This window comes from Streptomyces sp. NPDC058758, from assembly GCF_042746075.1.
Classification (GTDB): domain Bacteria; phylum Actinomycetota; class Actinomycetes; order Streptomycetales; family Streptomycetaceae; genus Streptomyces.
In genome coordinates this window covers 32042-87636 of record NZ_JBHYPS010000022.1, presented here as the reverse complement: position 1 = coordinate 87636, position 55595 = coordinate 32042, and the positions used below count along the sequence as shown (strand labels likewise).

54 protein-coding genes, 1 tRNA gene and 1 pseudogene (1 of these 56 cut by a window edge) are annotated in these 55595 nt (G+C 73.1%); 38 read left to right on the top strand and 18 right to left on the bottom strand.

From position 1 onward, the window contains the following. The 13 genes from ACFW6A_RS24090 to ACFW6A_RS24030 all read left to right on the top strand — a co-directional run. Nucleotides 1-2127, top strand: the 3' portion of a protein-coding gene (locus ACFW6A_RS24090) for an ABC transporter family substrate-binding protein (protein WP_386642635.1). The gene continues 264 nt to the left of window position 1, outside the view; the window shows 2127 of its 2391 coding nt (coding positions 265-2391); the start codon falls outside the window, past its left edge; it ends in the stop codon at nt 2125-2127. Nucleotides 2128-2402: 275 nt separating this feature from the next. Beyond that, entirely contained in the window at nt 2403-4304 is a 1902-nt protein-coding gene (typA, locus tag ACFW6A_RS24085) for a translational GTPase TypA (RefSeq protein WP_386642632.1), read from the top strand. A 521-nt stretch (nt 4305-4825) separates the two neighbouring features. Continuing rightward, a complete protein-coding gene (locus ACFW6A_RS24080; protein WP_351850440.1) occupies nt 4826-6469 on the top strand; it encodes an ABC transporter substrate-binding protein in 1644 nt (547 codons plus the stop codon). 173 nt (nt 6470-6642) lie between these two features. After that, nucleotides 6643-7575: an ABC transporter permease gene (locus tag ACFW6A_RS24075; RefSeq protein ID WP_351850516.1), complete on the top strand. Its 933-nt coding sequence runs from the start codon at nt 6643-6645 to the stop codon at nt 7573-7575. Then, nucleotides 7568-8515, top strand: a complete 948-nt coding sequence (locus ACFW6A_RS24070; protein WP_351850442.1) for an ABC transporter permease — start codon at nt 7568-7570, stop codon at nt 8513-8515. The genes ACFW6A_RS24075 and ACFW6A_RS24070 overlap by 8 nt, the downstream gene beginning before the upstream one ends. 14 nt (nt 8516-8529) lie before the next feature. After that, nucleotides 8530-9588: an ABC transporter ATP-binding protein gene (locus tag ACFW6A_RS24065; protein ID WP_351850444.1), complete on the top strand. Its 1059-nt coding sequence runs from the start codon at nt 8530-8532 to the stop codon at nt 9586-9588. Further along, a complete protein-coding gene (locus tag ACFW6A_RS24060; protein WP_351850446.1) occupies nt 9581-10669 on the top strand; it encodes a dipeptide ABC transporter ATP-binding protein in 1089 nt (362 codons plus the stop codon). The genes ACFW6A_RS24065 and ACFW6A_RS24060 overlap by 8 nt, the downstream gene beginning before the upstream one ends. A 175-nt stretch (nt 10670-10844) precedes the next feature. After that, nucleotides 10845-12473 carry an ABC transporter substrate-binding protein gene (locus ACFW6A_RS24055; RefSeq protein WP_351850448.1) on the top strand — a complete coding sequence of 543 codons (1629 nt, stop codon included), beginning with the start codon at nt 10845-10847 and terminating at the stop codon, nt 12471-12473. A 114-nt stretch (nt 12474-12587) separates the two neighbouring features. Further along, nucleotides 12588-13511, top strand: coding sequence for an ABC transporter permease (locus ACFW6A_RS24050; protein ID WP_190224634.1), 924 nt, complete (start codon nt 12588-12590; stop codon nt 13509-13511). Next, complete coding sequence (locus ACFW6A_RS24045) at nt 13504-14490, top strand: ABC transporter permease (protein WP_351850450.1); 987 nt, start codon at nt 13504-13506, stop codon at nt 14488-14490. The genes ACFW6A_RS24050 and ACFW6A_RS24045 overlap by 8 nt, the downstream gene beginning before the upstream one ends. A gap of 6 nt (nt 14491-14496) precedes the next feature. Next, on the top strand, nt 14497-15480 hold the full coding sequence (locus tag ACFW6A_RS24040) for an ABC transporter ATP-binding protein (RefSeq protein ID WP_351850453.1): 984 nt from the start codon (nt 14497-14499) through the stop codon (nt 15478-15480). Beyond that, nucleotides 15473-16780 carry an ABC transporter ATP-binding protein gene (locus ACFW6A_RS24035; RefSeq protein WP_386642627.1) on the top strand — a complete coding sequence of 436 codons (1308 nt, stop codon included), beginning with the start codon at nt 15473-15475 and terminating at the stop codon, nt 16778-16780. The genes ACFW6A_RS24040 and ACFW6A_RS24035 overlap by 8 nt, the downstream gene beginning before the upstream one ends. 189 nt (nt 16781-16969) lie before the next feature. Next, entirely contained in the window at nt 16970-17908 is a 939-nt protein-coding gene (locus ACFW6A_RS24030) for a hypothetical protein (protein WP_386642624.1), read from the top strand. Here ACFW6A_RS24030 and ACFW6A_RS24025 read toward each other — a convergent pair. After that, a complete protein-coding gene (locus tag ACFW6A_RS24025) occupies nt 17884-20070 on the bottom strand; it encodes a prolyl oligopeptidase family serine peptidase (RefSeq protein ID WP_386477841.1) in 2187 nt (728 codons plus the stop codon). The genes ACFW6A_RS24030 and ACFW6A_RS24025 overlap by 25 nt on opposite strands. A gap of 246 nt (nt 20071-20316) precedes the next feature. Here ACFW6A_RS24025 and ACFW6A_RS24020 point away from each other — a divergent pair, with 246 nt between their 5' ends. From ACFW6A_RS24020 to ACFW6A_RS24005, 4 genes are all read left to right on the top strand, one after another. Beyond that, nucleotides 20317-20517 (top strand): hypothetical protein, encoded by a 201-nt coding sequence (locus tag ACFW6A_RS24020; protein ID WP_169087190.1) that lies wholly within the window; start codon nt 20317-20319, stop codon nt 20515-20517. A 41-nt stretch (nt 20518-20558) separates the two neighbouring features. Then, nucleotides 20559-21485, top strand: coding sequence for an N-acetyl-1-D-myo-inositol-2-amino-2-deoxy-alpha-D-glucopyranoside deacetylase (gene mshB / locus ACFW6A_RS24015; protein ID WP_386477837.1), 927 nt, complete (start codon nt 20559-20561; stop codon nt 21483-21485). Next, the gene (locus tag ACFW6A_RS24010; protein ID WP_351850461.1) at nt 21482-21835 is read left to right on the top strand and encodes a DUF6113 family protein; all 354 of its coding nucleotides are present in this window, start codon (nt 21482-21484) and stop codon (nt 21833-21835) included. Before mshB ends, ACFW6A_RS24010 begins: the two co-directional genes overlap by 4 nt. Nucleotides 21836-22719: 884 nt before the next feature. Next, complete coding sequence (locus tag ACFW6A_RS24005; RefSeq protein WP_351850518.1) at nt 22720-24204, top strand: hypothetical protein; 1485 nt, start codon at nt 22720-22722, stop codon at nt 24202-24204. Between the two features lie 90 nt (nt 24205-24294). On the opposite strand, the gene ACFW6A_RS24000 is transcribed toward ACFW6A_RS24005, so the two are convergent. Further along, a complete protein-coding gene (locus ACFW6A_RS24000; RefSeq protein ID WP_351850463.1) occupies nt 24295-24657 on the bottom strand; it encodes a DUF1304 domain-containing protein in 363 nt (120 codons plus the stop codon). Between the two features lie 106 nt (nt 24658-24763). On the opposite strand from ACFW6A_RS24000, the gene ACFW6A_RS23995 reads away from it, so the two are divergent. Together ACFW6A_RS23995 and ACFW6A_RS23990 are read left to right on the top strand one after the other, a co-directional pair. Further along, nucleotides 24764-24838 (top strand) — tRNA-Gly (locus ACFW6A_RS23995). 67 nt (nt 24839-24905) lie between these two features. Continuing rightward, complete coding sequence (locus ACFW6A_RS23990) at nt 24906-25709, top strand: inositol monophosphatase family protein (protein ID WP_386642621.1); 804 nt, start codon at nt 24906-24908, stop codon at nt 25707-25709. Here ACFW6A_RS23990 and ACFW6A_RS23985 read toward each other — a convergent pair. Both ACFW6A_RS23985 and ACFW6A_RS23980 read right to left on the bottom strand, forming a co-directional pair. Further along, entirely contained in the window at nt 25706-26563 is an 858-nt protein-coding gene (locus ACFW6A_RS23985) for a transglutaminase-like domain-containing protein (protein ID WP_351850467.1), read from the bottom strand. The two genes, ACFW6A_RS23990 and ACFW6A_RS23985, sit on opposite strands and share 4 nt — an antisense overlap. A gap of 7 nt (nt 26564-26570) precedes the next feature. Continuing rightward, a complete protein-coding gene (locus ACFW6A_RS23980; RefSeq protein WP_351850468.1) occupies nt 26571-27572 on the bottom strand; it encodes a GNAT family N-acetyltransferase in 1002 nt (333 codons plus the stop codon). A 112-nt stretch (nt 27573-27684) separates the two neighbouring features. On the opposite strand from ACFW6A_RS23980, the gene fdxA reads away from it, so the two are divergent. Together fdxA and ACFW6A_RS23970 are read left to right on the top strand one after the other, a co-directional pair. Continuing rightward, the gene (fdxA, locus tag ACFW6A_RS23975; protein ID WP_030747280.1) at nt 27685-28005 is read left to right on the top strand and encodes a ferredoxin; all 321 of its coding nucleotides are present in this window, start codon (nt 27685-27687) and stop codon (nt 28003-28005) included. A 91-nt stretch (nt 28006-28096) separates the two neighbouring features. Continuing rightward, entirely contained in the window at nt 28097-29191 is a 1095-nt protein-coding gene (locus ACFW6A_RS23970) for a bifunctional succinyldiaminopimelate transaminase/glutamate-prephenate aminotransferase (RefSeq protein WP_351850471.1), read from the top strand. Nucleotides 29192-29259: 68 nt separating this feature from the next. On the opposite strand, the gene ACFW6A_RS23965 is transcribed toward ACFW6A_RS23970, so the two are convergent. Both ACFW6A_RS23965 and ACFW6A_RS23960 read right to left on the bottom strand, forming a co-directional pair. Further along, nucleotides 29260-29709 carry an ATP-binding protein gene (locus ACFW6A_RS23965; RefSeq protein ID WP_386477060.1) on the bottom strand — a complete coding sequence of 150 codons (450 nt, stop codon included), beginning with the start codon at nt 29707-29709 and terminating at the stop codon, nt 29260-29262. Between the two features lie 308 nt (nt 29710-30017). Continuing rightward, nucleotides 30018-30926 (bottom strand): hypothetical protein, encoded by a 909-nt coding sequence (locus tag ACFW6A_RS23960; RefSeq protein WP_351850473.1) that lies wholly within the window; start codon nt 30924-30926, stop codon nt 30018-30020. A 29-nt stretch (nt 30927-30955) separates the two neighbouring features. Here ACFW6A_RS23960 and dapE point away from each other — a divergent pair, with 29 nt between their 5' ends. Then, the gene (gene dapE, locus ACFW6A_RS23955; RefSeq protein ID WP_351850475.1) at nt 30956-32071 is read left to right on the top strand and encodes a succinyl-diaminopimelate desuccinylase; all 1116 of its coding nucleotides are present in this window, start codon (nt 30956-30958) and stop codon (nt 32069-32071) included. A 75-nt stretch (nt 32072-32146) separates the two neighbouring features. Beyond that, entirely contained in the window at nt 32147-32896 is a 750-nt protein-coding gene (locus tag ACFW6A_RS23950) for a TIGR00730 family Rossman fold protein (RefSeq protein ID WP_351850476.1), read from the top strand. Nucleotides 32897-33215: 319 nt separating this feature from the next. Here ACFW6A_RS23950 and folP read toward each other — a convergent pair whose 3' ends face one another. Beyond that, on the bottom strand, nt 33216-34076 hold the full coding sequence (folP, locus tag ACFW6A_RS23945; protein ID WP_386477065.1) for a dihydropteroate synthase: 861 nt from the start codon (nt 34074-34076) through the stop codon (nt 33216-33218). 121 nt (nt 34077-34197) lie between these two features. On the opposite strand from folP, the gene ACFW6A_RS23940 reads away from it, so the two are divergent. Both ACFW6A_RS23940 and ACFW6A_RS23935 read left to right on the top strand, forming a co-directional pair. After that, nucleotides 34198-34527 carry a DivIVA domain-containing protein gene (locus tag ACFW6A_RS23940; RefSeq protein ID WP_351850479.1) on the top strand — a complete coding sequence of 110 codons (330 nt, stop codon included), beginning with the start codon at nt 34198-34200 and terminating at the stop codon, nt 34525-34527. Continuing rightward, complete coding sequence (locus ACFW6A_RS23935; protein ID WP_351850482.1) at nt 34524-35108, top strand: DNA-3-methyladenine glycosylase I; 585 nt, start codon at nt 34524-34526, stop codon at nt 35106-35108. Before ACFW6A_RS23940 ends, ACFW6A_RS23935 begins: the two co-directional genes overlap by 4 nt. Nucleotides 35109-35124: 16 nt before the next feature. On the opposite strand, the gene ACFW6A_RS23930 is transcribed toward ACFW6A_RS23935, so the two are convergent. Next, nucleotides 35125-35928, bottom strand: coding sequence for an enoyl-CoA hydratase/isomerase family protein (locus ACFW6A_RS23930; RefSeq protein WP_386642614.1), 804 nt, complete (start codon nt 35926-35928; stop codon nt 35125-35127). Nucleotides 35929-36239: 311 nt separating this feature from the next. On the opposite strand from ACFW6A_RS23930, the gene ACFW6A_RS23925 reads away from it, so the two are divergent. Further along, nucleotides 36240-36407: a DUF3117 domain-containing protein gene (locus tag ACFW6A_RS23925; RefSeq protein ID WP_009997451.1), complete on the top strand. Its 168-nt coding sequence runs from the start codon at nt 36240-36242 to the stop codon at nt 36405-36407. Between the two features lie 82 nt (nt 36408-36489). Here ACFW6A_RS23925 and ACFW6A_RS23920 read toward each other — a convergent pair whose 3' ends face one another. Beyond that, nucleotides 36490-37155 (bottom strand): O-methyltransferase, encoded by a 666-nt coding sequence (locus ACFW6A_RS23920; RefSeq protein WP_351850485.1) that lies wholly within the window; start codon nt 37153-37155, stop codon nt 36490-36492. 142 nt (nt 37156-37297) lie between these two features. Here ACFW6A_RS23920 and sigE point away from each other — a divergent pair, with 142 nt between their 5' ends. From sigE to ACFW6A_RS23895, 5 genes are all read left to right on the top strand, one after another. After that, complete coding sequence (gene sigE / locus ACFW6A_RS23915) at nt 37298-38056, top strand: RNA polymerase sigma factor SigE (protein ID WP_351111585.1); 759 nt, start codon at nt 37298-37300, stop codon at nt 38054-38056. Continuing rightward, nucleotides 38053-38913: a zf-HC2 domain-containing protein gene (locus ACFW6A_RS23910; protein WP_351850489.1), complete on the top strand. Its 861-nt coding sequence runs from the start codon at nt 38053-38055 to the stop codon at nt 38911-38913. Before sigE ends, ACFW6A_RS23910 begins: the two co-directional genes overlap by 4 nt. Before the next feature lie 75 nt (nt 38914-38988). Next, nucleotides 38989-40683, top strand: coding sequence for a trypsin-like peptidase domain-containing protein (locus tag ACFW6A_RS23905; protein ID WP_386642610.1), 1695 nt, complete (start codon nt 38989-38991; stop codon nt 40681-40683). A 111-nt stretch (nt 40684-40794) separates the two neighbouring features. Continuing rightward, nucleotides 40795-41250: a sec-independent translocase gene (locus tag ACFW6A_RS23900; protein ID WP_351850493.1), complete on the top strand. Its 456-nt coding sequence runs from the start codon at nt 40795-40797 to the stop codon at nt 41248-41250. 88 nt (nt 41251-41338) lie between these two features. Then, nucleotides 41339-41941 (top strand): hypothetical protein, encoded by a 603-nt coding sequence (locus ACFW6A_RS23895; RefSeq protein WP_351850495.1) that lies wholly within the window; start codon nt 41339-41341, stop codon nt 41939-41941. A gap of 79 nt (nt 41942-42020) precedes the next feature. On the opposite strand, the gene ACFW6A_RS23890 is transcribed toward ACFW6A_RS23895, so the two are convergent. From ACFW6A_RS23890 to ACFW6A_RS23880, 3 genes are read right to left on the bottom strand one after another with little or no spacing between them, the layout of a single operon-like run. Continuing rightward, entirely contained in the window at nt 42021-43154 is a 1134-nt protein-coding gene (locus ACFW6A_RS23890) for an Mrp/NBP35 family ATP-binding protein (protein WP_351850497.1), read from the bottom strand. A gap of 44 nt (nt 43155-43198) precedes the next feature. Further along, a complete protein-coding gene (locus ACFW6A_RS23885; RefSeq protein ID WP_386642607.1) occupies nt 43199-43768 on the bottom strand; it encodes a DUF1003 domain-containing protein in 570 nt (189 codons plus the stop codon). Further along, nucleotides 43761-45029, bottom strand: coding sequence for a magnesium transporter MgtE N-terminal domain-containing protein (locus tag ACFW6A_RS23880; RefSeq protein ID WP_351850499.1), 1269 nt, complete (start codon nt 45027-45029; stop codon nt 43761-43763). The genes ACFW6A_RS23885 and ACFW6A_RS23880 overlap by 8 nt, the downstream gene beginning before the upstream one ends. 325 nt (nt 45030-45354) lie before the next feature. Here ACFW6A_RS23880 and ACFW6A_RS23875 point away from each other — a divergent pair, with 325 nt between their 5' ends. Next, nucleotides 45355-46137 (top strand): hypothetical protein, encoded by a 783-nt coding sequence (locus tag ACFW6A_RS23875; RefSeq protein ID WP_386642677.1) that lies wholly within the window; start codon nt 45355-45357, stop codon nt 46135-46137. 7 nt (nt 46138-46144) lie between these two features. Here the strand turns inward: ACFW6A_RS23875 and ACFW6A_RS23870 are convergent, their stop codons facing one another. Further along, the gene (locus ACFW6A_RS23870) at nt 46145-46513 is read right to left on the bottom strand and encodes a helix-turn-helix domain-containing protein (protein ID WP_351850503.1); all 369 of its coding nucleotides are present in this window, start codon (nt 46511-46513) and stop codon (nt 46145-46147) included. A gap of 62 nt (nt 46514-46575) precedes the next feature. Here ACFW6A_RS23870 and ACFW6A_RS23865 point away from each other — a divergent pair, with 62 nt between their 5' ends. Then, the gene (locus tag ACFW6A_RS23865; protein WP_351850504.1) at nt 46576-47043 is read left to right on the top strand and encodes a DUF4440 domain-containing protein; all 468 of its coding nucleotides are present in this window, start codon (nt 46576-46578) and stop codon (nt 47041-47043) included. 158 nt (nt 47044-47201) lie between these two features. Here ACFW6A_RS23865 and ACFW6A_RS23860 read toward each other — a convergent pair whose 3' ends face one another. Further along, nucleotides 47202-47708: a hypothetical protein gene (locus tag ACFW6A_RS23860; RefSeq protein WP_351850505.1), complete on the bottom strand. Its 507-nt coding sequence runs from the start codon at nt 47706-47708 to the stop codon at nt 47202-47204. A 24-nt stretch (nt 47709-47732) separates the two neighbouring features. Beyond that, the gene (locus ACFW6A_RS23855) at nt 47733-48860 is read right to left on the bottom strand and encodes a magnesium and cobalt transport protein CorA (RefSeq protein ID WP_351850507.1); all 1128 of its coding nucleotides are present in this window, start codon (nt 48858-48860) and stop codon (nt 47733-47735) included. A gap of 425 nt (nt 48861-49285) precedes the next feature. Between ACFW6A_RS23855 and ACFW6A_RS23850 the strand changes: the two genes are divergently transcribed. The 4 genes from ACFW6A_RS23850 (at nt 49286) to ACFW6A_RS23835 (ending at nt 52599) form a co-directional block, all read left to right on the top strand. Continuing rightward, nucleotides 49286-49876, top strand: a complete 591-nt coding sequence (locus ACFW6A_RS23850; protein ID WP_386477092.1) for a suppressor of fused domain protein — start codon at nt 49286-49288, stop codon at nt 49874-49876. A gap of 158 nt (nt 49877-50034) precedes the next feature. Then, entirely contained in the window at nt 50035-50673 is a 639-nt protein-coding gene (locus tag ACFW6A_RS23845; RefSeq protein WP_351850509.1) for a DUF6758 family protein, read from the top strand. A 123-nt stretch (nt 50674-50796) separates the two neighbouring features. Next, a complete protein-coding gene (locus ACFW6A_RS23840) occupies nt 50797-51660 on the top strand; it encodes a PHP domain-containing protein (RefSeq protein ID WP_351850512.1) in 864 nt (287 codons plus the stop codon). A 333-nt stretch (nt 51661-51993) separates the two neighbouring features. Then, nucleotides 51994-52599: a MarC family protein gene (locus ACFW6A_RS23835; protein WP_351850513.1), complete on the top strand. Its 606-nt coding sequence runs from the start codon at nt 51994-51996 to the stop codon at nt 52597-52599. Between the two features lie 89 nt (nt 52600-52688). On the opposite strand, the gene ACFW6A_RS23830 is transcribed toward ACFW6A_RS23835, so the two are convergent. Further along, on the bottom strand, nt 52689-52841 hold the full coding sequence (locus ACFW6A_RS23830) for a hypothetical protein (RefSeq protein ID WP_106978848.1): 153 nt from the start codon (nt 52839-52841) through the stop codon (nt 52689-52691). A 172-nt stretch (nt 52842-53013) separates the two neighbouring features. Here ACFW6A_RS23830 and ACFW6A_RS23825 point away from each other — a divergent pair, with 172 nt between their 5' ends. After that, nucleotides 53014-53952: an NYN domain-containing protein gene (locus tag ACFW6A_RS23825; RefSeq protein WP_386477098.1), complete on the top strand. Its 939-nt coding sequence runs from the start codon at nt 53014-53016 to the stop codon at nt 53950-53952. On the opposite strand, the gene ACFW6A_RS23820 is transcribed toward ACFW6A_RS23825, so the two are convergent. Both ACFW6A_RS23820 and ACFW6A_RS23815 read right to left on the bottom strand, forming a co-directional pair. Further along, nucleotides 53936-54838 carry an alpha/beta hydrolase gene (locus tag ACFW6A_RS23820; protein ID WP_351850515.1) on the bottom strand — a complete coding sequence of 301 codons (903 nt, stop codon included), beginning with the start codon at nt 54836-54838 and terminating at the stop codon, nt 53936-53938. The genes ACFW6A_RS23825 and ACFW6A_RS23820 overlap by 17 nt on opposite strands. A gap of 301 nt (nt 54839-55139) precedes the next feature. Beyond that, nucleotides 55140-55595: pseudogene (locus tag ACFW6A_RS23815) on the bottom strand (DEAD/DEAH box helicase); the annotation flags it as partial.

The window sequence follows — 55595 nt, the reverse complement described above, 5'->3', positions numbered from 1 at the left end:
GCCGACGCCGACGCCACCACCAACCGCGTCGCGGGCGCCGTGCTGCCCGCCCTGCACACCCTGGACGAGCGCGGCAGGCCCCGGCTCAACCCCGACTACCTGGAGACCGCCGAGGTCGTCGAGACCGAACCCCGCCAGGTCGTCCTCTACAAGCTCAACCAGCAGGCCGTGTGGAGCGACGGGCGCGAGATCGGCGCCGCCGACTTCGTCGCCCAGTGGCGGGCCCTCAGCGGCCGCGACACCGCCTACTGGACGGCCCGCAACGCCGGCTACGAGCGGATCGAGAAGATCGAGAAGGGCCGGAACGACCTGGAGGTGCGGGTCACCTTCGGCAAGCCCTACGCCGACTGGCGCTCCCTCTTCACCCCGCTCTACCCGAAGCAGGTGATGGGCTCCCCGAACTCCTTCAACGACGGCGCCCGCACCACCCTCAAGGCCACCGCGGGACCGTTCCTGCTGGGCAAGGCGGACCGGAAGACCGGCGACCTCACCCTCACCCGCAACCCCCGCTGGTGGGGCAAGCCCGCCAAGCTCGACAGCCTCGTGCTGCGCGCCGTCCCGCGCGCCGACCGCGAGGCCGCCCTGGCCGGCGGGAAGCTCGACCTGGCCGAGATCGACCGCTCCACCGCCGAGCGCATCGCCCTCGCCCTCAAGGACGCCGGCGCCGGCCGCAGCGGCGCCCAGGCCGCCCAGCTGCACGGCCCCGGCTCCGCCATCACCCCCGGCAAGGCCCTCGGCTCCTGGGCGCTCGCCCACGGCGCGGACGAGGAGCTGGCCGCCGAGGTCAGGGCCGCCCGCGCCGAGAACAAGGCGGCCGCCGCCCGCTACGCAGCCGCCCAGGACGCCCTCGCCGGCTACGTCGTCCGCAAGTCCCTGGAGCCCGCCTACACCCAGCTCTCCCTCAACGGCGAGTCGGGACCGCTCGCCGACGAGCGGGTCCGCCGCGCGGTCGCCCGCGCCATCGACCGCAGGGAACTGGCCGAATCCGTGCTCAAGCCGCTCGGCCTCCCGGCCGACCCGCCCGGCAGCCACCTCGCCCTGGCGGGCCAGGCCGCCTACGCCGACAGCAGCGACGCGCTGGGCGACCAGGACACCCAGGAGGCCCGCGCGCTCCTCGCCGACGCCGGCTGGGTCCCCGGCGGCGCCCGGAAGAAGCCCGCCGGCACCGAGGCGGGCTCCGAGGCGGAGAAGAAGGCCGGGGAGAAGCGGACCGACGCCGAGAAGAAGGCGGGGGAGAAGCAGACCGACGCCAAGAAGAAGGCGGAGGGCGGCGACACCGCCTCCGACGACGGCCTCTACATCGTCGGCGACGACAAGCCCGGCGAGCTGCCCGCCGCCCCCCGGATCGGCCCCGGCGGCCCCGAGACCGGCACCCGGGTCCTCGCCCCGGCCCCCGCCGCCGCCCGCGAGGGCGCCGCCCTCCTCGCCCGCGCCGAGGCCCTCGACACCGGCGCCCGCGCCGCGGCCGCGCCCGGGAACGCCCAGCCGGACAAGGGCGTGGCCGGCGCCTACGCCCCCCTGGGCAGCGCCGCCCCGGCCGCCGTCCCCGCCGCCTCCCAGGCCCTCGGCAAGGACGGCAAGGCCCTCAGCCTCCGCTTCGTCCTGCCCTCCGGCCCCGGCTCGGAGACGCTGCGGGCGGTCGGCGACCGCATCGTCCGGATGCTCGACGCCGTCGGGATCCGCACCGAGGTCACCAAGGTCTCCGACGAGAGCTTCTTCAAGGACCACATCGCCTCCGGCGACTACGACCTGGCCCTCTACTCCTGGCCGGCCTCCGCCTTCCCGGCGACCGACGCCCGGCCGATCTTCGCCAAGCCCGAGCCCGCCTCGGACGGCTCCCTGCTGGTCGAGCAGAACTACTCGCGGGTCGGCACGGACCGCATCGACCAGCTCTTCGACCAGACGGCCGGCACCCTCGACGAGGAGGAGGCGGGCGAGCTGATCCGCCAGGCCGACGCCCGGATCTGGGCCGCGGCCGGTTCCATCCCGCTCTACCAGCGCCCCCAGCTGGTCGCCGCCCGGCAGGACGTGGTGAACGCAGGCGCCTGGGGCTTCGCGGCCCCCCAGTACCAGGACATCGGTTTCAAGAAGGCCGAAACGTCCAAGGGTAACCGGTCGAACGGCTGAAACCGCAGGCCGCAACCTCAGAACCAGCTCAAGTTCCTTGCCCGCCGGCGACCCCGGCGGGCAGGATCGCGTCGGCCCCTTGACCCGGACCGCATGACCTTCCCCACACCCCGGGACGCACCCCCAAACGTCCCAGTAGACCCTCTCGGATCGATCCGGGGAAGCCCCTTGCGCGGCAGCCCCGTACCATAGGACATAGCCGTGGCGCGTCCGCCCGGCGGGCGTAAGAGGAACTGACGCCGATTCCCACGATCCGAGAGAAGCGCAAGCCACCCATGCCCACGCGCCACGACATCCGTAACGTCGCCATCGTCGCCCACGTCGACCACGGCAAGACGACCATCGTCGACGCCATGCTCAAGCAGGCCGGTGCCTTCGCCGCCCACCAGCAGCTCGACGACCGCATGATGGACTCGAACGACCTGGAGCGTGAGAAGGGCATCACGATCCTCGCCAAGAACACGGCGGTGAAGTACCACCCCAAGGACGGCGGGGCCCCGATCACGATCAACATCATCGACACCCCCGGCCACGCCGACTTCGGCGGCGAGGTCGAGCGCGGTCTGTCGATGGTCGACGCGGTCGTCCTCCTGGTGGACGCCTCCGAGGGTCCGCTCCCGCAGACCCGGTTCGTGCTGCGCAAGGCCCTCCAGCAGCGCAAGCCCGTCATCCTCTGCATCAACAAGACGGACCGCCCGGACTCCCGGATCGACGAGGTCGTCAACGAGACCTACGACCTCTTCCTCGACCTGGACGCGGACGAGGACCAGATCGAGTTCCCGATCGTCTACGCCTGCGGCCGCGACGGCATCGCCTCGCTGACCAAGCCGGCGGACGGCACGGTCCCGCAGGACTCCGAGAACCTGGAGCCCTTCTTCTCCACCATCCTGGAGCACGTCCCGGCCCCGTCGTACGACGAGGATGCGCCGCTCCAGGCCCACGTCACCAACCTGGACGCCGACAACTTCCTCGGCCGCATCGCGCTGCTCCGCGTCGAGCAGGGCGAGCTGCGCAAGGGCCAGACGGTCGCGTGGATCAAGCGGGACGGCACGATCTCCAACGTCCGCATCACCGAGCTGATGATGACCGAGGCGCTCACCCGCAAGCCCGCCGAGGTCGCCGGCCCCGGTGACATCTGCGCCGTCGCCGGCATCCCCGACATCATGATCGGCGAGACCCTGGCCGACCCGGAGAACCCGATCGCGCTGCCGCTGATCACGGTCGACCAGCCCGCCATCTCCATGGTCATCGGCACCAACACCTCGCCGCTCGTCGGCCGCGGCGGCACCGGCAAGGGCGCGGACGCCAAGGCCGCGGTCAAGGACCGCAAGGTCACCGCCCGCCAGGTGAAGGACCGCCTGGACCGCGAGCTCGTCGGCAACGTCTCGCTCCGCGTCCTCGACACCGAGCGCCCCGACGCCTGGGAGGTCCAGGGCCGCGGTGAGCTCGCGCTCGCCATCCTGGTCGAGCAGATGCGCCGCGAGGGCTTCGAGCTCACCATCGGCAAGCCGCAGGTCGTCACCAAGGAGGTCGACGGCAAGATCCACGAGCCCGTCGAGCGCCTCACGGTCGACGTGCCCGAGGAGCACATGGGCGCGGTCACGCAGCTCATGGGCGTCCGCAAGGGCCGCATGGACAACATGTCGAACCACGGCTCCGGCTGGGTCCGCATGGAGTTCGTCGTCCCGTCCCGCGGCCTCATCGGCTTCCGTACGGAGTTCCTCACCAACACCCGCGGCACGGGCATCGCCCACTCGATCCACGAGGGCCACGAGCCGTGGTTCGGCCCGCTGCAGACCCGCAACAACGGCTCCCTGGTCGCCGACCGCGCCGGTGCGGTCACCGCCTTCGCGATGACCAACCTCCAGGAGCGCGGCGTCCTCTTCGTGGACCCGGGCACCGAGGTCTACGAGGGCATGATCGTCGGCGAGAACTCGCGCTCCGACGACATGGACGTGAACATCACCAAGGAGAAGAAGCTCACGAACATGCGGTCCTCGTCGGCCGACTCGTTCGAGGCGATCGTCCCGCCGCGCAAGCTCTCCCTGGAGCAGTCCCTGGAGTTCTGCCGCGACGACGAGTGCGTCGAGGTGACCCCGGAGGCCGTCCGCATCCGCAAGGTCGTCCTGGACCAGAAGGAGCGCAGCCGCTCCGCCTCGCGCGCCAAGAACGCCTGACGCGCCGGGAGCTCCCCGCGCGCGGGGAGAGCCCGACGCGCGGGGACACCTGACGCGCCGTCGCCCGCCGCACCGGATCCGGTGCGGCGGGCGACGGCGTTCCGGCCGGGAACGGCTGAGCCGCATCTCACACGAAGGGCCTGGCCACCCGCATCATGTGCGAGTGGCCGGGCCGTTTTCGTCAAACGCATTGCCTCGCCCGTGTGTCCGGATTCCGGTCATCGCTCTCCGGTACGTGTGTTAACGGTCCGTTTCGCGGGTGTCTGTCTGTGCTCACTTTGTCCGGATTTCGGTATCTGGGCCCTAGGTGATGTTGTCAAAACGAGACCACTTAAGTGTGGTTTACAGCCCGGGCGTACTTAATAGTTGGCTCCATTGAGCTCGGGTCAATGGGTCACGCACTGTGGGGAGTGCCGACTCACGAGCACACTCGGGGTACCGGGGGATCAACGCCGTCAGGGGTGTCGGCAGGTCTCGAAGTGCCCTTCTTGATGACAAGTGGACTCATGAGGAGGAAACCCATGCGCGGTGCCAAGAGCGCCAAGTGGGTAGCGGGCGCGATCATCGTCGCCCTGGCTGCGACCGCCTGTGGCGGGGGCAACGGCGACAAGGGCGACAGCGCCGGTGGCAAGGTCGACCCGAACGGCATCTTCTCCGTCGAGCTGGGTGAGCCGGAGAAGCCGCTGCTCACCGGCGACACGATGGAGTCGAACGGCTCCGCCGTCATGGCCGGCCTGTTCTCGACCCTGGTCGACTACAAGGCCGACGGCTCGCTCGAGATGATCAACGCCGAGTCGGTCACCAGCACCGACTCGAAGCTGTGGACCGTCAAGCTCAAGAAGGGCTGGACCTTCCACGACGGCACCCCGGTGACCGCCAAGTCCTACGTGGACGCGTGGAACTGGAACGCCAACATCGAGAACGCCCAGGGCCTCGCGTCCTGGTTCGCGGACATCAAGGGCTTCGAGAAGGTCCACCCCGAGGAGGAGGGCGCCAAGCCCACCGCCAAGACCCTCGACGGCCTGAAGGTCATCGACGAGACCACCCTCACCATCGAGCTCGCGAAGCCGGTTCCGTACTTCGCCCACAAGCTCGCGTACATCGTGTTCGCGCCGCTGCCGGACTCGTTCTACAAGCTTCCCGCCAAGGACCGCGGCCAGGCCCCGGTCGGCAACGGCCCCTACAAGTTCAAGAGCTGGGACCACAAGAAGCAGATCGAGGTCGTCCGCTACGACGACTACAAGGGCCCGAACAAGGCGAAGAACGGTGGTGTGACGTTCAAGAACTACACCACCCTCGAGGCCGCGTACGAGGACCTGAAGTCGGGCAACGTCGACGTCCTGCGCCAGATCGCCCCGAAGGACCTCCCGGTCTACCGTCAGGACCTCGGCGACCGCGCCGTGGACCAGGCGTACTCCGCGATCCAGACCATCGCCATCGCCTTCTACGCCGACCAGTGGAAGAAGCCGAAGGCCGTCGACCCGCGCGTCCTGCAGGGTCTGTCCATGGCGATCGACCGGGCCACCATCACCAAGACGGTGCTCAACGGCACCCGTGAGCCCGCCACCGGCTGGGTCGCCAAGGGCGTCCTCGGCTACCAGCCGAACGCGGTCGAGGTCACCAAGTTCGACCCCGCCAAGGCCAAGGAGCTCATCAAGGCCGGCGGCGGCGTCCCGAACAACAAGATCTCCATCCAGTACAACGCCGACGGTGGCCACAAGGAGTGGGTGGAGGCCGTCTGCAACTCCATCACCCAGGCCACGTCCGTCGAGTGCGTCGGCGACGGCAAGCCGGACTTCCAGGCGGACCTGACGGCCCGCAAGGAGAAGCAGGTCAAGTCCCTGTACCGCTCCGGCTGGGTGCTCGACTACCCGGTGAACGCCAACTTCATCTCGGACCTGTTCCGCACGGGTGCGGGCGGCAACCAGGGCGACTTCTCCAACAAGGAGCTGGACGCCGAGATCGCCAAGGCCGACTCCGCCAAGACGCTCGAGGAGTCCGTCAAGGAGTACCAGGCGATCGAGAAGAACCTGGTCAACTACATGCCGTCCATCCCGCTCTGGTACTACAAGGTCAACGCGGGCTACTCGGAGAACGTCTCCGGCGTGGCGTACGGCCAGGACGGCGACCCGATCCTGACCGGCGTCGAGGTCAAGCAGAAGTAATCACCCGAGCGTAGTCCGCATACCGTCACGGGACTGACGGAAACGTCAGTCCCGTCGCGGTGTCTTACGCAGCGGCCGGGGGGCCCTTCCACGGCATCGCGCTGTCCGAATCCGGACAGCCATGCCGTGGGAGGGCCCGTCGGCTGCGGCCGTCACATCTCAACGGAGGCATGATGGGGCGCTATGTCGCACGACGACTGCTCCAGATGATCCCGGTTTTCCTCGGGACAACCGCTCTGATCTTCTTTCTGGTCTACAGCCTGCCCGGCGACCCCGTGCTGGGGCTGTTCGGCGACAAGGGGGCCGACCCGGCGACCCTGGCCGCCAAGAGACATGAACTCGGCCTGGACCGGCACATCCTCGTCCAGTACGCCGATTACATGTGGGGCATCATCGGTCACCTGGACTTCGGTACCCAGATCCGCAACGGCCGTCCGGTCACCGAAGTGCTGGGCGACGCCTTCCCCGTCACCATCCAGCTGGCGGCCCTCGCGTTCGCGTTCGAGCTCGTCTTCGGCATCGGCCTCGGCATCATCGCCGGCCTCCGCGCCGGGCGCCTCGCCGACAACGCGATCCTCATCTTCACCCTGCTGATCATCTCGATCCCGGTCTTCGTGCTCGGCTTCATCATCAAGGTGGTGTTCGCCTTCCAGCTCGGCTGGATCGAGCCGAACGTGAGCAAGGACCAGCTGCTCTCGGAGATGATCGCCCCCGCCATCGTCCTCGGTGGCCTCTCGCTCGCCTACGTGGCGCGGCTCACCCGCACCTCGATGGCCGAGAACCTGCGCGCCGACTACATGCGCACCGCCATCGCCAAGGGCCTGCCGAAGCGACGCGTCATCGGCGTGCACCTGATGCGCAACTCCATGATCCCCGTGGTCACCTTCCTCGGCACCGACATCGGCGCCCTCATGGGCGGTGCGGTCGTCACCGAAGGCCTCTTCAACGTCAAGGGTGTCGGTGGCCTGATCTACGAGTCGATCACCCGCCGCGAGGGCTCCACCCTGGTCGGTCTCGTCACCGTCCTGGTGGTCGTCTACCTCGTCACCAGCCTGCTCATCGACCTGCTGTACGCGGTCCTGGACCCGAGGATCCGGTATGCCTGACGTGACCAAGACCGCTGACGCGGCCGTCGTCGCCACCCCCTCGGTGGACGCGCCCGCGCCCCAGGCCAAGCCGGAGAAGCCCCGCTCGCTGTGGGGCGACGCCTGGCGCGACCTGCGCCGCAACCCGTACTTCCTCGTGTCGTCGGTGCTGATCTTCTTCCTGCTGCTCATCGCGGCCTTCCCGGGGATGTTCACCAGCGCCTCGCCCACCGCGGGCGACCTCGTGAACCACTACGTCGGCAAGCCGGAGCTGAGCAAGATCGGCTCCGAGGGCTGGCTCGGCTACGACATCCAGGGCCGTTCCGTCTACGCCCGCCTGATCTACGGCACCCGTGCCTCGGTCATCGTCGGCATCCTCGTCACCGCGATCGTCACCTTCCTGGGCGGCCTCGTGGGCATGCTCGCCGGCTACTTCGGCGGCTGGGTCGACGCGGTGCTCTCCCGGGTCACCGACATCTTCTTCGGCATCCCGTTCCTGCTCGGCGCCATGGTCGTCCTGCAGGCCTTCACCGACCGCACCATCATGGTCGTCGTCGGAGCGCTCGCGTTCCTCGGCTGGACGCAGATGGCCCGCGTCATGCGCGGTGCCGTGATCACGGTCAAGCAGGCCGACTACGTCCACGCGGCCAAGGCGCTCGGCGCCGGCACCACGCGGATCCTGTTCCGGCACATCCTGCCGAACGCCATGGCTCCCGTGATCGTCGTCGCGACCATCGCGCTCGGCGGCTACATCTCCGCCGAGGCGACCCTGTCCTACCTCGGTCTCGGCTTCGCGGCCCCGACCGTCTCGTGGGGCCTCGACATCTCCGCCGGTGTTCAGGCGATCCGTACGTCGCAGCACATCCTGCTGTACCCGTCGATCATGCTGAGCCTCACCGTCCTGGCGTTCATCATGCTCGGCGAAGCCGTTCGCAACGCCCTCGACCCCAAGCTGCGCTGAGGAGGGCGTACATCGTGAGCACTATCGACAAGACCGCGAGCGTCCCGGCGCCGCGCGAGAGCGCCGAGCACAACGGGCCGCTGCTCGAAGTCAAGGACCTGCACGTCGAGTTCCACACCCGTGACGGTGTGGCCAAGGCGGTCAACGGCGTCAACTACTCGGTGAACGCCGGCGAGACCCTCGCCGTCCTCGGCGAGTCCGGCTCCGGCAAGTCCGTCACCGCCCAGGCCATCATGGGCATCCTCGACATGCCGCCCGGCAAGATCCCGCAGGGCGAGATCCTGTTCCGCGGCGAGGACATGCTCAAGATGGCGGACGAGGAGCGCCGGAAGATCCGCGGCCGCAAGATCGCGATGATCTTCCAGGACGCGCTCTCCTCGCTGAACCCGGTCCTGACCGTCGGCTACCAGCTCGGCGAGATGTTCCGCGTCCACCAGGGCATGTCCAAGAAGGACGCCAAGCTCAAGGCCATCGAGCTGATGGACCGGGTCAAGATCCCCGCCGCCAAGGCGCGGGTCGGCGACTACCCCCACCAGTTCTCCGGCGGCATGCGCCAGCGCATCATGATCGCCATGGCGCTCGCCCTGGAGCCCGACCTGATCATCGCCGACGAGCCGACCACGGCCCTCGACGTGACGGTCCAGGCCCAGGTCATGGACCTCCTCGCGGAGCTCCAGCGCGAGTACAACATGGGCCTCATCCTGATCACCCACGACCTCGGCGTCGTCGCCGACGTCGCGGACAAGATCGCCGTGATGTACGCCGGCCGGATCGTCGAGCAGGCGCCCGTGCACGAGCTGTACGCCCGCCCGGCCCACCCGTACACCCGGGGTCTGCTCGACTCGATCCCGCGCCTGGACCAGAAGGGCCAGGAGCTGTACGCGATCAAGGGCCTGCCGCCGAACCTGCTCAAGGTCCCGACGGGCTGCGCCTTCAACCCGCGCTGCCCGAAGGCCACCGACCTCTGCCGTACGGAGATCCCGGCCCTGGTGCCGGTCACCGAGCAGGACGGCGCCGATCTGCCGGGCCGCAAGAGCGCCTGCCACTTCTGGAAGGAGACGATCCATGGCTGACCTCAGCAAGAACGACGAGGCCGTGGCCGCCGCCCTGGACGTCCCCGTCCAGCGGGGGGAGCCGATCCTCCAGGTGCGCAACCTGCAGAAGCACTTCCCGCTGACGCAGGGCATCCTCTTCAAGAAGCAGGTCGGCGCGGTCAAGGCCGTGGACGGGGTCTCCTTCGACCTCTACCAGGGCGAGACCCTCGGCATCGTGGGCGAGTCCGGCTGCGGCAAGTCCACGGTCGCCAAGCTCCTGATGAACCTGGAGCGGGCCACCGCGGGCGAGGTCTTCTACAAGGGCCAGGACATCACCAAGCTGTCCGGCCGCGCGCTGAAGGCCGTCCGCCGCAACATCCAGATGGTGTTCCAGGACCCGTACACCTCGCTGAACCCGCGCATGACGGTCGGCGACATCATCGGCGAGACCTTCGACATCCACCCCGAGGTGGCCCCGAAGGGCGACCGGCGCCGCAAGGTGCAGGAGCTCCTCGACGTCGTCGGCCTGAACCCGGAGTACATCAACCGGTACCCGCACCAGTTCTCCGGCGGTCAGCGCCAGCGCATCGGCATCGCCCGCGGCCTCGCGCTCAACCCGGAGATCATCATCTGCGACGAGCCGGTCTCGGCCCTGGACGTCTCCGTCCAGGCGCAGGTCATCAACCTGATGGAGAAGCTCCAGGACGAGTTCAACCTGTCCTACATCTTCATCGCGCACGACCTGTCGATCGTCCGGCACATCTCGGACCGCGTGGGCGTCATGTACCTCGGCAAGCTCGCCGAGATCGGTACGGACGCGGAGATCTACGACCACCCCACGCACCCGTACACCCAGGCGCTGCTCTCCGCGGTGCCGGTGCCGGACCCGCAGGCGCGTGCCAACCGCGACCGGATCATCCTCACGGGCGACGTGCCCTCGCCGGCGAACCCGCCGTCGGGCTGCCGCTTCCGCACCCGGTGCTGGAAGGCCCAGGAGAAGTGCGCCACCGAGATGCCGGTCCTGGCGATCCCGGAGCGCTTCCGCGGCCAGGACACCCTGGCGGCCCACGAGTCGGCGTGCCACTTCGCCGAGGAGCGGGACGTCGTCCACGCGAGCTGACCGGCCGTGACGGCTCGAAGGACCAGGGCCCTCCGCACCCCCGCCGGGTGCGGGGGGCCCTTTCCGTGCCGCCCGGCCCCTCCCGTACTCCCTCGGACGCCGTAAAAGTGCACTGCCGTCAATATCGGGTGATATTGGGCCCTAAGTCACGCTTAGGACAATCGGGAGGCACTCCATGCGCGGAGCCACGCACGCCAAGTGGGCCGCACTGGCCACCGCCGTCGCCCTCGCGGCGACCGCCTGCGGCGGCGGTGACGACAGTGGCGGCGGCGGGGGGGCCGACGGCATCGTGAGCTCCTCCTGGGGAGACCCGCAGAACCCGCTGGAGCCGGCGAACACCAACGAGGTCCAGGGCGGCAAGGTCCTGTCGATGATCTTCCGGGGCCTCAAGGAGTACGACCCGAAGACCGGCGAGGCCAAGGACATGCTCGCCGAGAAGATCGAGACCACCGACTCGGTCAACTTCACCATCACGGTCAAGGACGGCTGGACCTTCTCCAACGGCGAGAAGGTCACCGCCCAGTCCTTCGTCGACGCCTGGAACTACGGCGCCGCCCTGAAGAACAACCAGAAGAACGCCTACTTCTTCGGCTACATCGAGGGCTACGACAAGGTCCACCCCGAGAAGGGCGAGGCCACCGCCGACACCATGTCCGGCCTCAAGGTCACCGGCCCGCAGACCTTCACGGTGAAGCTCACCCAGAAGTTCTCGACCTTCCCCGACACCCTCGGCTACTCGGCCTTCGCCCCGCTCCCGAAGTCCTTCTTCGACGACCACGCCGGCTGGCTCTCGAAGCCCGTCGGCAACGGCCCGTACACCATCGAGTCGTACTCCAAGGGCTCCCAGATGGAGCTCAAGCGCTGGGACGACTACCCCGGCGACGACAAGGCCCAGAACGGCGGCATCACCCTCAAGGTCTACACGGACAACAACACCGCGTACACCGACCTGATCGCCGGCAACCTCGACCTCGTCGACGACGTCCCCGCCGCCCAGCTCAAGAACGTCTCCGCCGACCTCGGCGACCGCTACATCAACACCCCGGCCGGCATCATCCAGACCCTCTCCATCCCGTTCTACGACCCCGCGTGGAACAAGCCCGGCCAGGAGAAGCTCCGCCAGGGCCTGTCGATGGCGATCGACCGCGACCAGATCACCGAGACGATCTTCCAGAAGACCCGCACCCCGGCCGTCGACTGGACCTCCCCGGTCCTCGGCGAGGACGGCGGCTTCAAGGACATCTGCGGCGAGTTCTGCAAGTACGACGCGGCCCAGGCGAAGAAGCTCGTCGCCGAGGGCGGCGGCATCCCCGGCGGCACGATGAAGATCTCGTACAACGCCGACACCGGCTCCCACAAGGAGTGGGTGGACGCCGTCTGCAACTCCATCAACCGGGCCCTCGGCAACAACAAGGCCTGCGTCGGCAACCCCGTCGGCACCTTCGCCGACTTCCGCAACCAGGTCACCACCCAGAAGTTCGACGGGCCGTTCCGGGCCGGCTGGCAGATGGACTACCCGCTGATCCAGAACTTCCTCCAGCCGCTGTACTACACCAACGCCTCGTCCAACGACGGCAAGTACAGCAGCGAGGAGTTCGACAAGCTGGTGGACCAGGCCAACGCCGAGACCGACATCGCCAAGGCCGTCGGGCTCTTCCAGCAGGCCGAGGGCGTCCTCCGCGACGACATGGGCGCCATCCCGCTCTGGTACCAGAACGGCAGCGCCGGCTACTCCGAGCGGGTCGAGAACGTCACGCTGAACCCCTTCAGCGTCCCGGTCTACAACCAGATCAAGGTCAAGTGACCGCCTAGCAGGCCGTAGCACATCGGCGCCGTACGGCCCGGCCAGCGGACCACCCCCGCGCCGGGCCGTACGCCTTCCCCCGCTCTTCCCCGGAGCCAACCCCCGGAGCCCCCCATGGGTCGATACGTGATCCGGCGGCTGCTGCAGATGATCCCGGTCTTCTTCGGCGCCACGCTGTTGATCTTCCTGATGGTGAACGTGATGGGCGACCCCATCGCCGGACTGTGCGGCGACCGCGCGTGCGACCCGGCGACCGCCGCCCAGCTGAGGAAGGAGTTCGGCCTCGACAAGCCGGTCTGGCAGCAGTACCTGACCTACATGGGCAACGTCTTCACCGGCGACTTCGGCACCGCCTTCAACGGCCAGCCCGTCACCGAGCTGATGGCCAACGCCTTCCCGGTCACCATCCGGCTCACCATCGTCGCCATCCTCTTCGAGATCGTCATCGGCATCAGCCTCGGCGTCCTCACCGGCCTCAAGCGCGGCCGGCCCGTCGACACCACCGTCCTGCTGCTGACCCTGGTCGTCCTCTCCGTCCCCACCTTCGTCACCGCCCTCCTCGCCCAGCTGCTGCTCGGCGTGAAGTGGGGCTGGATCAACCCCGCCGTCTCGCCGGAGGCCAACTTCGACGAGCTGATCGTCCCCGGTCTGGTCCTCGCCTCCGTCTCCCTCGCCTACGTCACCCGGCTCACCCGCACCTCGATCGCCGAGAACAAGCGGGCCGACTACGTCCGCACCGCCGTCGCCAAGGGCCTCCCGCGCCGCCGGGTGATCAGCCGCCACCTGCTGCGCAACAGCCTCATCCCGGTGGTGACCTTCATCGGCGCCGACATCGGCGCGCTCATGGGCGGCGCCATCGTCACCGAACGGATCTTCAACATCCACGGCGTCGGCTACCAGCTCTACCAGGGCATCGTCCGGCAGAACACCCAGACCGTGGTCGGCTTCGTGACGATCCTCGTCCTGATCTTCCTGCTGGCCAACCTCCTGGTGGACCTCCTGTACGCCGTCCTTGACCCGAGGATTCGCTATGCCTGAGCCGATCGAGCCGTACGAAGAGGGCCGTGCCATCGCCGCGACCGGCGGCGGGGGAGCGGCCGACCTCGCCATGGCCGAGGCCGAGACCCTGGAGAAGACCCCCGGCGGGCCCAAGGGCACCGGACCCGACAAGAAGCCCCGCTCCCTGTGGTCCGACGCCTGGCACGACCTGCGCCGCAACCCGGTCTTCATCGTCTCCGGACTGGTCATCCTCTTCCTGGTGGTCATCGCCATCTGGCCGTCCCTGATCGCCTCCGGCGACCCCCTCGACTGCGACCTCTCCAAGGCGCAGGAGGGCTCCCAGCCGGGCCACCCCTTCGGCTTCAACGGCCAGGGCTGCGACGTCTACACCCGCACCGTCTACGGCGCCAGGGCCTCCATCCAGGTCGGCGTCCTCGCCACCCTCGGAGTGACGCTCCTCGGCTCCGTCCTCGGCGGCCTCGCCGGCTTCTTCGGCGGCGCCTGGGACGGCCTCCTCTCCCGGATCACCGACATCTTCTTCGCCATCCCCGTCATCCTCGGCGGCCTCGTCCTGCTCTCCGTCGTCAGCAACAACACCGTCTGGCCCGTGATCGGCTTCATGGTGCTGCTCGGCTGGCCGCAGATCTCCCGCATCGCCCGCGGCTCGGTGATCACCGCGAAGCAGAACGACTACGTGCAGGCCGCCCGCGCGCTCGGCGCCTCCAACTCCCGGATGCTGCTCCGGCACATCACGCCCAACGCCGTCGCCCCGGTCATCGTCGTCGCCACCATCGCGCTCGGCACCTACATCGCCCTGGAGGCGACGCTCTCCTTCCTCGGCGTCGGCCTGAAGCCCCCCACCGTCTCCTGGGGCATCGACATCTCCTCGGCCTCGCCGTACGTCCGCAACGCCCCGCACATGCTGCTCTGGCCCTCCGGCGCGCTCGCGATCACCGTGCTCGCCTTCATCATGCTCGGCGACGCCGTCCGCGACGCCCTCGACCCGAAGCTGAGGTAGGGACCCATGCTGCTCGAAGTGCGCGACCTGCACGTGGAGTTCCACACCCGCGACGGGGTGGCCAAGGCGGTCAACGGCGTGAACTACTCCGTGGACTCGGGGGAGACCCTCGCCGTCCTCGGCGAGTCCGGCTCCGGCAAGTCCGTCACCGCCCAGGCCGTCATGGGCATCCTCGACATGCCCCCGGGGAGGATCAGCGCCGGCGAGATCCTCTTCCAGGGCCAGGACCTGCTGAAGCTCAAGGAGGAGGAGCGCAGGAAGGTCCGCGGCGCCAAGATGGCGATGATCTTCCAGGACGCGCTGTCCTCCCTCAACCCCGTCCTCAGCGTCGGCGAACAGCTCGGCGAGATGTTCGTCGTCCACAAGGGGATGAGCAAGAAGGACGCCCGCGCCCAGGCGGTCGAGCTGATGGACCGGGTCCGCATCCCCGCCGCCAAGGAACGCGTCGGCCAGTACCCCCACCAGTTCTCCGGCGGCATGCGCCAGCGCATCATGATCGCCATGGCGCTCGCCCTGGAACCCGAGCTGATCATCGCGGACGAGCCCACCACCGCCCTGGACGTCACCGTCCAGGCCCAGGTCATGGACCTGCTCGCGGAGCTCCAGCGCGAGTACAACATGGGCCTCATCCTGATCACCCACGACCTCGGCGTCGTCGCCGACGTCGCCGACAACATCGCCGTCATGTACGCCGGCCGGATCGTCGAGCAGGCCCCCGTCCACGAGATCTACAAGGCGCCCGCCCACCCCTACACCCGCGGCCTGCTCGACTCCATCCCGCGCCTGGACCAGAAGGGCCAGGAGCTGTACGCGATCAAGGGCCTGCCGCCCAACCTGCTCGCCATCCCGCCCGGCTGCGCCTTCAACCCGCGCTGCCCGATGGCCCAGGACGTCTGCCGCACCGACGTGCCCCCGCTGTACGAGGTCACCGAGTCGCCCGTGCCGCGCACCAGCGCCTGCCACTTCTGGAAGGAGTGCCTCCATGGCTGAGGCGATTCTCGAGGTCCGGGACCTGCACAAGCACTACCCGCTGACCCAGGGCATCCTCTTCAAGAAGCAGGTCGGCGCGGTCAAGGCCGTCGACGGCGTCGACTTCGACCTGGCCGCCGGCGAGACCCTCGGCATCGTCGGCGAGTCCGGCTGCGGCAAGTCGACCGTGGCGAAGATGCTGGTCAACCTGGAGAAGCCGACCTCCGGCTCGATCAGGTACAAGGGCGAGGACCTCACCAAGCTCTCCCCGCGCGCCCTCAAGGCCGTCCGCCGCAACATCCAGATGGTCTTCCAGGACCCGTACACCTCGCTCAACCCCCGGATGACGGTCGGCGACATCATCGGGGAGCCGTACGAGATCCACCCCGAGGTCGCGCCGAAGGGGGACCGGCGCCGCAAGGTCCAGGACCTCCTCGACGTCGTCGGCCTCAACCCCGAGTACATCAACCGCTACCCGCACCAGTTCTCCGGCGGCCAGCGCCAGCGCATCGGCATCGCCCGCGGCCTCGCGCTCCAGCCCGAGATCATCGTCGCCGACGAGCCGGTCTCCGCCCTGGACGTCTCCGTCCAGGCGCAGGTCGTCAACCTCCTCGACCGCCTCCAGTCCGAGTTCGCCCTGTCGTACGTCTTCATCGCGCACGACCTGTCGATCGTCCGGCACATCTCCGACCGCGTCGGCGTCATGTACCTGGGCCGGATCGTGGAGATCGGCACCGACGTCCAGATCTACGACCACCCCACCCACCCCTACACCCAGGCGCTGCTCTCCGCCGTGCCCGTGCCGGACCCCGAGGCCCGGGCCCACCGCGAGCGGATCATCCTCACCGGCGACGTGCCCTCCCCGGCCAACGTGCCCTCCGGCTGCCGCTTCCGCACCCGCTGCTGGAAGGCGCGGGAGCGGTGCGAGCTGGAGGTGCCGCTGCTCGCCGTCCCGGCCGTCTACCGCCTCGCCGAGACCCCGGCCCGGCACGACTCGGCCTGCCACTTCGCCGAGGAGAAGCAGGTCGTCCCGCCGGAGGACTCCCTCACCCACCCGGACCCGCTGGAGGACGGCCCGGCCCCGGTGGAGGCGGCCCGGGAGGCGGAGGCGGAGGCGGCGGGAGCGGGAACGGGAGCGGCGTCGGGAGCCACGCGGCTGGAGAAGTCCGGCCCGGAGACGCCCGGCCCGGAGACGCCCGGCCCGGAGACGCCCGGCCCGGAGACGCCCGGTCCGAGGAAGGCCGGCCCGGGAGGGTCCGGCCCGGGGGAGCCCGGTCCGGAAGTGCCTCCCCAGGAGCCGGGGGATCCGAAGGCGCCGTAACGCCCCGGCAACCCCGGGGAATTGGATCCGATATGCGGATACCGGATCCTGCTGATCGTGCGCCGTGCGGGTGCCGCCGGCCGGCGAGGGCCCCCTCGGGCCCCCGCCGGCCGCTCCTCCGCCCCCTCGGCGCCGGTCGTCGTGCGCAACCGCTTGCCCCCGCCGCCCCTGACCGTGAGTATCGGCCCCGTGACTGTGACACGACCGGCACGTCTCACCGGCGCCGCGCTCGCCGCCGTACTCGCGCTCGTCCCCTTCGTGTGGATCCTGCGCGACCTCGCCGCCCTCGGCTCGCCCGGGGACCTGTTCCGGTACTGGGCCGGCGACCGCTTCCCGCTCTCCCGCCCCCGGGCGGCCACCACCCTGCTCGACCCGCTCCTCTGCGCCGCCGCCGCCGGCACCGCCCTCGCCGCCCTCCGCTCCCGGCACGCCGCCGCCGCGCTCGCCGCCACCGGCGCCGTCACCCTCGCGGTGCGCCTCCCGGGCCTGTGGAGCCACGGCACCGGCCCCCTCGTCACCGCCCTCGCCGAACTCGCCCTCGCCACCGGGCTCCTCGGCACCGCCCTGGCCGGCCGCCGCCCGCCGGCGGGCCCGGACGAGCCGGTCCCCACCCGGCCGCGGCCCGGGCCGGCCGCCGCCGCCGGCCTCCTGCTCGCCTTCGCCGCCCTCCTCCTGGCCGTCTGGGAGGTCGACCGGGCCGTCCGGCTCGCCCCCCGCTTCGCCGTCGACCGCTTCACCGGCGGCCGGTCCGTCCTCGGCGCCGCGCTCGGCGTGCCGCCCGGCTGGCTCGCCCTCGTCCTCGTCGCCCTCTACCTGACCGCCGCCGTCTCCGCCTTCGCCGCCGCCCGGCACACCCGCCCCCTCGGCCTCCTCGCCGGCGGCCTCCTCCTCGGCTTCGGCCTCGCCGAGGTCGCCCGGACGGCCCGCCTCCACCTCCACTACGACGTCCGGTACGTCATGGCCCCCGAGCTGGACCTCCCCGGCCTCGCCACCGCCCTCTACGGCGCGCTCGCCGGGGCCGCCGTCCTCGCGCTGCTCGCCGGGCGCGGCGTCCCCGACACCGCGCCCGCCCCGCGCGTCCCGGCGGCGACCCCGCCGCCGCCCTACCCGCGCCCGCCCGGCTGGTGACCCGGGAAGCCGCCCAGCGAGCGCTTCAGGAAGTCGACCTGGAGCAGCAGCAGGTTCTCCGCCACCTGCTCCTGCGGGGTCATGTGCGTCACCCCCGACAGCGGCAGCACCTCGTGCGGCCGGCCCGCCGCGAGCAGCGCCGACGACAGCCGCAGCGCGTGCGCCACGACCACGTTGTCGTCCGCCAGGCCGTGCACGACCATCATCGGCCGGGCCGGTTCCTCCGGCGAGGAGAGCCCGTCGTCGGTGAGCAGCGACTGCGCCGCGTACACCTCGGGATCCGCCTCCGGGGTGCCCAGGTACCGCTCGGTGTAGTGGGTGTCGTACAGCCGCCAGTCGGTCACCGGCGCCCCCACCACCGCCGCGTGGAACACGTCGGGCCGCCGCAGCACCGCGAGCCCCGCCAGATAGCCGCCGAACGACCAGCCCCGCACCGCCACCCGGTCCAGGTCCAGCGGGAACCGCTCCGCCAGCGCCCGCACCGCCGCCACCTGGTCCTCCAGCGTCACCGCGAAGTCCCGCAGCACCGCCTTCTCCCAGGCCGGCGAGCGCCACGGCGTGCCCCGCCCGTCCGCCACCACGACCGCGAAGCCCTGCTCGGCGAACCACTGCGAGGTCAGGTGCGCGTTGTGCGCGGCGACCACCCGGGGCCCGTGCGGGCCGCCGTACGGATCCATCAGCACCGGCAGCGGCCCCCGCCCCTCCTCGTACCAGGACGGCAGCAGCACCGCGCAGGGGATCCGCCGCTCACCGGCCTCGGTGAGCACCGGCCGGGCCCGCAGCGGCGGCTCGGCCGCGGACGAGCCGACCACCGCCACCGGCTTCCCGTCGCGCAGCACCCGCGCCACCGCGCCCGGCACGTCCGGCCGCGAGGAGACCAGCACGGTCACCGGACCGGAGCGCACCGCCCCGTGCCAGCCCACGCCCTCCGAGACCCGCTCCGCGCCCGCCGCCGTCACCCGGTACACATGCGTCTCGCCGGTCTCCGGGGCCCCGGCCGCCTCGCCCGCCGAGGCCGACACCAGCACGTCGTCCCCGCCGACGTCGAGCACCGCCCGCACGTGCAGCGACGCGTCCGTCAGCCGGTCCTCGCCGACGTACAGCGCCCGCGCCCCGCTCTCGTCGCCGACCCGCACCAGCCGTCCGTCCTGCGACCAGCGGGGCGCCCCCGGCAGCAGCTCCAGCCAGGCCGGGTCCTCCTCCTCCCGCACGGTCGCCGTCGTGCCCGCCGCCGTGTCCACCGCGAGCACCCGCTGGCTCCGCTGGTCGCGCGCCTGCACCAGCAGGAGCGGCGCGCCCGCCGACGACCAGTGGACGCGCGCGAGGTACGGGAAGCGCTCCCGGTCCCACACCACCTCCGTACGGGACCCGTCGAGGCCGTACCGGAAGAGCCGCACCTCCGCGTTGGGCGTCCCCGCCGCCGGGTAGCCCACCCGCTGCGGCTCCCGCTCCGGGTGCGCCGGGTCCGCGATGTACCACCGGCGCACCGCGCGGTCGTCCGCGCGGGCCACCAGGAGCCCGTCCGAGGCCGGCGACCACCAGAACCCGCGGTCCCGGCCCATCTCCTCCGATGCGATGAATTCGGCCAATCCGTAGGAGGTGTCCGCGTCCTCCGGAACCGCCAGTTCCCTGTCACCGGAACCATCCGCTCCGACCACCCTGAGCGCGCCCCCCGACACGTACGCCACCAGGCGTCCGTCCGGCGAGGGCCGCGGGTCGAGCACCGGCCCCCGCACCGGCAGCTCCCGCGCCGTCCCGGCCCGCAGCTCCGCCGCGAACAGCCGCCCGGACAGGGCGAACGCCGCGAACTCCACCGCCGCGTCCACCGCGTAGCCGACGATCCCCGCCGACCCCTCCCGGCTGCGCTCCCGCCGGGCCCGCTCCTCGGCGGAGAGCTCCTCCTCCGCCCCCGCGAGCAGCGCGGACGGCTCCGCGACGACCCGCTCCACCGCCTCCCCGCCGCCCGCCGGCAGGTCGAGCACCCACAGCTTGTGCGTCCGGTCGGTGCCCGACCCGGAGCGGACGAAGACGATCCGCTCCCCGTCCGGGGAGACCGTGAAACCGCGCGGCACCCCCAGGCCGAACCGCTGGGTCCGGGCGTGCAGGCGCGGGAAGGAGAGGCCCACGGATGGGGCGGAAGCGTGCTGCTGAGACTTGGTCATACGGCCGAAAGTAGCGTTGTACGCCCCCTTCGTGCGCCCGTACGCCGATCAATGCGATGCCACGGATAGTTATGATCCGTAGCGCTTGGTGGGTGCCCTTCCGTGGGTATGCACCCGGGGGAGGTCGTCGGGCACGTGCCGGGGGCCCCGCCGGAGCGACCGCCCGACCAAGTGCCCGACCCCCTGCTCGACCAATCGTTCGACCTCGTGACCGAACCGTCCGACCGAAGGTGGAGGTGAACCGCCGTGGCACTCTCGCTCTCGATCTCGGTGGTGGTGCTGCTGGCGATCGTCGTCTTCCTGCTGATCCGGAAATCCGGACTCAAAGCCGGTCACGCGGTGGTCTGCGCGCTCCTGGGCTTCTACCTCGCCAGCTCCTCCCTCTCCGACTCCATCACCACCCTCACCACCAACGTGGCGAGCATGATCGCCGGGCTCAAGTTCTGACCCGGGCGGTCGGCGGCGGCCCCGCCTCGTAGGGTGGGGCCATGACCGATCTCCCCGCCCGTCGTCTGCTCCTCGTGCACGCGCACCCCGACGACGAGTCGATCAACAACGGCGCCACCATGGCCAGGTACGCGGCCGAAGGCGCCCTTGTCACCCTGGTCACCTGCACCCTGGGCGAGGAGGGCGAGGTCATCCCGCCCGAGCTCGCCCACCTGGCCCCCGACCGCGAGGACCGCCTCGGCGCGCACCGCGTCGGCGAACTCGCCGCCGCCATGGCCGCCCTCGGCGTCACCGACCACCGCTTCCTCGGCGGCGAGGGCCGCTTCCGCGACTCCGGGATGATGGGCGTCCCCCAGAACGAGCGCGAGAACGCCTTCTGGAACACCGACGTCGACACCGCCGCCGCCCCCCTCGTCGAGGTGATCCGCGAGACCCGCCCCCAGGTCCTCGTCACCTACGACCCCGACGGCGGCTACGGCCACCCCGACCACATCCAGGCCCACCGCGTCGCCATGCGCGCCGCCGACCTCGCCGCCGACCCCGGCCACCGCCCCGACCTGGGCGCCGCCCACACGATCGACAAGATCTACTGGAACCGGGTGCCCCGCCCCGTCGCCGAGGCCGGCTTCGCCCGCCTGGCCGCCGAGGGCTCCGCCTTCCCCAAGGACGCCGTCCTCGACGACGTCCCCGGCGTCGTCGACGAGGACCGGATCACCGCCGAGATCGACGGCGGCGACCTCGCCGAGGAGACCTCGTACGCGGCCCGCAAGAGCGCCGCCATGGCCGCCCACGCCACCCAGGTCGCCGTCGACGGCCCCTGGTTCGCCCTCTCCAACGACCTCGGCCAGCCCCTCTTCACCACCGAGTACTACGAACTCGTCCGCGGCACCTCCGGGGCCCCGGCCGGAGAGCGCGAGACCGACCTCTTCGCCGGCCTCGCGACGGACACCGAGGGGACCGGCCGATGACCACCCCCGCCACCCGGTACGCCGCCTACGCGGGCCTCCTCGTCCTCGGCGCCGTCGTCGGCACCGCCGGCGCCCTCGTCCAGGCCGCCTGGCTCCCCCTCGGGCTGCTCCTCGCCCTCCTCGCCACCGCCGCCCTCTTCTACGGCGGCATGCGCGCCACCGGCAACCAGGTCGGCCTCGCCGCCGCCGGCGGCGGCTGGCTCCTCGCCGTCATCCTGCTCAGCCTCGGCCGCCCCGAGGGCGACGGGCTGTTCGGCGGCGGCCTCGGCGAGCTGCTCTTCCTCTTCGGGGGCATGGGGGCCGCTGTGATCTGCGCCACCGTCAGCAGGCTGCCGCAGAGCACCCCGTAGACGGTCCGGCGGACCACCTGTGAGCAGCCGGACCGCGCACCGGGCGGGTAACCGGCGGCGCCGGACAGTATGGTGGTGCGCGCCGCCGAACCGCCCGGGACAGAACGAGCATCAGCAAGAGCGGGCGGCGGAGCCAACCGGGAGATCCTGCTTTGAGTCGTGAAACCGGTCGAGAGACCGACAGTTCGTCCTCCGGCGCCCAGGGGCGCGGCGGGGCCGCCTACCCGTCGGGAACCCAGCCTTACGGATCCCGCCAGTATCCGTCGCTCCACCCCTCGCAGGACGCGCCGGAGGAGTCCTCCGGCGCGCCCGCGCCGCCGGAGGAGCCGAAGACCGAGACCACCCTGACCACCCGGATCCGCATCAACATTCCGGGTTCGCGGCCGATCCCGCCCGTCGTGGTCCGCAAGCCCGTCGCGGAGGCCGACGCCGCCGCCCCGGCCGAGCCGGAGCGGCCCGCCCCGGCCCCGGCCCCGGCGCCCGAGCCCGAGCCGGCCCCCGCGCCGGTCCGGCCCGAGCCGCCGCAGGCCGCCGCCGAGGCCCCCAAGGCCAAGGAGACGAGCGACTGGTTCGCGCCCCGCAAGAGCGCGGGACCGGCGCCCGCGGGCGGCCCCGCGGCCCCGGCGGCTCCCGCCGCCCCGGCCGCCCCCGCCCCGAAGGCCCCGGGCGGCCCGCAGACCTCCGGCACCGGCTTCGCGGGCTCCGCGACCGCCGGCGTCCCCACGGTCGGCAGCACGCCCTCCAGCCGCCCCGTCAGCAACCCGCTGTACGACACCGGTACCCTCCCCGGCTACGACGGCACCCCCGCCGCCGGCGTCCCGCTCTACGACGGCCCGCAGCCCGGCACCCCGGCGTACGACGGCACCCCGGCCGCCGGCACCCCGATGCACGACGGCACCCCGGCCGCCGGAACGCCGGCGTACGACGGCACGCCCGCGGCCGGCACCCCCCGGTACGACGGCCAGCCCACCGGCCCGACCACGGGCCCGGCCGGCGGCGTCGCCGACCTCGGCGGCGGCGCGCCCCGGCGCCCGGCCATGCCGAAGCGCCCGACCGGCCCGCGGGCCGGCGGTCCCGCGACGGGCGGCCCGGCCGCGGGCGGACCCGTGGCGGGCGGCCCCGGTCCGCTCGGAGGCGGCGGCGCCGCGCCGCGCATGTCCGACGACACCGCGATCCTGACGCCGCAGCAGCCCGCCCCCGTTCCCGCGCCGGGCGCCGGGCGGCCGGGCGCTCCCGGCGGCCGGGTGTCCGGCGACACCCTCACGAGCGGCATCCCCGTCGTCCCCCCGGCCGGCGGCCGCCCCGACCCGGGCCCGCGCCCCGACGGCCGGCAGGCCCGTCCGCCGCGCCCCGCGGGCCAGGAGCAGGCCCCGAGGCCCGCCCCCGCGCCCAAGCCCGCGCCGAAGCCCGCCCCGGCCAAGAAGGGCCGCTCCAAGCTGGTCCTCGCCGCCGTCGGCGTCGTCGGCCTCGCCGGTGTCGCCTACGGCGCCGGACTCCTCCTCAACCACTCCGACGTCCCCAAGGGCACCACCGTCCTCGGCGTCGACATCGGCGGCGGCACGAAGGAGGAGGCCGTCAACAAGCTGGAGGCGCAGCTCGGCAAGCGCGCCGCGGCCCCCCTCCAGCTCACCGTCGGCGGCAAGAAGGTGCAGCTCGCGCCCGACAAGGCCGGCCTCACCCTGGACAGCCAGGAGACCGTCCGCGCCGCCGCAGGCAGCGACTACAACCCCGTCTCGGTGATCGGCTCCCTCTTCGGCGGCGAGCGGGTCGCCAAGCCGGTCTTCCCGGTGGACGACGAGAAGCTCGCCGTCGCCCTGCGGGACCTCGCGGGCACCTCCTCGTCGGCGACCGAGGCGACGATCCTGTTCGCCCCGAACAAGGTCACCGCCGTCGAGGGCAAGCCCGGCCAGGGCCTCGACGTCCAGCGCTCGATGATCTCCGTCAAGGACGCCTTCCGCGCCCAGGTCGAGACCGGCGTGACCAAGGTCGTCGAACTCCCGGTCAGCGTCCGCAGGCCCACGGTCACCAAGGCCGAACTGGACCGGGCGATGAAGGAGTTCGCCACGCCCGCCATGTCCGGCCGGATCACCATCCGGGCCGGCGGCAAGAGCATCGACTTCGGCCCGGCCCGCTCGCTGCCGCAGATCCTCTCCATGAAGGCCGTCGACGGCCACCTGGTGGAGGTCTACGACAAGAAGGCGATCACCCGCCTGCTCGAAGGCACCTTCGACGGCGTCATGATCACCAAGGGCGACGGCTCGAAGCACGAGGTCTCCGCCGACGACGTCGCGTTCGTCATGCGCGACGCCCTGCGGGGCAGGACCAAGGCCGAGCGCACCGCGACGATCGACCTCACCGGCAACGGCTGAGCCGTTCCCCGGCGCCCGCCCCCGGCCCCCGTCCTCCCGCGAGGCCGGGGGCCGGGCGCGTACGGGCGCCGCGGCCGGGGGAGGGCGGCGTCACCCGGCGACGAGCACGGCGGAGAGGGCGAGCGCACCCGGCAGCGCCTGCGCGTAGAGGATCCGGCGGTTGGCGGTGGCGGCCCCGTAGAGCCCCGCGACCACGACGCACGACAGGAAGAACACCCGCACCCGGAACCCCGTCGGCTCGTCGGAGACGAGCCCCCAGACGAGCCCGGCGGCGAGGAACCCGTTGTAGAGCCCCTGGTTGGCCGCCATGGCGGCCGTCTCGCGGGCGAGCCGGGCGTCGAAGCCGGAGAAGCGCCGGCCCGTCTCCTTCTCCCACAGGAACATCTCCATCACGAGGATGTAGAGGTGCAGGAGCGCGATGAGGGCGACGAGGATGTCGGCGGTCAGCGGCATGGCCCCATTGTGGCCGGGAGGCGACGGTCGCCCGGGCACGCCGCGCGGCCCCGGGAAAACCCGGTGGGAGCGGACGCGGGGGGCGTCTAGAATCGGCGGCCTGGGAGCGGGGTCGTAGCACAGAGGTAATGCGCCGCGATGCCATCTCGGAGGACGCCGGTTCGAATCCGGTCGCCCCGCTCCCTCCTGACGCCGTCCCGCCCCCGGTGCCGCCCCGGCGCGGAGGGCCCCGCGCGTACCCTCGCCGCATGATCATCCAGGAACTTTCCGACGCCGAGGTCGCCGCGGCCGCCGCCCGCGCCGGCGCCGAGGTCGTGCGCTCCCTCTACGGGCGGGAGCTCGACCGGATCGACAAGGGCGCGGGCGACTTCGCCACCACCGCCGACCTGGCCGCCGAGCGGGCCGTCCTCGACGTGCTGCGGGCCGCCCGGCCCGACGACGCCGTGCTCGGCGAGGAGGGCGGGGCGCAGGGCGCGGCCGGGGGCCGCCGCCAGTGGCTGGTGGACCCCCTCTGCGGCACCCTCAACTACGCGGTCGGGGACAAGCTCGTCGCCGTCAACGTCGCCCTGCGCGGCGGCGGGGCGGCCGCCGTCGCCGACCCCTTCGGCGGCCTGTTCCGCACCGACGGGACCACCGCCCGGGGCGAGGACGGGGAACTCCTCGTGCCCAGCGCCGCCTCCGGCCTCGTCGACGTGAACCTGGACCCGCCGTTCCCCGGCGCGCCCGGCTTCCGCGCCGTCGACCTGCTCGCGCACCCGGACTTCACCGCCGGCTTCCGTCCGCGGGTGGTGTCGACGACGCTCGCGCTCGCCTGGGTGGCGGCCGGACGGCGGGCCGCGTACGTCACGGACGGCGGCGACCTGTCCGGCAGCGTCCACTTCGCCGCCGGCATCGCGCTGTGCCGGGCGGCCGGCTGCGTCGTCACCGGCCTCGACGGCACCCCGGTGGGGGAGGACGGCGCGCGCGGCCTCGTGGCCGCCGCCGACGCCGCCACCCACGCCCGCCTGATGGCGATCATCCGCTCCCCGGCGGACGGCGGGCGGCGGTCCTAGTTGAGCCGGGCGCGCGCCGCCTGGGCCTGGTGACGGATCGCGGCGGCCGTGTCCGGGTCGACCGCGTCCATGATCTGCGCGTACGCCTCCATCTCCGCCGCCCCGGTGAGGAAGTCGCCGCGCTGGACGAGGAGTTCGGCCCGCTCGTAGCGCAGGCGCGCCGGGTGGGAGGGGAGCAGCAGGGCCAGCTCCACCGCCCACAGGGCCACGTCGGAGCGCTCGGGGCGGGGGGCCGCCCAGGCGCGGATGTTGCCGAGGATGCGGAGCACGATGGCGCCGGGCTCGGCGGGGCGCAGCATGGAGCGGTCCAGGGCCTCGCCGGTCGCGCTCGCCACGAGCAGCTCGGCGTCCTCGGCGGTCATCGGCCGGCCGCCCGCGAAGGGGTCGGCGAGGTCGAGGTCGGCGGGCTCGCCGAAGCCGACCACGAAGTGACCGGGGAGGCCGAGGCCGTACACCGGGGCGCCGGCGCGGCGGGCGACCTCCATCCACACCACGGAGAGCAGGATCGGCAGGCCGCGGCGCCGCCGCAGCACCTCGTGGAGGAGGGAGGACTCCAGGCGCTGGTAGTCGGCGGGGACGCCCTCGAAGCCCTCGCGGCCGCCGAGGAGCGCCGCCAGCTCGGCCTTCCAGGCGCCGGTGCGGCGGGTGGCGTACGGGAGGAGTCCGGCGAGCCGGTCGAGTTCGACGTCGGCCTCGACGAGGTCGTGCTCGGTGACCGAGGGATCGGCCACGGCGCAGATCAGCAGGCAGAGCCGGGCGAGGTCGGGCCGCTCGGCCCGGGCCTCCTCCGCGAACTCGCGCCGTCGGTCGGGCGGCCGGCCGTCCGGCCGGGTCAGGGGGTCGTCCGCGCTCACGCCGCGCTCACGCCTCCGCCGGCCGGTAGTGGTGGTAGTGGTGGTGCACCGCGAAGTCCATCCCCTCGTACAGCGCCCGCGCGCCGTGGTTGTCGGCCTCGACCTGGAGCCAGGCCGCCGACGCGCCCTCGTCGAGGGCGCGCCGGGCGAGGGCGGTCATGACGGCGCCGGCCAGACCCCGGCGGCGCTGCTCCGGGGCGACCTCTATCGCCATGAACCCCGCCCACCGCCCGTCGACGACACAACGCCCGATGGCGGCCGGTACTTCCCCCGTGCCCGGCACGGCCGCGAACCACACGCTCGGTCCGGCGGAGAGCACGTGCCGCATCGCCGGGCCGGCCCCCGTGAACCGCTGGTAGCGGCGCAGCCACGGCTCGTCGAAGCTCCGGGCGAGCAGCACCTCCGCAGGCCCGGGCTCCCGGTCGGCGAGCGGCGCGAGCGCGGCGATCCGCAGCTCGGCGGTGACCTCGCGGTGCCAGCCGAGCCGCTCCAGGTCGGCGCAGAGCAGTTCCTGGGTGCCCTCGGCGCCGGTGGCGGTCTGGACGTACGGGGTCAGCTTCCGGTCCGCGTACCAGGCCCGTGCGGTCTCCAGGGCCTCGGCGACGGGCCGGCCCGGATCGCCCGTCGGGAGCACCGAGTTGGCCCGGCGGGTGAAGCCGTCGGCGGCCCTCAGCGTCCAGTCGCCGAGCGCCTCGCTCTCGACCGGCTGCCAGGCGCGCGCGGCGGCCCGGGAGAGCTCGGCGAAGGTGGCGGCGGGGCCCCTGCGGCGGGCGGGCGCGGGGGGCACGATCTTGCCCGCGACCAGCCGGAGTTCCGGGATCCGGACGGACTCGCCGCTCTTTCGTGTGATCGTGAGCACACTCTCGTCCCATGATGTGAGAACCCCGACCGCGTCGGTGAAGCGCCCACCCGCCGACGCGGAGTCCGTCACATACCGAACGGAGACACGTTTTCCCACGTCAGCCCTGGTGACACGGACCTCAAGTCGCCCTCCGCCGGTGATTTCCACAGCTTCTCCGCCCCTCCTGTTCGGATCGCCCCCAAGAACGGAGATACTAGGTGCGGGCATCGACGACACCGCGCTCCCGCGCAGACCAGCCCTACCGAGGAGGAACGACAGCGTGACCTACGTCATCGCGCAGCCTTGTGTCGACGTCAAGGACAAGGCTTGCATCGAGGAGTGCCCCGTCGACTGCATCTACGAGGGCAAGCGATCTCTCTACATCCACCCGGACGAGTGCGTCGACTGTGGAGCCTGTGAGCCGGTGTGCCCGGTCGAGGCGATCTTCTACGAGGACGACACCCCGGAGGAGTGGAAGGACTACTACAAGGCGAACGTCGAGTTCTTCGACGACCTGGGTTCGCCCGGTGGCGCTTCCAAGCTCGGCGAGATCGACCGCGACCACCCCTTCATCGCCGCCCTGCCGCCGCAGAACGGCTGATCTTTCGTTGCACCCGCTCTCGGTCCCGTACGGCTCCGCCGCCGTACGGGACCGAGGCGTATCGCGTACGTACGAGGAAGTGAGCCAACCCGTGAGCGCAGTCTCTTCGCGCCTGCCCGTCTTCCCCTGGGACAAGCTGGAGCCGTACAAGAAGACGGCCCTGGCGCACCCGGACGGGATCGTGGACCTGTCGGTCGGCACGCCGGTCGACCCGGTCCCCGCACTGATCCAGGAGGCCCTGGTGGCCGCGGCGGACTCGCCCGGCTATCCGACGGTCTGGGGCACGCCCGCGCTGCGCGACGCGCTCACCGGCTGGTGCGAGCGGCGCCTCGGCGCGACCGGCTTCGCCCACGAGAACGTGCTGCCCGTGGTCGGCTCCAAGGAGCTCGTCGCCTGGTTGCCGACCCAGCTGGGACTCGGCGCCGGCGACAAGGTGGCCTACCCGCGGCTCGCCTACCCGACCTACGAGGTCGGCGCGCGGCTCTGCGGCGCGGAGGCGGTCGTCTACGACGACCCGACCGAGCTCGACCCGGCCGGCCTGAAGCTGCTCTGGCTCAACTCCCCGTCCAACCCGACCGGCGAGGTCCTGCCGAAGGACGAACTGGCCCGGATCGTGGCCTGGGCCCGCGAGCACGGCGTCCTCGTCTTCTCCGACGAGTGCTACCTCGAACTGGGCTGGGAGGCCGACCCGGTGTCGGTCCTGCACCCGGACGTCAGCGGCGGCTCGTACGAGGGGATCGTCGCCGTCCACTCGCTCTCCAAGCGCTCCAACCTGGCGGGCTACCGCGCGGCGTTCGTCGCCGGCGACGCGGCCGTCCTCGGCGAGCTGCTCCAGATCCGCAAGCACGGCGGCATGATGACCGCGGCGCCGGTCCAGGCCGCCACGGTCGCCGCCCTCGGCGACGACGCGCACGTCGCGGAGCAGCGCGAGCGGTACGCGGCCCGGCGCGCCGCCCTGAAGGCGGCCCTGGAGGCCCACGGCTTCCGCATCGAGCACTCCGAGGCGAGCCTGTACCTGTGGGCGACCCGCGACGAGCCCTGCTGGGACACGGTGGCGTACCTCGCGGAGAAGGGCGTCCTGGTGGCCCCGGGCGACTTCTACGGCGAGGCGGGCGCCCGCTTCGTGCGGGTGGCCTTCACGGCGACGGACGAGCGCGTCGAGGCGGCCGTCAAGCGCCTCGGCTGACCGCGCGGGACACACCGAAGGGCCCGGGCCGCTCACGCGCCCGGGCCCTTCCGCGTACCGCCGCCGGCTCAGCCGAGGGGCAGGCCGCCGAGCATCTGGCCGGCCGGGGCGCCGCCCAGCGCGCCGCCGGCGGGGGTGGAGCCGGCGCTGTCGGCGGCGGCACCGGCCGTCTGGCCCAGCGCCTGGCCGGCGCCGCCCGCGGTCTCGCCGGCGATCTTCTGCGCCGCCGGGGTGGCGGTCTTGCCGGCCGCGCCCACGGCCTTGCCGGCCGCCGGGACGGCGGTGCCGACGGCCTGGCCGCCGGTCGCGCCGGCCACCCCGGTCGTGGTCCGGGCGGCGCCGTCGACGGCCGAGCCCGCGTCCGCCGCGTCGAGGGCGGTCAGGCCGCCGAGGGCGCCGGCCGGCGCGAGGCCGTGGTCCAGGGCGCTCGCGGAGCCGGCCGCACCGACCACGGGGGCTGCGCCGGCCGCGACGATCAGGGCGGCGCGGGCGATCCGGCGGGTCAGGGGGAGGGACATGGTGCTCCTTCGACGGTTGCGTTGCGTTTGCGGGCTGCACAACCGAGGCGGGGGCGGGGGAGGTTGCGGGCGGCGAAGGTAAAGGCTGGGCAATGCGTCGTATTGTCGGGTGGGGAGGAAAGCGGACGAACGCCGCCGCCGGCCGTCGCCTGCCGAACCGTCTCTCCCCTTGCCCCCCAAGCCTCCCGCGCCTCGCTCCGGCCCCGGGTGCCCCGGCTCTCTCCCGCCGCCCTCCGTTCCCCACAAGGAACGACCCCTCGCACGCGTGTCCACCCACCGCGGCCCGCGTTCGCGAGGAGGAGCGGGGGTCAGCGGGTGAGGCGGAGACGGACCGACGCGGGCCGGGCGGCGTCGCCGGGGGCCGCCTCCCAGCCGCCGCCCGAGTCGTCCGCCCGCCACACCTTGCCCCCGTACGCGACCTCGGCGACCCGCAGCGTCGCCGCCCGCGCCACCGCCCACTGCGCCAGCTCCCAGCCGCGCCGGTCCGCGCCCCGGACGGGCACCACCAGGTCGACGGGCTCCGCGGCGGAGCGCCCCGCGCTGGCGCCGCCGGAGACGGAGGTGGGGGCCGCGGAATCGCCGAAGGCCCGCACCAGCTCCGTGCGGACGAACGCGGGATCGCCGGGGCGTCCCTCCTTCACGTCCGCCGTACAGGAGAGCGCGGCCGGCGTCCGGCCGGTCAGCGCCGCCGACAGCAGCGTCGCGTCCGGCTCGTGCTTGGCGTACGCCTGCGGGAAGCCGCTCTTCTGGACCTTCTGCGCCGCCACCGTCAGCGGCATCCGCGAATAGCCCGGGACCTTCTCCAGGCCCTCGTAGAACTTCGAGGCCGAGTACACCGGGTCCATGATCTGCTCCGGCGTGCCCCAGCCCATCGACGGCCGCTGCTGGAAGAGGCCGAGCGAGTCCCGGTCGCCGTGCTCGATGTTCCGCAGCGCCGACTCCTGGAGCGCGGTCGCCAGCGCGATCGTCACGGCCCGCTCCGGCAGCCCCCGGGACGTGCCCACGGCCGCGATCGTCGCCGCGTTCGACGCCTGCTCGGGGGTGAACTCGTACCGGTTGTCCCCGCTCCCCACGGCGCACCGGGGCGCGCCCTTGCTCCCGGTCACCTGGTGGACGGCGATGTACGCCGCGAGGCCGCACAGGACGGCGAGGGCGGCGGCCGAACGGGCGAGTCGGCCGCGACGGGCGGGGCGGGGGGAGTCGGACACGGGGCCCACCGTACTGGAGGCCGGGTTAGGGTCGGCATATGGCTGACATCACCCCGCAGGAGACTGCCCAGGAGACCCCGCTCGACCTCACCAGGGACGGGGCCGAGCTCACCGCCGACCTCGTCGACTTCGCGTCCGTCAGCGGGACCGAGAAGCCGCTCGCCGACGCCATCGAGCAGGCCCTGCGGGCCCTGCCGCACCTCGCCGTCGACCGCTACGGCAACAACGTCGTCGCCCGCACGAACCTCGGCCGCTCCGAGCGGGTCGTCCTCGCCGGCCACATCGACACCGTGCCGATCGCCGACAACGTGCCCTCCCGGCTCGACGAGGACGGCGTCCTGTGGGGCTGCGGCACCTCCGACATGAAGTCCGGCGTCGCCGTGCAGCTGCGGATCGCCGCCACCGTCCCCGAGCCCAACCGCGACCTCACGTTCGTCTTCTACGACAACGAGGAGGTCGCCGCCGACCTCAACGGCCTCGGGAAGATCGCCGCCGCCCACCCCGAGTGGCTGGAGGGCGACTTCGCGGTCCTCCTGGAGCCCTCCGACGGCCAGGTCGAGGGCGGCTGCCAGGGCACCCTCCGCGTCATCCTGCGCACGGCCGGCGAGCGCGCCCACTCCGCCCGCTCCTGGATGGGCTCCAACGCCATCCACACCGCCGCGCCGATCCTCGCCCGCCTCGCCGCCTACGAGCCGCGCAAGCCGGTCATCGACGGCCTGGAGTACCACGAGGGGCTCAACGCGGTCGCGATCCAGGGCGGCGTCGCCACCAACGTCATCCCCGACGCCTGCTCGGTCACGGTCAACTACCGGTACGCCCCCGACCGCTCCCCGGCCGAGGCGCTGGCGCACGTCCGCGAGGTCTTCGCCGACTGCGACGTCGCCGAGTTCGTCGTCGACGACGAGAGCCCCGGCGCGCTGCCCGGCCTCTCCCACCCGGCCGCCGAGGCGTTCATGAAGGCCGTCGGCGGCACCGCGATGCCCAAGTTCGGCTGGACCGACGTCTCCCGGTTCAGCGCGCTCGGCGTGCCCGCGGTCAACTACGGCCCCGGCGACCCGATCTACGCGCACAAGCGCGACGAGCACGTGCACACCGACCGGATCCACCACTGCGAGGCACGGCTCCACGACTGGCTGACCGCCCGTCTCCCGTAATTTCGCGTTTCGTCACCTCTCTGGTCCTACGCTGACCCCACAGCAAAGATCGTGGATCGGCGGAGGGAGCAGGCCATGGGCATTCCCGAGGGAACGGCGAAGCCGGAGGAGCAGCGCCTTGGACCGGTGCTGAGGCGGAGGGACCAGGTCCAGCCGGGCACCACGGACCAGCGGCTGCTCGACACCGAGGGCGACTCGGAGTGGGTGCACACCGACCCGTGGCGGGTCATGCGGATCCAGTCCGAGTTCGTGGAGGGCTTCGGGGCGCTCGCCGAACTGCCGAGCGCGATCAGCGTCTTCGGCTCGGCCCGCACGAAGCCGGACTCGCCGGAGTACGAGGCGGGCGTGCGGCTCGGCCGGGCGCTGGTCGAGGCGGGCTTCGCGGTGATCACGGGCGGCGGCCCGGGCGCCATGGAGGCGGCCAACAAGGGCGCCCGGGAGGCGAAGGGCGTCTCGGTCGGCCTCGGCATCGAGCTCCCCTTCGAGCAGGGGCTCAACCAGCACGTCGACATCGGCGTGAACTTCCGGTACTTCTTCGTCCGCAAGACGATGTTCGTGAAGTACGCGCAGGGCTTCGTCGTCCTGCCCGGCGGCCTCGGCACCCTCGACGAGCTCTTCGAGGCGCTGACCCTGGTGCAGACCCGCAAGGTGACCCGCTTCCCGATCGTGCTGTTCGGCAGCGCGTACTGGAAGGGGCTCGTCGACTGGCTGAAGGACTCGGTCGTCGCCGGCGGCAAGGCGTCCGAGCGCGACCTGCTCCTCTTCCACGTCACGGACGACGTGGACGAGGCGGTGGCGCTGGTGACGAAGGAGGTCGGCAGGTAGCTCCGCCCCCGCCGGCGTCCGGGCCGCGGCCCCGCCCGGCGCGACCGCACGCGCGACGGCCGGAAAGGGCCGTCGCGGGGAGGGAGCCCACCGCGGGCACCCCCCCCGCACCCGCCCGCCCGGGCCGTTTCCTTCGGATCGGGCCGGGTCGGGGGGCGTCGTCCGGTGCGTGCGGCCGCGAGGCGGAGGAGGGAGGCGGTGGGGTCTCCCCTGCTCGAGCGAAGCCGAGAGCCCGGGGAAGGGGCACCGGCGACCGGCGACGACGCGGCGAGCGCGCGTGCCGGCCGCCGCGGGCCCTGCGGGCGCCGGAAGAGAAGGCCTAGGCCAGCCCGCGCCGGGCGACGGCGGGCGGGCGGTGTCCGGCGATGGACGCCACCATGTCGAGCACCTGGCGCGTCTCGGCGACCTCGTGCACCCGGTACACCCGCGCCCCCAGCCACGCGGACACCGCGGTCGTCGCCAGGGTCCCCAGCAGCCGCTCCTTCACCGGGCGGTCCAGCGTCTCCCCGACGAAGTCCTTGTTCGACAGCGAGACGAGGACCGGCCAGCCCGTCCGGGCCATCTCGTCGAGGCGGCGCGTCGCCTCCAGGCTGTGCCGGGTGTTCTTCCCGAAGTCGTGACCCGGGTCGATCATGATCCCGTCCCGCCGCACGCCCAGCGCGACCGCCCGCTCGGCGAGGCCCACGGTGACCCGCAGGACGTCGGCCATCACGTCCTCGTACTCCACCCGGTGAGGGCGGGTCCGCGGCTCGGCGCCGCCCGCGTGGGTGCAGACGAGGCCCGCGCCGTACCGCGCGGCGACCTCCGCGAGCCGGGGGTCGACCCCGCCCCACGCGTCGTTCAGCACGTCCGCGCCGGCCTCGCAGACCGCCTCGCCGACGTCCGCCCGCCAGGTGTCCACGCTGATCACCACGTCGGGGTGGCGGCGGCGGACCTCCGCGACGAAGCCCACCGTGCGGCGGGCCTCCTCCTCGGCCGTGACCTCCTCGCCGGGACCGGCCTTGACCCCGCCGACGTCGATGATCGCGGCCCCCTCGGCGACCGCCTGCTCGACCCGGTCGAGCGCCGGCTCGTCGCGGAAGGTCGCGCCCCGGTCGTAGAAGGAGTCGGGGGTCCGGTTCACGATCGCCATGATCACCGGTTCGTGCGGCCCGAATTCCCGCCGTCCCAAGCGCAGCATCCCTTATGTCCTCCCTCGCGACCGGTCGACGGCGTCCTGTGCAGTCGTCTGTGACCCTAACCGCCGGTGGCGCATGGCACGATCGGCACGGGACGTTTTCCATTCCGGGAGAGGCGCGCTGGTGTTCTGGTTTCTGCTCATCACGATGGTCGTGGTCGTCGCGGCCGTGACCCTCGCCGTGGTCGGCGGCGGTGACAGCGAGGTGCTGCCCGACGCGGCCCCCGAGCAGCTGGTGGACCCGCTGCCGCTGAGCCGCCCGGTCGACCGCGCCGACGTCGAGGCGCTGCGGCTGCCGGTCGCCGCCCGCGGCTACCGGATGGAGGACGTCGACGACGTCCTGGACCGGCTCGCCGCCGAACTCGCCGAGCGCGACGCCCGGATCGCGGAGCTGGAGGCAGCCCTCGCGGGCGCGCCGGCCGGCGGCGGGGCGGCGGAGGGCGACGAGCGATGACCGCCGGCGCGATCCCCGGCCCCGACGGGCTGCCGCGCTGCCCCTGGGGCCTCTCCGCCGAGGACTACACCGCCTACCACGACGAGGAGTGGGGCCGCCCGGTCCGCGGCGACGACGCCCTCTTCGAACGGCTCTGCCTGGAGGCCTTCCAGTCGGGCCTGTCGTGGATCACGATCCTGCGCCGCCGGGAGGGCTTCCGGCGCGCCTTCGCGGGGTTCCGCATCGAGTCCGTCGCCGCCTTCGGGGACGCCGACCGCGAGCGGCTCCTCGCCGACGAGGGCATCATCCGCAACCGGGCCAAGATCGACGCCACGCTCGCCAACGCGAAGCTGCTCACCGACTGGGCCCCCGGCGACCTCGACGCCCTGATCTGGTCGTACGCCCCCGATCCGGCGACCCGCCCCGTCCCCCGCACCCTCGCGGACGTCCCGGCGGTCACCGACGAGTCCACGGCCCTGTCGAAGGCCCTCAAGAAGAAGGGCGTCCGCTTCGTCGGCCCGACGACGGCCTACGCCCTGATGCAGGCCTGCGGCCTGGTCGACGACCACCTCGCGGACTGCGCGTCCCGGGGCGGGCGGTAGCACCCGCCCCGGTCCCTCACCTGCCGAGGTAGCGGGGCTTCTCCTTGGAGAGGAAGGCGCGGACCGCGATGGTGTGGTCCTCGGAGGCGCCGGCGAGCGTCTGGAGCTCGTCCTCCTTGTCGAGGGCCTCGTCGAGGGAGTGGTCGGCGCCATAGTCGACGGAGGCCTTGAGGGCCGCGTAGGCGACGGTGGGGCCCTCGGCGAGCTTCCGGGCCAGCTTCAGGGCCTCGGCGGGGAGGTCGGCGGCTGGCACCAGGCGGTTGGCGATGCCCAGGTCGTACGCCTCCTGGGCGGTCAGGGTGCGGGGGAAGAGCAGCAGGTCGGAGGCGCGGCTGCGGCCGATGAGGCGGGGGAGCGTCCAGGACATGCCGGAGTCGGCGGTGAGCGCGACGCCCGCGAAGGAGGTGTTGAAGGAGGCGGTGTCGGCGACGATCCGGTAGTCCGCGGCGAGCGCGAAGCCGAAGCCGGCACCGGCGGCGACGCCGTTGACCGCGGCGACCACGGGCTTCCGCATGCCGGTGAGCGCCCGGACGATCGGGTTGTAGTGGTCCCGGACCGTGTTCATCGTGGCCCGCGTGCCGAACTCCTGGTCCTGGAGCAGGAGGCCGACGTGCTCCTTCAGGTCCTGTCCGACGCAGAACGCCCGGTCGCCCGCCGCGGTCAGCAGCACCGCGCGGACCGCCGGGTCGGCGGCGGCCGCCTCGGCCGCGTCCCGCAGCGCCGTCTTCGCGGCGACGTTCAGCGCGTTCATGGCCTCGGGCCGGTTGAGCGTGATGGTGGCGAGCCCGTCGCTCACTTCGTACAGGACCGTGTCGGCCATCGGGACCCCTTCGTCTCGTGGATGGGCTGATCCGCCCAGCATGACGGAGATCACCCGTACCGCCCATGTGAGCTGCGTCAAAGAATCGGGGTCCGCGGGGCGATCCGCGGCGGCGAAGTATCGCAGGCCCGACGCCGAAATATGTGCTTTTGCGAGAGCGCGTTGCCCAAGCGATGCGGAACGATGTTGGTCATCGGGTCCTGTGATGCGGGATAATGACCTGGAAGCAATGTGTTCGAAGCCGGTGACGCTGCTCCGTGGCACGGAGCTGCCCGGTTGGAGATGAGCTGGTTTCAGGAAGGGGAACGAGCATGGCGGCCATGAAGCCGCGGACGGGTGACGGCCCGCTCGAGGTGACCAAGGAGGGGCGGGGCATCGTCATGCGCGTTCCGCTCGAAGGCGGCGGTCGGCTCGTGGTCGAGCTGACCCCGGACGAGGCCGAGGCGCTCGGTGACGCCCTGAAGAAGGTCGTCGGCTGACCCTCCCCGTTCTCCTGCACCGCTGCCCCGGTACGGCCCCGCCGTCCGGGGCAGCGGCATGCCGGGGCCGGCCAGGGGCGGTTCAGCCGCGCCGGACCGCGCAGAGCAGGCCGTCGCCCACCGGCAGCAGCGTCGGGAGGAGCTGGGAGCTCTCCCGGACCGTGCGCAGCAGCTCGCGGACCCGCTGCACCTCGCCCGGCTGGGCGCCGGAGTCCACCGTGCGGCCGTCCGCGAAGACGCCCTCGAAGCAGACCAGACCCCCAGGTCGGAGCAGGCGCAACGATTCAGCGAGATAGTCCGGGTACTCCCCGCGGTCGCCGTCGCAGAACACGAGGTCGTACCCGCCGTCCGCCAGCCGCGGCAGCACGTCGAGCGCCCGGCCCGGGATGAACCGCGCCCGGTTGCCGGCGAAGCCCGCCGCCCGGAACGCCGTCTTCGCGAGCTGCTGGTGCTCCGGCTGCACGTCCACCGTCGTCAGGGTGCCGTCGGGGCGCATCCCCAGCAGCAGGTAGATGCCCGACACGCCGGTGCCCGTACCGATCTCGGCCACCGCCTTGGCGTCCGTCGACGCGGCCAGCAGACGCAGCGCCGCACCGGTGCCCGGCGACACCGGGGGCAGCCCTGCCTCGTGGGCCCGTGCCCGGGCCCAGCGCAGAGCTTCGTCCTCGGCGACAAAGGCGTCGGCGAACGCCCAGTCCGTCTGCCGGTTGGCGGTAATGGCCCTCTCCTGTCCCCTTAGTTGGCGCAACGGTGACTGTATCCGCTGTCAGCGGGAACCCGCAGATGGGACCGGGCGTTCACCAGGGGTGGGACGCGCTTGGGGACCGGCGGACGACGCCGATTCAAATGCGCGTAAAGATTCTTATCCGGAGCTAACGGGCGAGGTGGCTATGGTAGGGGCTCCACTGGACACCACCAGAGCCGATAGGGGAGGTGCGGCTGCGCCTGTGGATCGGAGAGGGGCGCTGCGGCGTCTTCTCAGGTCGGCGGGTGAGCCGAAATCCGTGACCGACACCGCTGACAAGCTCCACACCACCGACACCGCACCGACCACCGCGACCTTCGCATCGGATGCGGAATCGCAGGCGTGGACTCCGCCCACCTGGGAGGAGATCGTCAGCACGCACAGCGGTCGCGTCTACCGCCTGGCCTACCGCCTCACCGGCAACCAGCACGACGCCGAGGACCTCACCCAGGAGGTCTTCGTCCGCGTCTTCCGCTCGCTGTCGACCTACACCCCCGGCACCTTCGAGGGCTGGCTGCACCGCATCACCACCAACCTCTTCCTCGACATGGTCCGCCGCAAGCAGCGCATCCGCTTCGACGCGCTCGCCGACGACGCCGCCGAGCGGCTCCCCAGCCGGGAGCCCTCCCCCCAGCAGGTGTTCAACGACACCCACTTCGACGCCGACGTCCAGCAGGCCCTCGACACCCTGGCGCCCGAGTTCCGCGCCGCCGTCGTCCTCTGCGACATCGAGGGGCTCTCGTACGAGGAGATCGCCGCGACCCTCGGCGTGAAGCTCGGCACCGTCCGCAGCCGGATCCACCGCGGCCGCTCCCACCTGCGCAAGGCGCTCAAGCACCGCTCGCCCGAGGCCCGGGCGGAGCGCGCCCTGGCCACCGTCGGATGGGAGGCCGGGACAGCGTGAGCGGCACCCGTCCCCCGTCCCCGAGCCCCGCGGAGCACCACCTCGGGGACCGGCTCGCCGCGCTCGTCGACGGCGAGCTCGGTCACGACGCCCGCGAGCGCGTGCTCGCCCACCTCGCCACCTGCGCCCGCTGCAAGGCCGAGGCCGACGCCCAGCGCGCCCTGAAGAGCGTCTTCGCCTCCAGCGGCGCCCCGCAGCCCTCCGAGGGCTTCCTCGCCCGCCTCCAGGGCCTGCCCGGCGGCCCCGGCGACCCGGGCGGGTCCGGGCGCTCCCCGCTGGAGCAGCTCCTCGAAGCCGGCGGCGTGAAGAGCGACGGCTTCGCCACCGCGACCCCCGCAGCGCCCGACGGCCCCACCGGCTTCCGGGTCCACGCCGTCACCCCGTCGGGACGCGGCCGGCGCTTCGCCGTCGCCGCCGCCGGCGCGGTCTCCTTCGCGGCCATCGCCCTCGGCGGCGCCCTCCCCGTCGACAGCACCCTCAGCACCACCGCCCGCGGCGGACAGGGCACCGGCAGCGCGGTCACCCCGCTGCGCGCCGGCGCCTCCGCGGGCCCCGGCTCCGCCTCCGGCGCCGCGACCGGCCGCTCGGACCGCTCGGAGCGCTCCGCCGGCGGGGCCCAGGCCCTCGGCAGCGCCCCGCTGGTCCCGGGCGGGACCGTCCCCTCGGGGGCCGTCCCTGCGGACCTGGACCGGGCCGGTCCGATGGCGGCCGTACGGCTCCGGGCGGTGCAGACGCAGTCGCTCTTCGCGCTCTCGCCGTTCATACGCGCGACGGCCTCCGCCCTCCAGCCGGCCCTCGGCCCGGCACCCAGTCCGGCCCCCAGCCCGCCCGGCATCCCGCCGGGCTCCCCCCGCTGACCCCGACCTGGTTGAATCCTCGGTCAGAGCGCCCGAACACCGGGGCGCTCACGGGTCAGCGGTTGCGGGGAGAACATGAACGACGGGAAGCCGAACTGGTGGAGCCGGCCCTCGACGCCCCCGGAGGCGGCGCGCATACCCGCGCCGTCCCCGGCGGAGGAGGACGACTTCCCCCTCCAGGCCCCGGACCCGGCCGACTCCGCCGCGCCGGAGCCGGCCGCGGAGGCGCCCGCCGCCCCCCGGGTCGACATGACGAAGGAACCCGCCCCGGCCGCGCCCGCTCCGGCGGAAGCAGTTCCGGTGGCACCCGCCCCGGCGGAAGCCGCACCGGCCGAGCCGGTCGCCGCCGAGCCCGCCGCGGCGGCGGAGCCCGTACCCCCCGCCGAGCCGGCCGCCCCGGTGGTGCCGCCCGCGGCGCAGCCGCTGCACGAGCCCGACGAGTACCGGACGCCGCCCTACGGCGAGCCCGGGCCGTGGGCCCCCGCGCCGCCCGTGCAGCACCCTGCCGCGTCCGTCCAGGCCCCGCACCCCGCCGTGCCCCCGCAGGGAGCCGTCCCGCCCCCGCAGGGCCCCGTGGCCCCGCACGCCTGGGGCCAGTACGACCCCTGGGGCGCCGGCCCCGGAGCCGTACCGCCGCCCGCGCGGAAGAAGTCCCGGCGCGGCCTCGCACTCGTCGGCGCCCTCGCCTTCGCCCTGCTCACCGGAGTCATCGGCGGCGGCATCGGCGCCTACGTCGAGCGCAACGGCGGCATCGCCGGCGCCGTCGAGCTGCCGCAGGCCGAGGGCGGGAGCACCGACCGCGCCCCCGACAGCGTCGCCGGCATCGCCGCCCGCGCCCTGCCCGGCGTCGTCACCCTCCACGTCAGCGGCGGCGGCTCCTCCGGCACCGGCACCGGCTTCGTCCTCGACGACAAGGGCCACATCCTCACCAACAACCACGTCGTCGACGCCGCCGCCGCCTCCGGCGACATCACCGTCACCTTCTCCAGCGGCGAGACCGCCTCCGCCAAGCTCATCGGCAAGGACACCGGCTACGACCTCGCCGTCGTCCGGGTCAGCGGCGTCCGCGGCCTCAAGCCCCTCCCGCTCGGCAACTCCGACGACGTCCGCGTCGGCGACCCCGTCGTCGCCATCGGCGCCCCCTTCGACCTCTCCAACACCGTCACCTCCGGCATCATCAGCGCCAAGGAGCGCCCGATCACCGCCGGCGGCGAGAAGGGCGACGGCAGCGACATCTCCTACGTCGACGCCCTCCAGACCGACGCGCCCATCAACCCGGGCAACTCCGGCGGCCCCCTCCTCGACGGCAAGGGCCGCGTCATCGGCATCAACAGCGCCATCCGCGCCGCCGGCGGCTCCGGCGACGGGGACGGCGGCAGCGGCGGCCAGGCCGGCTCCATCGGCCTCGGCTTCGCCATCCCCGTCAACCAGGGCAAGCGGGTCGCCGAGGAGCTCATCAACACCGGCAAGGCCACCCACCCGGTCATCGGCGTCAGCCTCGACATGCAGTTCAACGGCGACGGCGCCCGCGTCGGCGACAAGGGCAAGGACGGCACCCCGTCCGTCACCCCCGACGGGCCCGCCGCCAAGGCCGGACTGCGCCCCGGCGACGTCATCACCAAGGTCGACGGCCAGCGGGTCCACAACGGCGAGGAGCTGATCGTGAAGATCCGCGCCCACCGCCCCGGCGACGCGCTCGCCCTCACCCTGACCCGCGACGGCAAGGAACTGACCCGCACCGTCACGCTCGGCTCGGCCCAGGGCACCTGAGCACGCCGGGCACCCGAGGTACATGTGGCGGACATCGCAAGGTACCCGTCCGGCAGTCCGGGCGGGTACCGTGGTCCGGGCCGTGCTGGTCCGGCGTGAAGGAGTTATCGGATGTTCAGCGACATAGGCGCACTCGAGCTGGTGACGCTCGTCGTCCTCGCCGTGCTCGTTTTCGGGCCGGACAAGCTGCCGAAGGTCGTCCAGGACGTCTCGCGCTTCATCCGGAAGATCCGGGAGTTCTCCGACAGCGCCAAGGAGGACATCCGCAGCGAGCTCGGCCCGGACTTCAAGGACTTCGAGTTCGAGGACCTCAACCCGAAGACCTTCATCCGCAAGCAGCTCGACGGCAACGAGGACCTGAGCGAGCTCAAGGAGCTGCGCTCCACCTTCGACCTCCGCAAGGAGATGAACGAGGTCGCCGACGCGGTCAACGGCCGCGAGAGCGCGCCGGCCGCCACGCCCGCCGCGGCCCCCGCCGCCGTCAACGGCTCCGCCCCCGACCTGCTGAAGAAGCAGGACAAGCCCGCCGCGCCCGAGCACCCGCCGTACGACTCCGACGCCACCTGACACGGGCGGTCACCGACCAGTCGCTATCCTCCTTGAGTTGGGGGTACCCCCGGACGGAGTCCGGGGGAGGAACGAGGAGGCGGCCGAGATGAAGACGACGAGTCGGGTGGAAGCCGAGGGCTTTCTGCGCGCACCCTTCGCCTGGTACGGGCTGGACGAGGCGTTCACCGGCCCCCGCCGGCTGATGCAGATCGGCACGGCGGCGGACGGCACCGTCCAGCACGGTTCGGTGGGCCACGGTGACGAGCCGTCGATAAAGTCCGAGGTCGCCGGCACGGAGAAGGAGCGCTTCGCCGTCGTCGTGACGGTCGCCGCGAACCCCGTGCGGCGCACCGGGGACGGCACGGGCGTCCTCGACGCCACCACCGTCTCCTCCGCCGCCTGGCTGGCCGGCTCCGGGCTCCTGGCCCACACCTGGCCCGCCTCGCTCGACCACGGGCTGCGGGACCACTGGCTGGACCAGCAGACCGAGACGGCCTTCGAGCTGGCGGACGACCTCGACGGGCCCGCGTGGACCGCGCTGTCGCTGCCGGTCGACGGGGTGCCGGTGCCCTTCCACTACCGCGAGTCCGAGTTCGGGTGGGTGCTGGCCGGCTCCACCGGGGACGTGCACATCGGGGCGTACGGGCGGGGCATGAGCGCGTACGGGCTCGGCTTCGCGCAGATCAAGGACCTCGGGCCGTACGCCTGACGGCCCGGGCACGACGAAGGGCGCCCCCCTCCGGGGGCGCCCTTCGTCGTGCCGTGCGGCCCGCGCGGCCGGCGGGCGACTAGAACTTGTTGCGCGGCGTGATGCCCAGGCTCAGGCCCGAGAGGCCGCGCTGGCGGCCGCCGAGCTTGCCCGCGATGGCGCGCAGGGCCGCGCCGGCGGGGGAGTCGGGGGCTTCGAGGACGACCGGCCTCCCGCTGTCGCCGCCCTCGCGCAGGCGCACGTCGATCGGGATGGAGCCGAGCACCGGGACCGTCGTGCCGGTGGTGCGGGACAGGCCGTCCGCGACCAGCTGGCCGCCGCCCGTGCCGAAGACGTCCACCATCTCGTCGCAGTGCGGGCACGGCAGGCCCGACATGTTCTCGACCACGCCGACGATCTTCTGGTGGGTCTGCACCGCGATCGAGCCGGCCCGCTCGGCGACCTCGGCCGCCGCCTGCTGGGGCGTCGTCACGACGAGGATCTCCGCGTTCGGCACCAGCTGCGCGACGGAGATCGCGATGTCGCCGGTGCCCGGGGGCAGGTCGAGCAGGAGGACGTCCAGGTCGCCCCAGTACACGTCCGCCAGGAACTGCTGGAGGGCGCGGTGCAGCATCGGGCCGCGCCACACCACCGGCGCGTTGCCCGGGGTGAACATGCCGATCGAGATGACCTTCACGCCGTTCGCCGACGGCGGCATGATCATGTTCTCGACCTGGGTCGGACGGCCGTCCGCGCCCAGCATGCGGGGCACGCTGTGGCCGTAGATGTCCGCGTCGACGACACCGACCTTCAGGCCGTCGGCGGCCATCGCGGCGGCCAGGTTCACGGTCACGGAGGACTTGCCGACGCCGCCCTTGCCGGAGGCGACCGCGTAGACCCGGGTCAGCGAGCCCGGCTTCGCGAAGGGCACCTCGCGCTCGGCGGTGGTGCCGCGCAGCGCCGCCGCCAGCTCCTTGCGCTGCTCGTCGCTCATCACGTCCAGCGTCACCTCGACGCCGGTGACGCCCTCGACGCGCGCGACGGCCTCGGTGACGCGCTGCGTGATGGTGTCGCGCATCGGGCAGCCGGAGACCGTCAGGTAGACCGTCACCGCGACCCTGCCGTCCGGTCCGATCTCCACCGACTTGACCATGCCGAGTTCCGTGATCGGACGATTGATCTCGGGGTCGTTCACCGTCGCCAGTGCTTCGAGCACCGCGTCTTCCGTAGCCATAGGACTGATGGTACGGCGACGACCACGTGGCTATGAAAGGGCCGTCAACGGTCGGGTACGTCACTCCGCCGCTCGCCGTCCTGCGGGAATAGATCGCGTTCCCGTCCGCGCTCCTCCAGTTCCTTCACCAGGTCCTGCAGTTCGGAGCGGATCCAGTCGCGGGTGGCGACCTCGCCGAGCCCCATCCGGAGCGCCGCGATCTCCCTGGTCAGGTACTCCGTGTCGGCGATCGACCGCTCGTTCTGCTTGCGGTCCTGCTCCAGGTTCACCCGGTCCCGGTCGTCCTGCCGGTTCTGCGCCAGCAGGATCAGCGGGGCCGCGTACGAGGCCTGCAGGGACAGCGCCAGCGTCAGGAAGATGAAGGGGTACTCGTCGAACCTCAGCGACGCCGGGGCGAAGACGTTCCACCCGATCCAGACGACCACCGTCAGGGTCATCCAGACCAGGAAGCGGCCCGTCCCCAGGAAGCGGGCGATCCGCTCCGAGAGCCGCCCGAAGGCCTCGGGGTCGTACTCCGGCAGCAGCCGGTACCGCCGCTCGCTCGGCAGGTCGAGCCGGATCCGGGAGACCGGGCGCTCCCGCTCGCGCTCCCGGTCCTGAGCGCGCTCAGCCACCGTTCACCCCCTCCTCGTGGAACTCCGTCTCCCGCCAGTCCTCCGGCAGCAGGTGGTCGAGCACGTCGTCGACGGTGACCGCGCCGAGCAGCGAGCCGCTCTCGTCCACCACCGGCGCCGCCACCAGGTTGTACGCGGCGAAGTAGCTGGTCACGGCCGGCAGCGCGGTGTCCGGTCCGAGCGGCGGCAGGTCGCTGTCGACCAGCGAGCCGACCAGCGTGAACGGCGGGTCGCGCAGCAGCCGCTGGAAATGGACCGTGCCCAGGTACTTCCCGGTCGGCGTCTCGTCCGGCGGCCGGCACACGTACACCTGCGCGGCGAGCGCCGGCGACAGGTCCTGCTGGCGGACCCGGGCCAGCGCGTCGGCCACCGTGGCGTCCGCGCGCAGCACGATCGGCTCGGTCGTCATCAGACCGCCCGCCGTCCGCTCCTCGTACGACATCAGCCGGCGCACGTCGGCCGCCTCGTCCGGCCGCATCAGGGTGAGCAACCGTTCCTTCTCGTCCTCCGGCAGCTCGTTGAGGAGGTCGGCGGCGTCGTCCGGGTCCATCGCCTCCAGGACGTCGGCGGCCCGCTCCTCCTTCAGCTTGCCCAGGATCTCCACCTGGTCGTCCTCCGGCAGCTCCTCCAGGACGTCGGCGAGCCGGTCGTCGTCGAGGGCCGCGGCGACCTCGGCGCGCCGCTTGGGGGAGAGGTGGTGCAGGGCGTTGGCGAGGTCCGCGGGGCGGAGCTTCTCGAAGGTGGCGACCAGGCTCTCGGCGCCCTGCCCGTGCTCCTCCAGGGAGAAGCCGGTGACCGCCGACCACTCCACGGTCAGCGTCTCCCCCTTGCGGCGCAGCGCCCCGCCCTTGCCCCGGCGGACGAAGACCTTGTCGATCTCCCAGTCGCGGCGGGCCGGCAGCTGCTGGATGGCGATGTCGAGGACGGTGACCTCCTCGCCGGTCTCGACCAGGGTGACCCGCCGGTCGAGCAGTTCGCCGAGGACGAGCCGCTCGGTGGGCCGCTGCTCGAAGCGGCGCATGTTGACCACGCCGGTGGTGATGACCTGCCCGGACTCGACGCCGGTGATCCGGGTCATCGGGACGAAGACCCGCCGCCTGCTCAGCACCTCCACGACCATCCCGAGCAGCCGGGGCGGACGGCGGCCGACGCGCAGCATCGCCACCAGGTCGCTGACCCGGCCCACCTGGTCGCCCACGGGGTCGAAGACGGCCGTCCCCGCGAGGTGGGAGACGAAGATCCGGGGGGCGCCTGCCGCCATGCCTCGCGCCTCCTCGGTGCCGCACGATCCGGGTCGCCGCGCCGCCCCCGGGGGGCTTCGCGGCCGGTGCGGGGCCCTTGCCGGGCTTCGCATGGTTCAGGCTAGCCCGAGGTGTTCCTCCCCGCTCCGGCAGCACCGCCGTCCGGCTGCCGCGAGGACGCCGGACCCGCCCGGGTACGCTGCGGTCTGCCGCCCCCCACCGGCACCGGCCGGCCCGTCCGGCCGACTCCGGCGGCCCCCGCCGACTGTCCGCGGCCGGGCCGTTCCCCCCCGCACCGCAGAACGAGAGGCAGCGCAGGTGACCGTCCGCACCCCGTCATCGCGTATCCCGTCCGTGCCGCCGGCACGCGCCCGCACGGCCCCCGCGGGCCGCTTCCGCCGGGCGGCCGTGCCCCTGGCCCTGTGCGCGGGTCTGACGGTGGGCCTGACGGCCTGCGCGGCCGAGCCCGACCCCGACGCGGGCACGAACGGCGTGGGGAAGCTGTCGGCGCCGGAGATCGAGCGGAAGGCCCGCACGGCGGCGGACGAGGCGAAGGCGGTCCGGCTGGCCGGCACCCTGGTCAGCAAGGGTGGCACCTTCAAGCTGAACATGCGGCTGAAGCAGGACGGCGCCACCGGCTCGGTCACCACGAAGAACAGCACCTTCGAGCTGCTGCGGGTCGGCGACGCCCTCTACCTCAAGGCCGACGCCGGCTTCTGGACGCACGAGGAGGGCGGCGACGAGCCCAGCGAGGCCGGCACGGAGGCCGCCGACAAGCTGGACGACAAGTACGTGAAGGTGCCCGCCGACGACCCCTCGTACAAGCAGCTGCGCGGCTTCACCGAGATGGACCAGCTGCTGCGCGGCCTGATCGGGCTGCACGGCGACGTCGTCAAGGGCGACCGGGACCGGGTCGGCGGCGTCCGCACGGTGAAGGTGAAGGGCGGCGAGGGCGGCGAGGGCGGCACCCTCGACGTGGCCCTGGAGGGCTCTCCGTACCCCCTCCAGTTCGCCCGCGGCGGCGGCGCGGGCCTCGTCCTGCTCTCCGAGTGGGACAAGGACTTCCCGCTGGCCGCGCCGGGCCGCGAGGAGACCCTCGACTACGGCCGCCAGCTGCCCCGGACCTGAACGGGGCTCAGCCGCCGGCCGCGCCCCAGTCCCACAGGGCCTGGAGCACCGGGCCGAGCTCCCGCCCGCGCGGCGTGAGCCCGTACCGCACGGTGGGCGGCCAGCCGGGGCGCCGCTCGCGGACCACCGCCCCCGCCCCGGCGAGCTGCGCCAGCCGCTCCGACAGCACCTTGTCGGAGAGCCTCGGCAGCGCCTCCCGCAGCTCGCTGTAGCTCCGCTCGCCGCCCAGCAGCTCGCGGACGACGAGAGTGGTCCAGCGGCCGCGGAGGGCGGCGAGGGCGATCTCCACCGGGCAGTCCGGGGCGGGCGCGTCGACGCGGGCGCGGGGGTCGCCGTCCGGGAGCCCCGGCGGGTGGCCAACCGTTCGGTGAGTCACGAGACCGTCTCCTAGCGTGTCGGGAGTCCGATTCTCCCGGTACGGAAGGACGTCCGTCACCCATGTCCACGACCCCACGCGAACCGGCGGTCCGGCCCGGGCCCACCACCCTGCCCGCACCCGCCGCCCTGCCCGGACCGGCGACCCGGCCCGAGGACGTGCCCGCCGTCTTCGCGGCCCGTTTCAACAGCGGCGACCCGGCGGCCCTCGCCGGACTCTACGAGGAGGGCGCGGTCCTGGCCGCGGGCCCGGACGGCGACCCGCTCGCCGGCCCCGCGCTGCACGCCGCCAACGCGCGGCTCCAGGCGCTCGGCGTCCCGATCGCGGTCCGTCCGCGCCGGGTGTACGCCACCGGCGACCTGGCGCTGCTCCTCGTCGACTGGCTGATCGAGGGCACGGGACCCGACGGCCGGCCGGTGCGCGTCGGGGGCACCGCCACCGACGTGGTCCGCCGGGGCGCGGACGGCCGCTGGCGCTACGCCGTCGACAACCCCTTCGGCACGGCCCCGGCAGGTCTGCCGGAGGGCTAGGCCGTTTCTTTCGGATCAGGCCGGGTCAGGGAGCGGCGTCTGGTGCGTGCGATCGCAAGGCGGAGGAGGGAGACCATGCGGAGCATCGGCGACCGACGACAACGCGGCGAGCGTGCGTGCCAGGCGTCGCGAGCCCGGCAAGATCCGAAAGAGATGGCCTAGGAGCGCCGCTTCCGCTTCCGGCCGAGGAGGAGCCTGGGCAGGGCGGCCGGCACCGGGCGGCGGGTGGTCGCGCCGGAGGGGAGGGGGACGGCCGCGAGGGAGCCGTCCGGGAGGTCGGTGGTGGCGGAGCGCGGGTCGAGGCGCAGGACGCGGCACTCGCGCGCCCAGCGCTCGGGCATGGCCTCGCCGTCGGGCGCGTTGAGCCGCTTGCCCTTCAGCTCGGCGACGGCCGCGTCCCACTCCTCGGTGCCGGGCGAGAGCTGGCGGACGGCGGCCGTCCAGGACACGATCCGGCCGCCCTTGTCCTTGCTGCGGACGGTGACCTCGGCGGTGGCGCCGTCGGCGAGGCCGGGCAGCGGCTGCTCGCCGGGGCCGTCGCCGACCACGTGGGCGGCGCCGTCGTGCCAGACGTGCCAGAGCGCCCGGGCGGGCCCGGTCCCCCGGACCCACACGAGGCCGGACTTCTTCGTGGCCTCCTCGACGAGGAACAGCTCTTCAGTCATGGCCCGAAGCCTAGCGGGAGGCGCCTACAGCCAGCCGTTGCGCTTGAGGGTGCGGTGGATGGCGAAGCAGATGACGGCGATGCCGCCGAGCACCATCGGGTAGCCGTACTTCCAGTGCAGCTCCGGCATGTGGTCGAAGTTCATGCCGTACACGCCGCAGACCGCCGTGGGGACGGCGACGATCGCCGCCCACGAGGTGATCTTGCGCATGTCCTCGTTCTGCGCGACGGTCGCCTGCGCCAGGTTGGCCTGGAGGATCGAGTTCAGCAGCTCGTCGAAGCCGACGACCTGCTCCTGGACGCGGGCGAGGTGGTCGGCGACGTCCCGGAAGTACTTCTGGATGTCCGGGTCGACCAGCCGCATGGGCCGCTCGCTGAGCAGCTGCATCGGGCGCAGCAGCGGGGTGACGGCCCGCTTGAACTCCAGCACCTCGCGCTTGAGCTGGTAGATCCGGCCGGTGTCCGTGCCGCGCGTGGAGCCCTTCGCGGCCGGCGAGAAGACGTCGATCTCCAGCTGGTCGATGTCGAGTTCGACGGCGTCGGCCACGGCGATGTAGCCGTCGACGACGTGGTCGGCGAGGGCGTGCAGGACGGCGGAGGGGCCCTTGGCGAGGAGTTCGGGCTCGCCCTGGAGGCGGTGCCGGAGGTTGCGCAGGGAGCCCTGGCCGCCGTGCCGGACGGTGATGACGAAGTCGGGGCCGGTGAAGCACATCAGCTCGCCGGTCTCCACCACCTCGCTGGTGGCGGTGAGTTCGGCGTGCTCGACGTAGTGGATCGTCTTGAAGACGGTGAAGAGGGTGTCGTCGTACCGCTCCAGCTTGGGCCGCTGGTGGGCGTGGACGGCGTCCTCGACGGCGAGCGGGTGCAGCCCGAACTCGGCGGCGATACCGGCGAATTCGGCCTCGGTCGGCTCGTGCAGCCCGATCCACGCGAAGCCGCCGGACTCCCGCACCTGCGCCATGGCGCCGCGCGGGGTGAGGCAGGCGCGGTCGTCGACCCGGTTGCCGTCGCGGTAGACCGCGCAGTCGACGATGGCGCTGGAGGCCGAGTGGTCGCGCGTCGGGTCGTAGTTCGTGTACGTGGTCGGGGTCTTGCGCAGGCTCGGACGCAGGCTGGGCCGCACGGCGGCGCGCAGGTCACGGATCATGGACACGGGCGTGCTCCTTCACGGACAGGCCGTCGGCGAGCGTGGCGCAACCCGGAATGAGGACGGGAAGGGACGTCGTCCACAAAGCGGGCGGCACCGTCGGATCGCGGGTGACGGCGTTCGCAACTCGGACAGGCAAAGAGGGGATGCTCTTCCGTCGTACGCGATGCCGGAGAAGGGGGGTCCGCGGTTCAGGGACCCGGGGTCACCGGGGGAAGGAACGCACCGGGCGGGGGTGCGGTGCGGCGGAAGAGCGGCTGGTACTGCCCGATCGACTTCGGTCCATCGCAGTCCCACCTCCTCCGGCCGGTCCCTCGTGAGGGATGACGTGTGACGCACGGTCGGGAAACCCGACCAGTGGCCCACACTATCAGCCGACCAAGGGTCAATCCCTTACTTTGCCCGTTCCATACGCGATCTATGCTCGCGACATGGGAGAAGTTCTTGCACTGGTCGAGGCCCGGCTCCGCACGGCCCTGGGCGACCCCGACGCGCGGGCCGCGGTGACCTTCCTCGGCACCGACCGCATCGAGGTGCTCCGCTTCGTCGACGGGGAGGCCGGCCTGGTGCGCTACGCCACGCTCGGCATGTCGGCCGCCCCGATGGCCGACCCGACGGCCGTGCTCGCCGACCCCGTGAAGGGCCCGCGCGCCGAGCTGGTCCTCACCATGCGCCTCGGCCGCGCCGACACCGACAAGGTGCTGCGCCCGCTCGCGGTGCTCGCCGCGAGCCCGCAGGTGGAGGGCGTGGTCGTGGCCCCCGGCGCCTCGCTGGACGTGGGCGAGCCGCTCTGGCCGGGGGCCGGCTTCAGCTCGGTCCTGGTCGCCGAGCCGGGCGGGCTGGTGGAGGACCTGGAGCTGGACGACCCGATGGACCCGGTCCGCTTCCTTCCCCTGCTGCCGATGACCCCGAACGAGGCCGCCTGGAAGCGCGTGCACGGCGCCCAGGCCCTGGAGGAGCGCTGGCTCGCCCGGGGCACGGACCTGCGCGATCCGCTGCGCGGCTCCGTCGCCCTGGACTGACCGGGCCGGGTGCGGCGGAGCGCGCGGGGCGGCCCCGGCCGGCGCGCCGCCGCTCCGCGCCGTCCCGCGGACGGGCGGGTGAGCGCTTCGGGCCGGACGGGTGAGTCGGGGGCGGTCGTCCTTGACGGGAGGCGCGAGCGGTAGGACCGTTGAGCCCTATGAGGGGCGAACCCAGTTGTCCGAAGTGCGGTGGCCGGGTCAGGGCGCCCGGACTCTTCGCCGACTCCTGGCAGTGCGACGTACACGGACCCGTGCATCCGCTCCAGCCGGTGGTCCCGCCCAGTGTCGAAGCCCTCGGCGTCGTCGTGCACCGCTCGCAGGTCCCCGTCTGGATGCCCTGGCCGCTTCCCGTCGGCTGGCTCTTCACCGGCGTCGCCTACGCGGGTGACGACCGCAGCGGCGGGCGGGCCACCGCCGTCGCCTGCTCCGGGCCCGGCCCGCTCGGCGGCATCGGCGAGCTGCTGCTCGTCGCCGAGGAGCTGGGCGTCGGCCTCGGCGCCCGGTACGCCGGCATCGACGGCCCCGACCCCGGCTCCGGCATGGCCATCGACAAGCCGCCGCAGGCCAAGGTCCTCGCCGCGGGCCGCCCCACCCCGCTCTGGCACGTCACCGGCACCCCCCACGACCGGGCCGTCTTCGCCGGCGAGGCCCGCGGGCTCTGGCTCTGGGCGATCGTCTGGCCCGAGCAGTCGGGGCTGCTGATGTACGACGAACTCGTCCTCACCGACCTGCGCGACGCGGGCGCCGAGGTCGAGCTGCTGCCCTGCGGGGCGCTCACCCCGCGCCTGATCGGCTGACGGCCCGTCGGACACCCCGGGGTGTAATGGGCACCCGGTGTGCCGGATCCGTACATCTGGACACGCGGCGCCCGCTATGCTGGAGCGTCGTCCGTCCGTGCCGAGCCCCTGGAGAACCGCGTCGTGCGCATCGACCTGCACAGCCACTCCACGGCGTCCGACGGCACCGACACCCCCGCCGAGCTGGTGCGGAACGCGGCGGCCGCCGGGCTCGACGTCGTCGCGCTCACCGACCACGACACCACCCGCGGGCACGCCGAGGCGATCGCCGCCGCGCCCGAGGGGCTGACCGTCGTCCCCGGCGCCGAACTCTCCTGCCGCCTCGACGGCATCGGCCTGCACATGCTCGCCTACCTCTTCGACCCCGAGGAGCCGGCCCTGCTCGCCGAGCGCGAGCTGGTCCGCGACGACCGGGTGCCGCGCGCCCGGGCCATGGTGGACAAGCTCCGGCTGCTCGGCGTCCCCGTCACCTGGGAGCAGGTCGCCCGGATCGCCGGCGACGGCTCCGTGGGCCGCCCGCACGTCGCCGAGGCGCTGGTCGAGCTGGGCGTCGTGCCCGACGTCTCCGGGGCCTTCACCACCGAGTGGATCGCCGACGGCGGCCGCGCCCACGTGGAGAAGCACGAGCTGGACCCGGCGGACGCGATCCGGCTGGTCAAGGCCGCCGGCGGCGTCACCGTCTTCGCCCACCCGGCCGCCGTCAAGCGCGGCCAGGTCGTGCCCGAGTCCGCCATCGCCGCCCTCGCCGAGGCCGGACTCGACGGCATCGAGGTCGACCACATGGACCACGACGAGCCCACCCGCGCGCGGCTGCGCGGGCTCGCGAAGGAGCTGGGGCTGCTGGTCACCGGCTCCAGCGACTACCACGGCAGCCGCAAGACCTGCCGGCTCGGGGAGTACACCACCGACCCCGAGATCTACGGCGAGATCACCCGCCGCGCGACCGGCGCCTTCCCCGTCCCCGGCGCCGGCGGAGTCCGCGCCTAGGCCTTTCCCCTCGGATCGCGCCAGCCGCGCGGGGTCTCCGCGTCCGCCGGCGTCCCCGGGCCCGCTTCTCCGCCCCGCGGTCGCCCGCACCGGGCGCCGCGCCCCGGGCCGGTCCGAAGGAGACCGCCGCGGCCCCGGGCCCCGGCCGCCCTCCCCGTCGTCGCGTGACGGCGGGGCGCCGCGCCGGCCCGCTCCCCGCGCCCGTTCCGTACCGCCTCCGGCCCCGCACGTCCGCCGTGCGGCGGCGGGGCACTCCTGCCCCGATGCCGGAATCTCAGATTCCGGTCCGGGCCCCACCCCACCGTTCGACCCTCACCCGCAAGGCACCCCACCGTGTTCGACCTCGCCGTCTTCGGCTCGCTCTTCCTCACCCTCTTCGTGATCATGGACCCGCCCGGCATCACGCCGATCTTCCTGGCGCTGACCTCCGGCCGCCCGGCCAAGGTCCAGCGCCGGATGGCGTGGCAGGCCGTCGCCGTCGCCTTCGGCGTCATCACCGTCTTCGGCCTCCTCGGCCAGCAGATCCTGGACTACCTGCACGTCTCCGTGCCCGCCCTGATGATCGCGGGCGGCCTCCTGCTGCTGCTCATCGCGCTCGACCTGCTCACCGGCAAGACCGACGAGCCGAAGCAGACCAAGGACGTCAACGTCGCCCTCGTCCCGCTCGGCATGCCGCTGCTCGCCGGGCCCGGCGCGATCGTCTCCGTGATCCTCGCCGTCCAGCACGCCGACAGCGCCTCCGCTCAGATCTCCGTCTGGACCGCCATCGCCGCCATGCACGTCGTGCTCTGGCTGGCCATGCGCTTCTCGCTCGGGATCATCCGCGTCATCAAGGACGGCGGCGTCGTCCTCGTCACCCGGCTCGCCGGCATGATGCTCTCCGCGATCGCCGTGCAGCAGATCATCAACGGCGTCACCCAGGTCGTCCGGGGCGCCTGACCCGGGCCCGGACACCACTGCGCCCCCGTGCGGATTCCGCCGAAGCGGAGTCCGCGCGGGGGCGCGGTGCGTGGTGTGGACCCGCGCCGTTACGAGGCGGAGGTCTCTGCGGGTCGGATCCAGATGCGCTGGCCGATCGCGGCGGCCTGCTGCACGATCCGGTTGACGGAGGCGGCGTCCACGACGGTCGAGTCGACGGGCGTGCCGTCGACGTCGTCGAGTCGCAGGATTTCGAAGCGCATGGCTTCTCCCTTCGTCCGAGTTGATCCTCCATGCGGAGAACTTGCGTACGTATGTGTCCAACGGTGGAGCCGCCCGGAACATTCCTTACGCTAAGGAAAATTTTCGGATGGCTAAATACTGACGGGTAAGGGATGTGGCGGGCCGCCCTCCCGCACCGGACAATGAGGGCCGATGAACGACGCCACGAACCCCGCGCCACCGCCCGCCGACGACACCCTGCGCGCCCTCGGCGCGCTGGACGCCCGCCTGGAGCGCACCAATGAGCTCCTGAGACGGATGCTGGCCGAGGTGGCCAGGACCCCGTCCACCCACGCCATCTTCGTCGACGCCGGTTACGTCCATGCTTCGGCCGGGTTGCTGGTGACCGGCAGCGAGGACCGGCGCTCCTACGACCTCGACGCCGAGGGCCTCATCGAGGCGTTCATCGACACCGCCCGGACGATCTTCGCCGACAGCCGGCTGCTGCGCGTCTACTGGTACGACGGCGCCCGCCGCCGCATCCACACCCCCGAGCAGCAGTCCATCGCCGAACTCCCGGACGTCAAGGTCCGCCTCGGCAACCTCAACGCCAACAACCAGCAGAAGGGCGTCGACTCCCTCATCCGCACCGACCTGGAGTCCCTCGCCCGGCACCGCGCCATCAGCGACGCCGCCCTCGTCGGCGGCGACGAGGACCTGGTCTCCGCCGTGGAGGCCGCCCAGGGCTACGGCGCCCGCGTCCACCTCTGGGGCATCGAGGCCGCCGACGGCCCCAACCAGGCCGAGGCGCTGCTCTGGGAGGTCGACAGCCAGCGCACCTTCGACCTCGACTTCTGCCGGCCGTACGTCACCCGCCGCCCCGTCACGATGTACGAGAACGAGGCGGAGCCCCCGCCCTCGCGCGAGGAGGTCCGCTTCGTCGGCGCCCAGATCGCCGCCACCTGGCTCGGCGAACGCGGCCGCGACCGGCTCGCCGAACTCCTGCCCGGCGATCCGTACCTCCCCGCCGGTCACGACCAGGACCTCCTCGTCGAGGCCGAGACCCGGCTCGGCCGCTCGCTGCGCGGCCACGGCGGCCTCCGGCGCGCCCTGCGCGACGGCTTCTGGCAGCACCTCAGGGCGCAGTACTGACCTGCGCCGTCCGCCGGTCCGGCGCGTCCACGCGCTGCCAGAAGGCGGCCAGGCGCTCGGCCAGCTCGCGCGGGTGCGAGACGTTGGGGGAGTGGCCCGCGCCCTCCACCACCGTGTGGTGCGCGCCGGTACGGGCGGCGACCGCCGCCAGCTCGGCCGGCGGCCAGACCATCTCCTCGGAGCCGTACGCCAGGTGCACCGGCAGCGTCAGGCCGGCCAGCTCGGCCTCGCCGTCCGGGTCGCGCAGCAGCAGCCGGCCCGCGCCGGACAGCTGGGCGACCTTGGTCAGCATCCAGCGGCGGCGCAGGAAGCCCACCAGCTCGTCCGAGTCGACGGCCTCGTCCGGCTGCTCGCCGCGGCTGTCCAGCCAGCGGGTGGTCCGCCACACCCGGTCCTTCGCCAGCAGGGCGTGCCCGGCGCGCAGCGCCCGGATCCTGACCCGCTGGGGCCGGGCGACCCGGCCGGGGCCGGAGGAGAGCAGGGTCAGCGAGCGGAAGGCGCGCGGGGCGAGCACGGCGGCGGAGCGGGCGACGAGCCCGCCGAAGGAGTGCCCGAGCAGGTGGACCGGCCCGTCGCGCAGCGCCACCGCCTGCGCGACCACGTCGAGCGCGAGCGCCCGTCGGCGGTAGGCGGCGCGGCCCCGGGGGCCGTGCGACTCGTTCTGCCCGCGTCCGTCGACGGCGACGACGCGGTAGCCGGCCTCGCCCAGCGGCCCGAGCAGCGCCAGGAAGTCCTCCTTGCTGCCGGTGTAGCCGGGCAGCATCAGCACGGTGCCCCGCCGCTCGCCCGCGGCCTCGGCGTCGAGCACGGCGAAGCCGCCGCGCACGGTCTCCAGACGGTGGGCCCGGGTGCGCGGGGGGAGGGCCAGGGAGCGGGGCTTGCTCATGCAAGGACTGTAACCGGAGCGGGCGCTCCGGCCCCCGGCTCCGGTCCCTGTCTTCGACCCCGACCCCGACCCCGACCCCGGCTCCGGTCCCGGCTTCCGGTGCCGGCTTCCGGTCCTGGTCCTCGGCCCCGGCCCCCTGCCCCCGGCTTCGGCTTCGGGCTCGGGCTCCGGTCCCGGTCTCCTGTCCCCGGCTTCGGCTTCGGGCTCCGGTCCCGGTCTCCTGTCCCCGGGTACGATGACGGCGGCCCGGCCCCTGGGGAGGGGCCGGGCCGCCGTCGTGCCCGGAGGTCCGGGCGGGGTGTCACGCCTCCGGCTGGGCGGGGGCGGCCTTCCTTGGGGCCCGCTTGCGCGGAGCCTTGGGCGCCTCCTCGGCCGGAGCCTCGGCGGCGGCCTTCTTCACCGTGCGCCGACGGGTCGTCGCCGCGGTCTGCGGCTCCGAAGCGTCCGGCGCCACGGCGGGGGCCGTCTTCTTGGCGGCGGCGCGCTTGCGGGGGGCCTTGGGGGCCTCTTCGGCGGCGGGCGCCTCGGTGGCGGGTGCCTCGGTGGCCGGGGCGGCCTTCTTGGCGGTGGTCCGCTTGCGGGGGGCCTTGGGGGCTTCCTCGGCGGCCGGTGCCTCGGTGGCGGCGGGGGCCGTCTTCTTGGCGGCGGCGCGCTTGCGCGGAGCCTTGGGGGCCTCTTCGGCGGCGGGCGCCTCGGTGGCGGGTGCCTCGGTGGCCGGGGCGGCCTTCTTGGCGGTGGTCCGCTTGCGGGGGGCCTT

Bases quoted from the DNA above. Each gene is read 5' to 3' on its own strand.
- ACFW6A_RS23825 (WP_386477098.1), top strand. From the start codon at position 53,014: ATGAACGACGCCACGAACCCCGCGCCACCGCCCGCCGACGACACCCTG.
- ACFW6A_RS23935 (WP_351850482.1), top strand. From the start codon at position 34,524: ATGACCGCCGGCGCGATCCCCGGCCCCGACGGGCTGCCGCGCTGCCCC.
- ACFW6A_RS23905 (WP_386642610.1), top strand. From the start codon at position 38,989: ATGAACGACGGGAAGCCGAACTGGTGGAGCCGGCCCTCGACGCCCCCG.
- ACFW6A_RS23850 (WP_386477092.1), top strand. From the start codon at position 49,286: ATGGGAGAAGTTCTTGCACTGGTCGAGGCCCGGCTCCGCACGGCCCTG.
- sigE (WP_351111585.1), top strand. From the start codon at position 37,298: ATGGTAGGGGCTCCACTGGACACCACCAGAGCCGATAGGGGAGGTGCG.
- ACFW6A_RS24050 (WP_190224634.1), top strand. From the start codon at position 12,588: ATGGGTCGATACGTGATCCGGCGGCTGCTGCAGATGATCCCGGTCTTC.
- ACFW6A_RS23950 (WP_351850476.1), top strand. From the start codon at position 32,147: ATGGGCATTCCCGAGGGAACGGCGAAGCCGGAGGAGCAGCGCCTTGGA.
- ACFW6A_RS24060 (WP_351850446.1), top strand. From the start codon at position 9,581: ATGGCTGACCTCAGCAAGAACGACGAGGCCGTGGCCGCCGCCCTGGAC.
- ACFW6A_RS23830 (WP_106978848.1), bottom strand. From the start codon at position 52,841: ATGCGCTTCGAAATCCTGCGACTCGACGACGTCGACGGCACGCCCGTC.
- ACFW6A_RS24000 (WP_351850463.1), bottom strand. From the start codon at position 24,657: ATGCCGCTGACCGCCGACATCCTCGTCGCCCTCATCGCGCTCCTGCAC.
- ACFW6A_RS23925 (WP_009997451.1), top strand. From the start codon at position 36,240: ATGGCGGCCATGAAGCCGCGGACGGGTGACGGCCCGCTCGAGGTGACC.
- ACFW6A_RS24035 (WP_386642627.1), top strand. From the start codon at position 15,473: ATGGCTGAGGCGATTCTCGAGGTCCGGGACCTGCACAAGCACTACCCG.
- folP (WP_386477065.1), bottom strand. From the start codon at position 34,076: ATGCTGCGCTTGGGACGGCGGGAATTCGGGCCGCACGAACCGGTGATC.
- ACFW6A_RS24025 (WP_386477841.1), bottom strand. From the start codon at position 20,070: ATGACCAAGTCTCAGCAGCACGCTTCCGCCCCATCCGTGGGCCTCTCC.
- dapE (WP_351850475.1), top strand. From the start codon at position 30,956: ATGGCTGACATCACCCCGCAGGAGACTGCCCAGGAGACCCCGCTCGAC.
- ACFW6A_RS23890 (WP_351850497.1), bottom strand. From the start codon at position 43,154: ATGGCTACGGAAGACGCGGTGCTCGAAGCACTGGCGACGGTGAACGAC.
- ACFW6A_RS23865 (WP_351850504.1), top strand. From the start codon at position 46,576: ATGTCCACGACCCCACGCGAACCGGCGGTCCGGCCCGGGCCCACCACC.
- ACFW6A_RS24010 (WP_351850461.1), top strand. From the start codon at position 21,482: ATGACCACCCCCGCCACCCGGTACGCCGCCTACGCGGGCCTCCTCGTC.
- ACFW6A_RS24045 (WP_351850450.1), top strand. From the start codon at position 13,504: ATGCCTGAGCCGATCGAGCCGTACGAAGAGGGCCGTGCCATCGCCGCG.
- ACFW6A_RS24040 (WP_351850453.1), top strand. From the start codon at position 14,497: ATGCTGCTCGAAGTGCGCGACCTGCACGTGGAGTTCCACACCCGCGAC.
- ACFW6A_RS23895 (WP_351850495.1), top strand. From the start codon at position 41,339: ATGAAGACGACGAGTCGGGTGGAAGCCGAGGGCTTTCTGCGCGCACCC.
- ACFW6A_RS23880 (WP_351850499.1), bottom strand. From the start codon at position 45,029: ATGGCGGCAGGCGCCCCCCGGATCTTCGTCTCCCACCTCGCGGGGACG.
- ACFW6A_RS23860 (WP_351850505.1), bottom strand. From the start codon at position 47,708: ATGACTGAAGAGCTGTTCCTCGTCGAGGAGGCCACGAAGAAGTCCGGC.
- ACFW6A_RS23845 (WP_351850509.1), top strand. From the start codon at position 50,035: ATGAGGGGCGAACCCAGTTGTCCGAAGTGCGGTGGCCGGGTCAGGGCG.
- mshB (WP_386477837.1), top strand. From the start codon at position 20,559: ATGACCGATCTCCCCGCCCGTCGTCTGCTCCTCGTGCACGCGCACCCC.
- ACFW6A_RS24075 (WP_351850516.1), top strand. From the start codon at position 6,643: ATGGGGCGCTATGTCGCACGACGACTGCTCCAGATGATCCCGGTTTTC.
- ACFW6A_RS23990 (WP_386642621.1), top strand. From the start codon at position 24,906: ATGATCATCCAGGAACTTTCCGACGCCGAGGTCGCCGCGGCCGCCGCC.
- ACFW6A_RS23900 (WP_351850493.1), top strand. From the start codon at position 40,795: ATGTTCAGCGACATAGGCGCACTCGAGCTGGTGACGCTCGTCGTCCTC.
- ACFW6A_RS24005 (WP_351850518.1), top strand. From the start codon at position 22,720: ATGCACGACGGCACCCCGGCCGCCGGAACGCCGGCGTACGACGGCACG.
- ACFW6A_RS23930 (WP_386642614.1), bottom strand. From the start codon at position 35,928: ATGGCCGACACGGTCCTGTACGAAGTGAGCGACGGGCTCGCCACCATC.
- typA (WP_386642632.1), top strand. From the start codon at position 2,403: ATGCCCACGCGCCACGACATCCGTAACGTCGCCATCGTCGCCCACGTC.
- ACFW6A_RS24080 (WP_351850440.1), top strand. From the start codon at position 4,826: ATGCGCGGTGCCAAGAGCGCCAAGTGGGTAGCGGGCGCGATCATCGTC.
- ACFW6A_RS24070 (WP_351850442.1), top strand. From the start codon at position 7,568: ATGCCTGACGTGACCAAGACCGCTGACGCGGCCGTCGTCGCCACCCCC.
- ACFW6A_RS23965 (WP_386477060.1), bottom strand. From the start codon at position 29,709: ATGTCCCTCCCCCTGACCCGCCGGATCGCCCGCGCCGCCCTGATCGTC.
- ACFW6A_RS24055 (WP_351850448.1), top strand. From the start codon at position 10,845: ATGCGCGGAGCCACGCACGCCAAGTGGGCCGCACTGGCCACCGCCGTC.
- ACFW6A_RS23820 (WP_351850515.1), bottom strand. From the start codon at position 54,838: ATGAGCAAGCCCCGCTCCCTGGCCCTCCCCCCGCGCACCCGGGCCCAC.